54 protein-coding genes (2 of these 54 running past the window's edge) are annotated in these 56180 nt (G+C 64.8%); 19 read left to right on the forward strand and 35 right to left on the reverse strand.

The genetic code is table 11. From position 1 onward, the window contains the following. A protein-coding gene (locus ACZYTC_RS29880; protein WP_488991250.1) for a hydantoinase/oxoprolinase family protein crosses the window boundary here: on the forward strand, nt 1–103 show its end. The gene continues 1010 nt to the left of window position 1, outside the view; only the last 103 of its 1113 coding nucleotides appear in the window; the start codon falls outside the window, past its left edge; it ends in the stop codon at nt 101–103. Between the two features lie 93 nt (nt 104–196). On the opposite strand, the gene ACZYTC_RS29885 is transcribed toward ACZYTC_RS29880, so the two are convergent. From ACZYTC_RS29885 to ACZYTC_RS29910, 6 genes are all read right to left on the reverse strand, one after another. Further along, entirely contained in the window at nt 197–772 is a 576-nt protein-coding gene (locus ACZYTC_RS29885; protein WP_441771658.1) for a DUF447 domain-containing protein, read from the reverse strand. Nucleotides 773–774: 2 nt separating this feature from the next. Beyond that, nucleotides 775–2169 carry a DUF6513 domain-containing protein gene (locus ACZYTC_RS29890; RefSeq protein WP_488991251.1) on the reverse strand — a complete coding sequence of 465 codons (1395 nt, stop codon included), beginning with the start codon at nt 2167–2169 and terminating at the stop codon, nt 775–777. Beyond that, nucleotides 2148–2705 carry a flavoprotein gene (locus ACZYTC_RS29895; protein ID WP_441771660.1) on the reverse strand — a complete coding sequence of 186 codons (558 nt, stop codon included), beginning with the start codon at nt 2703–2705 and terminating at the stop codon, nt 2148–2150. Before ACZYTC_RS29895 ends, ACZYTC_RS29890 begins: the two co-directional genes overlap by 22 nt. Beyond that, a complete protein-coding gene (locus ACZYTC_RS29900) occupies nt 2702–3301 on the reverse strand; it encodes an amino acid kinase family protein (RefSeq protein ID WP_488991252.1) in 600 nt (199 codons plus the stop codon). The genes ACZYTC_RS29895 and ACZYTC_RS29900 overlap by 4 nt, the downstream gene beginning before the upstream one ends. Beyond that, nucleotides 3298–3996 (reverse strand): (5-formylfuran-3-yl)methyl phosphate synthase, encoded by a 699-nt coding sequence (locus ACZYTC_RS29905; RefSeq protein ID WP_488991253.1) that lies wholly within the window; start codon nt 3994–3996, stop codon nt 3298–3300. Before ACZYTC_RS29905 ends, ACZYTC_RS29900 begins: the two co-directional genes overlap by 4 nt. Nucleotides 3997–4063: 67 nt before the next feature. Further along, nucleotides 4064–4633 carry a DUF2380 domain-containing protein gene (locus ACZYTC_RS29910; RefSeq protein WP_434960056.1) on the reverse strand — a complete coding sequence of 190 codons (570 nt, stop codon included), beginning with the start codon at nt 4631–4633 and terminating at the stop codon, nt 4064–4066. Nucleotides 4634–4847: 214 nt separating this feature from the next. On the opposite strand from ACZYTC_RS29910, the gene ACZYTC_RS29915 reads away from it, so the two are divergent. The 9 genes from ACZYTC_RS29915 to ACZYTC_RS29955 all read left to right on the forward strand — a co-directional run bounded on the left by ACZYTC_RS29915 (nt 4848) and on the right by ACZYTC_RS29955 (nt 12068). Then, the gene (locus ACZYTC_RS29915; RefSeq protein WP_441771664.1) at nt 4848–6059 is read left to right on the forward strand and encodes an ABC transporter substrate-binding protein; all 1212 of its coding nucleotides are present in this window, start codon (nt 4848–4850) and stop codon (nt 6057–6059) included. 53 nt (nt 6060–6112) lie between these two features. Beyond that, nucleotides 6113–7087 (forward strand): YVTN family beta-propeller repeat protein, encoded by a 975-nt coding sequence (locus tag ACZYTC_RS29920; protein ID WP_434960058.1) that lies wholly within the window; start codon nt 6113–6115, stop codon nt 7085–7087. A 59-nt stretch (nt 7088–7146) separates the two neighbouring features. Continuing rightward, complete coding sequence (locus tag ACZYTC_RS29925) at nt 7147–7635, forward strand: SRPBCC family protein (protein WP_488991254.1); 489 nt, start codon at nt 7147–7149, stop codon at nt 7633–7635. A gap of 67 nt (nt 7636–7702) precedes the next feature. After that, nucleotides 7703–8446, forward strand: a complete 744-nt coding sequence (locus ACZYTC_RS29930; protein ID WP_441771702.1) for an ABC transporter ATP-binding protein — start codon at nt 7703–7705, stop codon at nt 8444–8446. Then, nucleotides 8446–9291 (forward strand): ABC transporter permease, encoded by an 846-nt coding sequence (locus ACZYTC_RS29935; RefSeq protein WP_434960060.1) that lies wholly within the window; start codon nt 8446–8448, stop codon nt 9289–9291. The genes ACZYTC_RS29930 and ACZYTC_RS29935 overlap by 1 nt, the downstream gene beginning before the upstream one ends. Nucleotides 9292–9323: 32 nt before the next feature. After that, nucleotides 9324–9950: a hypothetical protein gene (locus ACZYTC_RS29940; protein WP_434960061.1), complete on the forward strand. Its 627-nt coding sequence runs from the start codon at nt 9324–9326 to the stop codon at nt 9948–9950. 174 nt (nt 9951–10124) lie between these two features. Continuing rightward, a complete protein-coding gene (locus tag ACZYTC_RS29945) occupies nt 10125–10391 on the forward strand; it encodes a CPCC family cysteine-rich protein (RefSeq protein ID WP_488991255.1) in 267 nt (88 codons plus the stop codon). Nucleotides 10392–10583: 192 nt separating this feature from the next. Further along, nucleotides 10584–11471: a YghX family hydrolase gene (gene yghX / locus ACZYTC_RS29950; RefSeq protein ID WP_488991256.1), complete on the forward strand. Its 888-nt coding sequence runs from the start codon at nt 10584–10586 to the stop codon at nt 11469–11471. A gap of 291 nt (nt 11472–11762) precedes the next feature. Then, complete coding sequence (locus ACZYTC_RS29955) at nt 11763–12068, forward strand: hypothetical protein (RefSeq protein ID WP_434960064.1); 306 nt, start codon at nt 11763–11765, stop codon at nt 12066–12068. 178 nt (nt 12069–12246) lie between these two features. Here the strand turns inward: ACZYTC_RS29955 and ACZYTC_RS29960 are convergent, their stop codons facing one another. The 11 genes from ACZYTC_RS29960 to ACZYTC_RS30010 all read right to left on the reverse strand — a co-directional run bounded on the left by ACZYTC_RS29960 (nt 12247) and on the right by ACZYTC_RS30010 (nt 25422). After that, nucleotides 12247–13062 (reverse strand): IclR family transcriptional regulator, encoded by an 816-nt coding sequence (locus ACZYTC_RS29960; RefSeq protein ID WP_434960065.1) that lies wholly within the window; start codon nt 13060–13062, stop codon nt 12247–12249. 235 nt (nt 13063–13297) lie between these two features. Further along, a complete protein-coding gene (locus tag ACZYTC_RS29965) occupies nt 13298–14497 on the reverse strand; it encodes an aminotransferase class V-fold PLP-dependent enzyme (RefSeq protein ID WP_488991257.1) in 1200 nt (399 codons plus the stop codon). A 35-nt stretch (nt 14498–14532) separates the two neighbouring features. Then, complete coding sequence (locus ACZYTC_RS29970) at nt 14533–15024, reverse strand: RidA family protein (RefSeq protein WP_434960067.1); 492 nt, start codon at nt 15022–15024, stop codon at nt 14533–14535. A 33-nt stretch (nt 15025–15057) separates the two neighbouring features. Next, nucleotides 15058–16050: an ABC transporter ATP-binding protein gene (locus tag ACZYTC_RS29975; protein WP_434960068.1), complete on the reverse strand. Its 993-nt coding sequence runs from the start codon at nt 16048–16050 to the stop codon at nt 15058–15060. Then, nucleotides 16047–17066, reverse strand: a complete 1020-nt coding sequence (locus tag ACZYTC_RS29980; protein WP_434960069.1) for an ABC transporter ATP-binding protein — start codon at nt 17064–17066, stop codon at nt 16047–16049. The genes ACZYTC_RS29975 and ACZYTC_RS29980 overlap by 4 nt, the downstream gene beginning before the upstream one ends. Continuing rightward, a complete protein-coding gene (locus ACZYTC_RS29985) occupies nt 17063–18289 on the reverse strand; it encodes an amidohydrolase/deacetylase family metallohydrolase (RefSeq protein WP_434960070.1) in 1227 nt (408 codons plus the stop codon). The genes ACZYTC_RS29980 and ACZYTC_RS29985 overlap by 4 nt, the downstream gene beginning before the upstream one ends. Before the next feature lie 3 nt (nt 18290–18292). Further along, the gene (locus tag ACZYTC_RS29990) at nt 18293–19156 is read right to left on the reverse strand and encodes an ABC transporter permease (protein WP_488991258.1); all 864 of its coding nucleotides are present in this window, start codon (nt 19154–19156) and stop codon (nt 18293–18295) included. Next, nucleotides 19156–20097: an ABC transporter permease gene (locus tag ACZYTC_RS29995; protein ID WP_488991259.1), complete on the reverse strand. Its 942-nt coding sequence runs from the start codon at nt 20095–20097 to the stop codon at nt 19156–19158. Before ACZYTC_RS29995 ends, ACZYTC_RS29990 begins: the two co-directional genes overlap by 1 nt. A 168-nt stretch (nt 20098–20265) precedes the next feature. After that, nucleotides 20266–21798: an ABC transporter substrate-binding protein gene (locus tag ACZYTC_RS30000; RefSeq protein ID WP_488991283.1), complete on the reverse strand. Its 1533-nt coding sequence runs from the start codon at nt 21796–21798 to the stop codon at nt 20266–20268. A gap of 125 nt (nt 21799–21923) precedes the next feature. Then, nucleotides 21924–23543, reverse strand: coding sequence for a serine hydrolase domain-containing protein (locus tag ACZYTC_RS30005; RefSeq protein WP_488991260.1), 1620 nt, complete (start codon nt 23541–23543; stop codon nt 21924–21926). Nucleotides 23544–23886: 343 nt separating this feature from the next. Further along, nucleotides 23887–25422 carry an ABC transporter substrate-binding protein gene (locus tag ACZYTC_RS30010; protein ID WP_488991261.1) on the reverse strand — a complete coding sequence of 512 codons (1536 nt, stop codon included), beginning with the start codon at nt 25420–25422 and terminating at the stop codon, nt 23887–23889. Nucleotides 25423–25752: 330 nt separating this feature from the next. On the opposite strand from ACZYTC_RS30010, the gene ACZYTC_RS30015 reads away from it, so the two are divergent. Next, nucleotides 25753–26514 carry a potassium channel family protein gene (locus ACZYTC_RS30015; protein ID WP_441771673.1) on the forward strand — a complete coding sequence of 254 codons (762 nt, stop codon included), beginning with the start codon at nt 25753–25755 and terminating at the stop codon, nt 26512–26514. 6 nt (nt 26515–26520) lie between these two features. On the opposite strand, the gene ACZYTC_RS30020 is transcribed toward ACZYTC_RS30015, so the two are convergent. From ACZYTC_RS30020 to ACZYTC_RS30040, 5 genes are read right to left on the reverse strand one after another with little or no spacing between them, the layout of a single operon-like run. Continuing rightward, complete coding sequence (locus ACZYTC_RS30020) at nt 26521–27522, reverse strand: carbohydrate kinase family protein (protein ID WP_488991262.1); 1002 nt, start codon at nt 27520–27522, stop codon at nt 26521–26523. Nucleotides 27523–27562: 40 nt separating this feature from the next. Continuing rightward, nucleotides 27563–28762, reverse strand: coding sequence for a trans-sulfuration enzyme family protein (locus ACZYTC_RS30025; RefSeq protein ID WP_441771675.1), 1200 nt, complete (start codon nt 28760–28762; stop codon nt 27563–27565). A gap of 19 nt (nt 28763–28781) precedes the next feature. Continuing rightward, a complete protein-coding gene (locus tag ACZYTC_RS30030; RefSeq protein WP_488991263.1) occupies nt 28782–29618 on the reverse strand; it encodes a carbohydrate ABC transporter permease in 837 nt (278 codons plus the stop codon). A gap of 2 nt (nt 29619–29620) precedes the next feature. After that, complete coding sequence (locus ACZYTC_RS30035) at nt 29621–30535, reverse strand: carbohydrate ABC transporter permease (protein ID WP_441771677.1); 915 nt, start codon at nt 30533–30535, stop codon at nt 29621–29623. Nucleotides 30536–30566: 31 nt separating this feature from the next. After that, nucleotides 30567–31817: an ABC transporter substrate-binding protein gene (locus ACZYTC_RS30040; RefSeq protein WP_441771678.1), complete on the reverse strand. Its 1251-nt coding sequence runs from the start codon at nt 31815–31817 to the stop codon at nt 30567–30569. A 142-nt stretch (nt 31818–31959) separates the two neighbouring features. Here ACZYTC_RS30040 and ACZYTC_RS30045 point away from each other — a divergent pair, with 142 nt between their 5' ends. Together ACZYTC_RS30045 and ACZYTC_RS30050 are read left to right on the forward strand one after the other, a co-directional pair. Continuing rightward, nucleotides 31960–32826 carry a MurR/RpiR family transcriptional regulator gene (locus ACZYTC_RS30045; protein WP_441771679.1) on the forward strand — a complete coding sequence of 289 codons (867 nt, stop codon included), beginning with the start codon at nt 31960–31962 and terminating at the stop codon, nt 32824–32826. Nucleotides 32827–32838: 12 nt separating this feature from the next. Then, nucleotides 32839–33522 carry a phosphoribosylanthranilate isomerase gene (locus tag ACZYTC_RS30050; RefSeq protein WP_441771680.1) on the forward strand — a complete coding sequence of 228 codons (684 nt, stop codon included), beginning with the start codon at nt 32839–32841 and terminating at the stop codon, nt 33520–33522. A gap of 7 nt (nt 33523–33529) precedes the next feature. On the opposite strand, the gene fhuF is transcribed toward ACZYTC_RS30050, so the two are convergent. From fhuF to ACZYTC_RS30105, 11 genes are all read right to left on the reverse strand, one after another. After that, entirely contained in the window at nt 33530–34228 is a 699-nt protein-coding gene (gene fhuF, locus ACZYTC_RS30055) for a siderophore-iron reductase FhuF (RefSeq protein WP_441771681.1), read from the reverse strand. Next, on the reverse strand, nt 34225–36210 hold the full coding sequence (gene fhuB / locus ACZYTC_RS30060) for a Fe(3+)-hydroxamate ABC transporter permease FhuB (RefSeq protein ID WP_441771682.1): 1986 nt from the start codon (nt 36208–36210) through the stop codon (nt 34225–34227). Before fhuB (ACZYTC_RS30060) ends, fhuF begins: the two co-directional genes overlap by 4 nt. Beyond that, nucleotides 36203–37081 (reverse strand): ABC transporter substrate-binding protein, encoded by an 879-nt coding sequence (locus ACZYTC_RS30065; protein ID WP_488991264.1) that lies wholly within the window; start codon nt 37079–37081, stop codon nt 36203–36205. The genes fhuB (ACZYTC_RS30060) and ACZYTC_RS30065 overlap by 8 nt, the downstream gene beginning before the upstream one ends. Before the next feature lie 23 nt (nt 37082–37104). Further along, a complete protein-coding gene (locus ACZYTC_RS30070; RefSeq protein ID WP_488991265.1) occupies nt 37105–39537 on the reverse strand; it encodes a TonB-dependent siderophore receptor in 2433 nt (810 codons plus the stop codon). 185 nt (nt 39538–39722) lie between these two features. Next, on the reverse strand, nt 39723–40112 hold the full coding sequence (locus ACZYTC_RS30075; RefSeq protein WP_488991284.1) for a type II toxin-antitoxin system VapC family toxin: 390 nt from the start codon (nt 40110–40112) through the stop codon (nt 39723–39725). 14 nt (nt 40113–40126) lie between these two features. After that, complete coding sequence (locus ACZYTC_RS30080; RefSeq protein ID WP_434960087.1) at nt 40127–40405, reverse strand: antitoxin; 279 nt, start codon at nt 40403–40405, stop codon at nt 40127–40129. Nucleotides 40406–40502: 97 nt separating this feature from the next. Further along, a complete protein-coding gene (locus ACZYTC_RS30085; RefSeq protein ID WP_488991266.1) occupies nt 40503–41489 on the reverse strand; it encodes a FecR family protein in 987 nt (328 codons plus the stop codon). Nucleotides 41490–41646: 157 nt separating this feature from the next. Next, nucleotides 41647–42159: an RNA polymerase sigma factor gene (locus tag ACZYTC_RS30090; protein WP_488991267.1), complete on the reverse strand. Its 513-nt coding sequence runs from the start codon at nt 42157–42159 to the stop codon at nt 41647–41649. 352 nt (nt 42160–42511) lie between these two features. Continuing rightward, complete coding sequence (locus ACZYTC_RS30095; RefSeq protein ID WP_488991268.1) at nt 42512–44230, reverse strand: ABC transporter ATP-binding protein; 1719 nt, start codon at nt 44228–44230, stop codon at nt 42512–42514. 274 nt (nt 44231–44504) lie between these two features. Next, nucleotides 44505–46487: a Fe(3+)-hydroxamate ABC transporter permease FhuB gene (fhuB, locus tag ACZYTC_RS30100; RefSeq protein ID WP_488991269.1), complete on the reverse strand. Its 1983-nt coding sequence runs from the start codon at nt 46485–46487 to the stop codon at nt 44505–44507. Further along, a complete protein-coding gene (locus ACZYTC_RS30105; RefSeq protein ID WP_488991270.1) occupies nt 46474–47400 on the reverse strand; it encodes an ABC transporter substrate-binding protein in 927 nt (308 codons plus the stop codon). Before ACZYTC_RS30105 ends, fhuB (ACZYTC_RS30100) begins: the two co-directional genes overlap by 14 nt. A gap of 314 nt (nt 47401–47714) precedes the next feature. Between ACZYTC_RS30105 and ACZYTC_RS30110 the strand changes: the two genes are divergently transcribed. Genes ACZYTC_RS30110 through ACZYTC_RS30130 form a run of 5 tightly spaced genes read left to right on the forward strand, consistent with a single transcriptional unit; the run spans nt 47715 to nt 52983 of the window. Then, a complete protein-coding gene (locus tag ACZYTC_RS30110) occupies nt 47715–49922 on the forward strand; it encodes a TonB-dependent siderophore receptor (protein ID WP_488991271.1) in 2208 nt (735 codons plus the stop codon). Then, nucleotides 49916–50776, forward strand: a complete 861-nt coding sequence (gene exbB / locus ACZYTC_RS30115) for a tonB-system energizer ExbB (RefSeq protein WP_488991272.1) — start codon at nt 49916–49918, stop codon at nt 50774–50776. Before ACZYTC_RS30110 ends, exbB begins: the two co-directional genes overlap by 7 nt. Nucleotides 50777–50780: 4 nt before the next feature. Continuing rightward, nucleotides 50781–51236, forward strand: a complete 456-nt coding sequence (gene exbD, locus ACZYTC_RS30120) for a TonB system transport protein ExbD (RefSeq protein WP_434960095.1) — start codon at nt 50781–50783, stop codon at nt 51234–51236. Further along, nucleotides 51233–52144 carry an energy transducer TonB family protein gene (locus tag ACZYTC_RS30125; protein ID WP_488991273.1) on the forward strand — a complete coding sequence of 304 codons (912 nt, stop codon included), beginning with the start codon at nt 51233–51235 and terminating at the stop codon, nt 52142–52144. Before exbD ends, ACZYTC_RS30125 begins: the two co-directional genes overlap by 4 nt. Before the next feature lie 14 nt (nt 52145–52158). Continuing rightward, nucleotides 52159–52983, forward strand: a complete 825-nt coding sequence (locus ACZYTC_RS30130) for an ATP-binding cassette domain-containing protein (protein WP_488991274.1) — start codon at nt 52159–52161, stop codon at nt 52981–52983. Nucleotides 52984–53002: 19 nt separating this feature from the next. Here the strand turns inward: ACZYTC_RS30130 and speB are convergent, their stop codons facing one another. Together speB and ACZYTC_RS30140 are read right to left on the reverse strand one after the other, a co-directional pair. After that, nucleotides 53003–53971 carry an agmatinase gene (gene speB / locus ACZYTC_RS30135; protein ID WP_481271750.1) on the reverse strand — a complete coding sequence of 323 codons (969 nt, stop codon included), beginning with the start codon at nt 53969–53971 and terminating at the stop codon, nt 53003–53005. Between the two features lie 51 nt (nt 53972–54022). After that, on the reverse strand, nt 54023–55387 hold the full coding sequence (locus tag ACZYTC_RS30140) for an MFS transporter (RefSeq protein WP_488991275.1): 1365 nt from the start codon (nt 55385–55387) through the stop codon (nt 54023–54025). 215 nt (nt 55388–55602) lie between these two features. Here ACZYTC_RS30140 and ACZYTC_RS30145 point away from each other — a divergent pair, with 215 nt between their 5' ends. Beyond that, nucleotides 55603–56180, forward strand: the 5' portion of a protein-coding gene (locus ACZYTC_RS30145) for a LysR family transcriptional regulator (RefSeq protein WP_441771694.1). It continues 331 nt past the right edge of the window; 578 of the gene's 909 nt are visible here — the first part of the coding sequence; it begins with the start codon at nt 55603–55605; its stop codon lies beyond the right edge, outside the window.

Raw genomic sequence — 56180 nt, forward strand, 5'->3', positions numbered from 1 at the left:
CTGGGCCTCCTCCTGCGCGCCGGCAGTGTCGCTCGCACTGCTCGCGGCCGAACAGACTGTCATCCCCGGCGAGCGAAGCGAAGGAAGGGGATCCAGAAGCTGAAAGACTCCACGCGCGGGCCCTGGATCCCCTTCCCTCGCCACGATGTGGCTCGCCGGGGATGACAGAGCCAGTCTGGGTCCGGGGGACCGCACCTCAGCCGGACGAGCCAGCCGGTTTCAGCCCGGCGAGGATCTTTGCCTCGATCCACTGCCAGGCTTCCAGTTCGGCTTGGCCGGCCGTCTTGCTGATGGCGATGCGCAGATAATCCATCTCTGTGCGGATCTTGTCGGGGCTGAGCATATGCAGCCTCGTCGACAGGATGGCGGCTTCCAGCACGGCCGCCTGGGCCCGGTTGTAACCGCGGAAGGGTTGATGCACGGCCTGGTGGACGACGCGGCAGCGAAAGCGCGGCCTGACCTCGTCGGCAACCACCTCCTCGACTGCGAGCTCCATATGGGCGAAGGCCTCGGCCAGCCTCACGCCCTCGATCCGCTCGCAGGGGCAGGTCGTCCACTCGCGCCGGCCGGTAACGCAGCCGGCGATCACCCTGATGTCGACCGGAGCGGCGGCGGCGAGGAAAGGATGGCGCTCCAGATTGGCGATGGTCGGCGAGGGGCGGAAGGGGGCGACGACATAATGTTCGCCGTCCTCGATCAGGCCGAAGGGCACCAGATGCGCGCTGCCATCGGCATTGAGCGTGGTCACGATGGTTTCGAGAATGCGCGGCATCGTTATTTTTCCTTGCGGCCGGCCAGCGTATGACCCGGTGCCTTGAAGCCGGTGGCGTCCTCGCTCGGCCTGTCTGCGGCGCAGCCGAAGTCGAGCGGCTCGTCCTGGGCGTAACGCTTGCCGAGCCGCCAGGCGGTCTCGGCCTTGGCCAGTTCCGTGCCGAGATAGAAGGCGTGGGCCGCATCGTCGGTGACGCCGAGCTGCGGATAGAAGGGCAGGGCCTCCGTGCCGTGGGCATGGATGGCGCGGTTATAGGTGTGGATGCCGTCATCACTGACTTCGATGCGGAAATTGGCATCGCGCACGGCCTGCGCATTCTGCTGTACCTGCTCCGGGGAGCTCACCACCGGCCGCTTGTCGTGCAAGGCGAGCAGGGCCGAGCCATAGCCCTTGGGCAGGGATCCGTCGGCCTTGGCCGCGAACATCACCCGACGCGCGGCGTCGTGCTCCTGCAGCGTGCGGCGGGTGTGGGCGCTCACCTGGACCACCAACACCTGGCGGATGGCGAGCTCCGAGCAGATCCCCATCAGCAAGGCGGTCAGGCCCAGGCTGTCGGCTTCGGTCAGCTCGGTCAGATTGCCGGTCCCCATCAGGATCTCGGCTTGCGGCTTCAGGCGTCGGAACTCGACATAGCGCGCAAGGGAAGCCGCAAAGCCGAAATGGATGGGATCGAGTACGGGATCGGCGATATAGGGTTGGCCGGCCTGTTCCATGCGCTCGACCGCCCGCAGCAGCGAGGCGAGATCGCTGGGCTCCACCGGCACCAGCACCGGGATCGCCTGCGTCCCCAAAGCGAGATCGAGCGTGTGCTCGTTGAGGCTCAGCAGGAAATCGGCGCCGGCCTCGGCGCCGCGCCTGAGTTCGGTGGGCGAAGCACTGTCGACGCTGACCTTGAAGCCATGCTGCTTGAGCAATCTTATGCTGTCTTCGAGATGCGGGAAGGGCGTATCGGGAAGCGCGCCGAGATCGATGATGTCGGCGCCCTTGGCCGCCATGGCGCGCGCGCGTTCCAGCAATTGCCCGGGCGAAAGCTGCGAGGCCTCGACGATCTCGGAAAAGATGGTGACGTCGTGGCGCGAAAGATCGGGCGGATGGCCGCCCCGGCCGAGAAAAGCCGGCAGGTCGGCGATCTCGTCGGGGCCGCGGTCCACGGGAAGCCCGAAATGGGCGGAGAGGGCCGCAAGATCGGCCCGGCAGCGGCCGGGCAGCAGTACGCGGGTGATGCCCTCGGGCAGGGTGATGCGCCGGCGGATGATCTCCTCCGTCATCAGGGCGGCGACCTTGACTCCGGCATCGAGGATCGTCCAGTCGAAGGAAGCCGGACCCAGTGCGGTCAGCGTGCGCTCGAGCCTGACACGGCTGAGATGGCCGGTGATCAGGGCGAGGTGTTCACGCATTTCAGCCTTTCCAGCACAGCCTGGCGCAGGCTCTCATAGGTTTCGACCACCGTCGTCGCCTCGAACTCCTTGAGCCTTTCGACATTGTCGAGGTCGATGCGCCTTGGATAGACCTTGACCATGCCGGAGGGAGCCTGCGTCTCCATTTCAGGTGCGGTGTCGCAGGCAAACACGATCGAGGGAATGCGGCATTTGCCGGCCTGCGCATAGACATTGGTGGCGAGTGTATCGGAAATGCCGAAAACACATTTGGCCACGGTGTTCGAGGTCGCCGGCGCCACCACCAGCGTATGGTAGTCGCCATGGTAGAAGGCGCCGACCGGGGCGGCGCTCGCCGTGGTGTCCTTGATCAGCCGCGTGCCCTTGGGCAGCGCGTCGAACTGCTTGCGATACATGCGGATCACCTCGGCCGCGGCCCGGGTGACGAAGAGATCGCAGTCACCCACCTCGCGGATCAGTTCCAGGCATTCGGTGAAGTAATGGCCGGAACCGGTGAGGGCCCAGGCAAGGCGTGGCTGCGGTGAACGCCGGCTCATGAGGCCTCGCAGGGAATGGAGAATAGCGCGGCAAGCCTGTCGTCGCTGGAAGGACCTGCCACCATGATGGAGCCGGCAAACCGGGCCGCGTAGCGGGGAAAATGGGCGTCGACGACATCGGCCGCCGCCAGGGCTGCGGGTGTCGAATCTGCTGACGCGTCGATGGACTTGAGCAGGACGAGCCTGTCGGCGCCCAGTTCGGCAGCCAGCCAGGCAGCCAGGCTGTCCGACGTCACCTCCCAGCTCTCGGTGATGTCCGGATGCCCCGCGCGCAGCTCGGCAGGATGCCAGATCGGGAGCTTGCCCTGCCGGAGGGCGGCGGTGACTCCGGCCCTGTCCCCGACCGCTGTCAGGCGCGGATGCCGGGTTGCCAATATCTCGGCCAGATGTGTCATGGCGTCGAGCGCGAGGCGATGAGCGAGGACGTCGTCGAAGGGCATGGCGGCCTGCACCTGGCGCACCGCATCGGCAAAGGGGCCACCGCCGGCAACCAGCACGAGCGGTGCCCTCGTTTCGCCGGCGAGTTGTTCGAGCAGTCGGTCGAGGCGGGCCGATCCGCACAGGCTGCCACCGATCTTGACCACGGTCAGGCTCATGCGGCCTGCTCGCCATGCCGGATAGCCTGAAGGCGACTGGCGGCGCGGCCGATGGCCAGAGGATCTAGCTGGCCTCGGCGATCGCCCGCCAGGCAGAGCCCGCCGCGAAAGCCGAGATAGTCGGGGCCGAGGGCGGCGAGCGGCTCGACGTCCTCGACGCGCAGGGAGCCGGCAAGCCCGCACATCAGGCCGAGCCGGTGACAGCCCGCCACGAAGGAGGCGATCTGGTCCGCCGTCAGCAGGTCGGGCAGGCGGATGCCTTTCTTCTGCCGCGTATCCAGCATGACTCCGGCGAAACCGGCTTCATGGAGAGATGCCGTCAGTGACAGGGGTGGATCTTCGTCGGCGAACAGCACCGCGATGAAGCGCCCCCGTCCGCCAAGCAGCCGACCGAGCTCGGCGACGGCAGGGGGGCAAGCCGTTGCTCTGCCCAGGCCCAGCTTGATGAAGCTGACCCCGGTTGCCGCGATCGCGAGGGCGCTGTCGGCAAGTTGCCCGATATCCTCGTCATCCCCGGCGACGGCACTGGTGACGGCATCGGCCGGCAGGCAGGCGCGGATAGCGCGGATGGTCTCAAGAGGAAGGGCGCCCAACGCACCGGCCTCAGGATCCTTGGCGTCGATGAAATCGGCGCCTTGCGAATGGGCCAATCGGGCCTCGGCGCTGTCGATGACGCTGACGAGCAAACGGCTCACGATGCGCAACCCTCCCTTTTGTCCTCTACAATGCCCCCATGGGCGTTCGGCGGCAACCGTGCGAGATTTATCGCGGCCGCCGTGCCTCCTCCTGCAACTGGCCCAGAACGAAATCCGTGGCGTGCTGCCAAGCCTCGTTCGTATCGCCTCGGAAGCTGATCTGCCGGAAGAAGATGCGCTTGCCGTCCTTGGCATCGAAAACACCGACCCAGATCGCCGAGATCAGGGTGCTGGTCTTGTGCACGGCGCCGGTCAGGATGAGACCCGCACCGGCCTTGCGCGCTTCGCTCAGCAGGCAATCCTGATCGTTGCCGGTACAGGCGATGATTCCTGGCGTTGCCGCAACGATACGATAAAAACCACCTGCCTGCAGGCGGCTGGTCAGATGGTCCGACATTGCCTTCAGCCGGTCTGCGTGGGCTGTCTTCTGGTCGGATGCCTCGCCGGAGGTGTCGAGATAGCCGAAGGGCAGAGTGAGCAGAGCCTTGTCGGCCCCTCCGGCCCGACCCTGCGAAGGGAAGACGGCAGCCGTTGCCAGCAGGACAAGTATTGCCGTGCCTGTCTGCCGCAGCTGGCCGCGACGCCTTCCGATCCAATACTTCAGGCTGCGCTGGTGCGTTCCTACAATCAGGGACATCCAATCAAGCACAGTGGTCCCTTCACAAATAAGAATATTCTATGAAAGCATATCATTTCACGTTGCGGTGAAAATTGCCATGAACATGAAAGCCAGTACAGACTGTATTCAGCTTATAATTTCCTTAGGTATATTAAGTTGACGTTCTTCAATTGCAGTGCGTAAGCTTTCCGATGTTCAGGCACGCAGAGGCCTGCGCGTTCGGGAGCGAAATGTGTTACCGGCTGCGAGATCAAAAAGCCTGTCCGGCCTGATGGCGGCGCTGCTGCTTGCCTTTGTGTCTGTGCTGGGTTGCGACACGGCAAGGGCCGCCGAACCGCTCGAAATCCATATCGGCGTCATCACCCACAAGGCGCCGCCGCCCGCTCTCTACGAACTCGATCCCACGCCGGAAGACGAGGCTGCTGCCGGCGCCGGGCTCGCCATCGACGACAACAACACCACGGGCCGCTTTTCCGGCCAGCGCTACGTGCTGGACCAGGCCGTGCTCGACAAGGGCCAGTCGCCGGTGGAGGCAGCCGTGAAGCTGGCCGACGGGGGAGCCAAATATCTCGTCGTCGCTCTTCCGGCGGACGAACTGCTGGCAGTTGCCGATGCCCTCAAGGGGCGTCCGGTCCTGGTGTTCAATGCCGCTGCGCAGGACGATCGGCTGCGTGGCGCCGATTGCCGCGCCAATGTGTTCCACGTCCCGCCGAGCCGGGCCATGGTGACGGACGCACTGGTGCAGTATCTGGCGACCAAGCGCTGGATGAAGCTTTTCCTTACCTATGGGCCAACAGAGGCCGACAAGCTCTATGCCGACGCCCTCAGGCAATCGGCCAAGAAATTCGGCCTTACTCTCGCCGCCGAGAAAGCCTGGACGTTCGGCCCGCTCGCACGCGCCCGCAGCGACAGCATCACCCAATCGGACGCCCTGGTGTTCAGCCGCGGCACGGATTACGACATCATGGTGGTGGCCGATGAGGAGGCCGATTTCGGCGATTATCTGGCCTATCGCACCTGGGACCCCAAGGTCATTGCCGGCACGCAAGGGCTGATCGCCGCGTCCTGGCACCGCGCCCAGGATGCCTGGGGCTCTGCGCAATTGCAGAGCCGCTTCTTCAAGCGCGCCAAACGGACCATGCGGCCGATCGACTATCAGGCCTGGGTGGCGGTGCGCGCCGTCGGGGAAGCGGCCACACGCACCAAATCCGCGGATCCAGCCACGATCTCTACCTTCCTCGTCGATCCGAAATTCCAGCTGGCTGCCTTTAAGGGCGTGCCGGTGAATTTTCGAGGCTGGGACCATCAGCTGCGCCAGCCGGTGCTGATCGCCCAGCCCATGGCGATCGTCTCGGTCTCGCCGCAACCCGGCTATCTGCACCAGCGCAGCGTGCTTGACACGCTTGGCGTCGATCAGCCCGAGAGCCAGTGCCATTTGCCATGAACACCGATTGCCACGAATGCTTGGCGGGAGCCCGCCTAAAGAGGAGCCGGACCATGCCGTATATCGTCAAGGCCGTTTTGCTGGGGCTTGCGACGACCCTTCTGGCCGGGACGGCGCAGGCCTATACGGTCTATGTCTCCAACGAGAAGGGCAATTCGATCACCGTGATCGATTCCGAGACCCAGACCGTGAAGCAGACCGTGCCGACCGGCCGGCGCCCACGGGGCATCACCATCTCCAATGACGGCAAGTCCCTCTATCTGTGCGCCAGCGACGATGACGGCGTCGAGGTGATCGACACGGCGACGATGAAGGTGGCCCGCACCTTGCAATCCGGCCCCGATCCCGAACTCTTCATCCTGCATCCTTCGGGCAATCCCCTTTATATCGCCAATGAGGACGATGCACTGGTGACGGTGGTGGACGTGCAGCAGAACAAGGTGCTCGCCACCGTGCCCGTCGGCGTGGAGCCGGAGGGCATGGGCATCAGCCCCGATGGCAAGATGCTGGTGAATACCTCCGAGACCACCAACATGGCCCATTTCATCGACACCTCGAGCTTCCAAGTTATTGACAGCGTGCTGGTGGATTCGCGCCCCCGTTTTGCCGAGTTCAACAAGGACAATTCCAAGGTCTGGGTCAGCGCCGAGGTCGGCGGCACGGTCACCGTGATCGAGCCGGCGACACGCAAGATCCTCAAGAGGATCGAGTTCCAGGTCCCCGGTGTCACCGCCGAGACGATCCAGCCAGTCGGCGTCCGCGTCACCAAGGACGGCAAGACCGCCTTCGTGGCGCTCGGGCCGGCCAACCGCGTTGCGGTGATCAATGGCGAGACGCTTGAGGTTGAAAAATATCTGCTGGTCGGCCAGCGCGTCTGGCAGCTCGCCTTCACGCCGGACGAAAAATACCTCTACGCTACCAACGGCAATTCCAACGACGTGTCGGTGATCGACGTCGCAAGCCAGAAGGTGATCAAGACCATTCCGGTCGGTGAAGCGCCATGGGGTGTGGTGGTCTCGCCGAACTGATGCCACGCCACGATTCAATCAGCCAGATGAAGCAATTGGAAGATCTTGGGAGGAAGACCATGCGTATCGCGACTCTCGTCGGTACCCTGACGGTACTGGGCCTTGCCTGCAGCCCGGCCCTTGCGGAAAAGAACTCCAATCGTGTCGAGGGCAAGGGCACGCCGGCCAAGGCCTGGGCCCTGATCGGCGATTTCTGTGGCATCAAGACCTGGCATCCGGCCATCGCTTCCTGCGAGCTTTCGGAAAAAGACGGCGCCAAGATCCGCACGCTCACCACCAAGGACGGCGCCAGATTCGTCGAAAAGCTGGTCAAATGGGACGACAAGGACACGTCCTATACCTATGCCATTCTCGAAAGTCCCCTGCCGATCGAGAATTACGTCTCCACGCTGAAGGTGGAAGAGGACGACGAGCCCGGCAAGATCGCCATCACCTGGTCGTCCACCTTCGATCCCAAGGGCGTGACGGGACAGGCCGCCCGCAAGGCGGTCGCGGATATCTATCTGGCCGGCCTGCTCGAGCTCAAGGCAAAGCTCAAAGGCAAGTGATGGCTGCAGCGGTTGCCCGGCCTTGGTGTATCCTGTCGCCCTTTCGGCGCGACGGGGATCGACCATGATGGTTCATTCGGACAAGCCGGCGCTCTCGGTCTCGGCCGTCGGCCATCATTTCGGCAAACGCGAAGCACTGGTCGATGTCTCGCTCGAGGTGCTGGCAGGGCGCTTCGTTGCCTTGCTGGGACCGAACGGTGCCGGCAAGACGACCTTGTTCTCGATCGTGACGCGGCTCTATCAGAACCGCTCCGGCAGCGTCGAGGTCTATGGACAGGATCTGCGCCTCAAGCCGTCGCGGGCCCTGGCCGAACTCGGCGTCGTCTTCCAGGCCCGCACGCTCGATTCCGATCTGACGGTGCGCCAGAACCTTGCCTATCACGCGGCCTTGCACGGCCTCGGCGGGCGGGCGATGCGCGAGCACATCCTGGCGCTTCTGCAGCGCGTCGGCTTGGCCGAGCGGGCCGACGAGAAGGTGCGTACGCTTTCCGGCGGCCAGGCCCGTCGGGTGGAGATCGCCCGCGCTCTGGTGCACAGGCCGCGCCTCCTGCTCCTGGACGAGCCGACCGTCGGCCTCGATCTCCAGGCCCGGGCCGACATCGTCGCCACCGTGCGGCGCCTGGTGGTCGAGGACGGCATCGCAGTGCTGTGGGCCACCCACATCTTCGAGGAGATCGCCGAGAATGACGACGTCTATGTGCTGCATCAAGGACGGATCGTCGCCGAGGGCAAGGCGGCCGTGCTCGCGGCCCGCAGCGGCGCCAGCCTAGCGGAGACTTTCCGCCGCCTGACGGACAAGGAGGCAGCCTGATGTCGGATGCGGCACTCTCCTCGCGGTTGAATTTTTCGGGCTATCTCGTCTGCCTCGGCGGCATAGCGCATCGGGAGATGCTGCGCTTCGTCAACCAGAAGGAACGTTTCCTCTCGGCGCTGGTACGCCCGCTGATCTGGCTCTTCATCTTCGCAGCCGGCTTTCGCAGCGTGCTCGGCGTCTCGATCCAGCCGCCCTACGAGACCTATGTGCTCTACGAGACTTATGTCGTGCCGGGGCTGGCGGTGATGATCCAGCTCTTCTACGGCATGCAGTCCTCGCTTTCGATGGTCTATGACCGCGAAGTCGGCTCGATGCGGGTGCTGCTCACCAGCCCGTTCCCGCGCTGGTCGCTGCTGGCCGCCAAGCTCATGGCCAGCGTGCTGGTGTCGGTGCTGCAGGTCTATGTCTTCCTGGCGATCGCGGCCTGGTGGGATGTCGATGCGCCGGTGCAGGGCTATGTCCTGGCCTTGCCGGCTCTGATCCTGACCGGCCTGATGCTCGGTTCGATCGGCCTCTTCCTGTCTTCGCTGATCCGCCAGCTCGAGAATTTCGCCAGCGTGATGAATTTCGTGATCTTCCCGATGTTCTTTGCTTCCTCGGCACTGTACCCCCTGTGGCGCATCCGCGAGGCGAGCGAGGGGCTCTATCTGACCTGCCTTGCCAATCCGTTCACCCATGGGGTCGAGCTGGTGCGCTTTGCCCTTTATGGCCGGCTCGAGCCGGTCGCGCTGGCGGTGGTTACAGGCACCACGGTCGCGTTCTTTGCCGCTGCGCTCATCGCCTATGACCCGGCCCGTGGCCTGATGGTGCGCCGCGGCGGCCCCAAAGGAGAAGCATCATGAGATCTGGCAGGCCCCCGATATCTGGCAGGTCCATGGTTCGAACCCTTCGGCCGGCCATCGTCGTGGTAATGCTGGCCGGTGGCCTGGATTGGGGTCACGCCGTGCAGGCCCAGCAGCCCCAGCCCGATCCGGATTGGCCCTGCATCCAGCGCAAGGTCGGCACGCTCAGCGCCGGCGTGGTCTGGAGCGGGCCGGACATCGCGGCCGCCGGCGACTGGACCAAGGATTTCGACACGGCCGCGCTGGCGCAGAAGCTCGCTTCGCGCCGGACGCCGATCGAGGAGGTCGACGGCCTGCTCGACGGCTTCGTGCAGCAGGCGGGCGCGGAGAAGGACGCCCGCCTGACCCGCCTGTTCGCCGGCGTGCTCGAACTGGTCAACGAGGAGCGCGACAAGATCCTGGGCGGTATCGGCCGCTATGCGCGCGGCCAGAACAAGCTCGCCGACCGCATCCGCGACGAGAGCGACAAGATCGGCGCCGCCAAGGATTCCCCCAGCGCGGTTGGCAGCAAGGAAACAGATGTTCTCGAGACCCAACTCAAATGGGACAAGCGCATCTTCGAGGAGCGCGGCCGTTCCCTGACCTATGTCTGCGAGACGCCGGTCTTGCTCGAACGCCGGTTGTTCGATATCGCCCGGCGTATCCAGCAGCGCTTGTGACGGGGGGGCCGGTGGACCAGCCGAAACGGATGCGCGCCGCGATATGTGGGACGGTTGCGGACTCTTAGCCCGCAGGCCCTCTCGGGCTTTTTTCCCCCTGTAGTGGAAGGCCGCCATTCGGGGGCGTACCGAAGCCATGTTGACAGTGTTGCGGCAGGCATGCAGCCTTCGCAAATGACTTCTCAACACCCTGTCGGACCCTTGGGCCCTGGTTCCTCCCGGTGTCCTTGTTGTCGTTACCGGACGCTAGGTGAGCGCGGTGGCTATGAGGTTTGCCCAGTCTGTCACTGGGAGGATGATGGCCAGGACGATCATGACGCCGACGAGGTTCGTGGAGGCCCTAACGGCTCCTTGTCGCTTACCCAAGCACGACGGAACTTTGAGCAGTCTGGCGTTTCAGATCCGGAACGCTTCGAGCCAAATCATCCAACGCGTTCGTAAAAACATATTGTTGAGGCCTCCTTACTCGGGGGGCTTTGTGGCTCAAGGGCGGGCGTTCAACGCGGTGCGGGATGATATTCATGCTCTTCGCGATCTGGCGCCTGCGGAAGCCGAAAATCTCGCCATTGTGAAGACCGCTCTTCCGAAGATCATGTAGGCTTCCGCCTGGGAACGAGAAGGGAGGGACGATCGATGACCCGAATGACGGCCAAGGATTTCCCTCAGGAATTGCTCGAACTCTACGACTTCTATGCGCATGGCAAGATCTCCAAGCGCGAGTTCCTCGATCGGGCCGGCAAATTCGCCGTGGGTGGCCTCACGGCAGCAGCCATTCTTGCCTCTCTCAGCCCCAATTACGCCTATGCGCAGCAGGTGCAGTTCACCGATCCGGACATCGTGGCCGAGTACATCACCTATTCCTCACCCAAGGGGAATGGCGAAGTCCGTGGCTATTTCGTGCGCCCGGCCAAGGCGACCGGCCCCGTCCCCGGCGTGGTCGTCGTCCACGAGAACAGGGGCCTCAATCCCTATATCGAGGATGTGGCGCGGCGCGTGGCCAAGGCCGGATTCGTCGCCCTGGCACCCGATGGCTTGACTTCGGTCGGCGGCTATCCCGGCAATGACGACAAGGGCCGGGACCTGCAGGCCAAGGTCGATCCGGAAAAGCTGATGAACGACTTCTTCGCGGCGACCGAGTTCCTGATGAAGCACAGTTCGGGGACCGGCAAGGTCGGCATGACCGGCTTTTGCTATGGCGGCGGGGTCGCCAATGCCACGGCCGTGGCCTATCCCGAGCTTGCCGCCGCAGTGCCCTTCTATGGGCGGCAACCCAAGGCCGAGGACGTGTCGCGCATCAAGGCGCCTTTGCTGATCCATTATGCGGAACTGGATACCCGTATCAACGAGGGCTGGCCGGCCTATGAGGCTGCGCTCAAGGCCGGCGGCAAGACCTATGAGGCCCATATCTATCCGGGCGTGAACCACGGCTTCCACAACGACTCCACCCCCCGCTACGACGAGGCGGCGGCCAAGCTTGCCTGGGATCGCACGATCGCCTGGTTCCGGCGCTTTCTGGCTTGAGACATTTTGCCCTAACGTCTTGTTTCGGCGCTTCTTTGCGCGTCCTGCTGCTTCCTGTCAGATGCCAAGGGGGCTCCGGCTGTCCCCGGATATGGCATGGCGCCATCCGCACGCGGGCGCAGCCATTGCCCGCCAGGCGAGTTAATCTGACTTTCCGCAATTTCTTTGCTACGGAGTGAAAATTACATAGAAGGTGATTGTATTACTATTTCAACAGGTGCGACACATCCCGCCGTCGACCTGCCCAAGATGCAGCCACCTGGGATATTGTAGAATATTGGGTATTTTACGATGCGGAAGCCGCCAAAGCTGGACCCCGAATTGCTGCGGGACTGCTATCTCTCGGGGCAGATGACAGAGGCTCAATGGCAGGAGCACGTCGCCAATGGCGATGTCGAGGAGCTTGCCGGGGCCAAGGACGATAGCGCCTCGATTTCACCGCTGGAAGCCGCGATGATCCTCGGCAGGGACGCCATGCAGTTGCGCGCCCAGCAATTCATGGACAGGCATCCAGAACTCTCGGTCACCGATCTCATGGTCGAATTCGCGCTGCTCGAGGCCGAGATGCTGATAGCGTCGAAAAACCGGGCGGCCTAGTGACAGGCTCGGTTGTCCCGCAGCCATGGTGATTGCACGCAATCCGCACCCAGCTCCTCGGCGGTAGATTTTTGCCGATAGCCGACCGCAGGACGAAGGAGGATCGCTGGCGCCCCCCTGGAGGCGGAGGGTGGCGATGACGATTGGAAACGATCGTTTCCAATCGCAATTGTCTTATTCAGCGCCGAGCTTGCCAGCCCAGCCGGCTTTCGATGCGCCGCGCGCTGGCCTTGACCAGAGCGATCAGGTCGGGATCCTTTTGCTCGAGCTTCCTGTCCGGCACCACGATCGAGATCGTGGCGCGGCAGGCGCCCTGATTGTCGCGGATCGGAGCGGCGATGCAGGCGACGGCAAAATCGGAGTCGCCGGCCTGGATCGAAAGGCCCTGCTCCAGGGCTTCGGCAGCTATCTTCGCCAGCACATTCTGGTCCGTCTCGGCGCGGCCGGTCGGCGAGGCGATCGCCGAGCGCGCGAAGATCTCGCGCCGCTCCGCTTCCGGCAGATGGCCGACCAGGATGCGGCCGGACGCCGTCCAGTTCAGGGGGCTGCGCGTGCCGACGCGCGAAGTCACCTGGAAATGGTCCTTGCCCTCTTCCATGGCCAGCACGACCATGTGGTCGCCGTCCCGCCCGCAGATCTGGATGGTCTCGCCCGAACTGTGGGCGAGTTCGTGCATCTCCTGCTCCGCCACGTTCAGGAGGTCGAGCGTGCGCGCATAGGTCAGGCCATAGTGATAGAGGCGGGGCCCGAGCCAGAGCAGGCCGCCATCCTGGCGATCGAGCATCTCCTTCTCCACCAGGTCGTCGACGATGACATAGATCGTCGACAGGGGAGCGCCGATGTCGCGCGCGATCTCATAGGCGGTGGCCGGACGCTCGACCTTCTGCAGATAGTCGAGAATCTGCAAGGCGCGGTCGATGCCGCTGGTGCGCGAGCGGCGCCGGGTGGCACCGCCTTCATTGACATCGTCACGCTCAAGGGCTGTCGTGGACATGGGATTCCGAGCTTTCCATCACGTGTCATTCTACGCTGCCGCGGCGGCGTCGAACAAGGTAGCCTCAATCGGCAATTCGCCTCGTTCGTGGAAGGCAGCGTGCCGCTTGTCATTGCCGGGCTTGACCCGGCAATCCAGTTCTTCCGGCGGTCCGTGGCGGCGCCTGGATATCCGGGACAGGCCCGGGTATGACAAAGTCCGAGCCGCTTCCTCCTCTAGCGAACCCATCATGGCGTCAATCGGGCCAATGCAGGATCGCGGCTTCCCGGGCCAGCAGGCGATCATCGAACGGTGTGGCGATCGGGATATTGGATTTGCGAGCCTGTTCGAGTTCCTCGGCGAGGCGCGCCGCCACGATCTCCTCTTCGCCCGGATGCAGGTTGCAGGGATCGAGGAAGAAATAGCCATGCTCGACCTCGTGGTCGCGCACGATCACCGGGCGCTCGCCCGCGGCAAGGCGGTCGGCAAGGTCCCAGGCGGTGATGCGGGCTTCCTGCGGGTCGACGAAGACCTGCAGCCGATCGAGCGGATTGTGGGTCGGATCGGGGACGATCACGACCTTCACACCCTGCTTCCCGTCGAGAGCCTTCACCCAGCAATCGAGAGCCTTGCGTTCGCGGGCGCGGATGCCGTCATGATCGCGGGTCTTCCAGGCCTGTAGGGCAGCCAGCGTGCCGACGATGCCTTCCTTGCCCACCTTCATGCCGCGGCCGATGCCACGGTTCTGCAGATAGACGTTGCGCACCAGCTCCTTTGGGCCGGCCACGATGCCGGAGGTCGGCCCGCCGAGAAATTTATGGCCGGAATAGAGGACGAGATCGGCGCCGTCGGCCAGGAAGCCCTGAAGATCATATTCGGAGGCCGCGTCGACGATGACGGGAATGCCGCGCTCATGGGCGACCTTGGCGAAGACCCTGAGCGGGATCTGCGCATAGTCGACCACATGATGGGAGACGACATAGACGGCCGCAGCCGTGCGATCGGTGATGGCGCCGGCCAAATGATAGGCCGAAGCGCTGGTGGCCTGGCCGATGGGCACGACCTTGGCCCCGGCGAGGCGGATCGCCTGCTCGATGGGCGCCCCATAGCTGACCATGTGGCCTGACTGGATGATCACCTCGTTCTTCAGGCCGGTGGTGTCGGGCAGGCGTTCGATGGCGGCAAGGTCGGCGCCGGTCATGGCGGCGGCAACGGCGAGGCTGATGGCCGCCGAGCAAGAGGCGGTGATGAAGCCCGCTTCCGCACCGGTCAGGTTGGCGATCACGGCGCTCGCCTTGCGATGAAGGTCTCCGAGTTCGACGAACTCGCTCAGGATCGCCGAGACCGCTTCCACGGCGGGCGGCACCACGATGGAGGCGCCGAGCGATGTCATGGTTCCCGATGCGTTGATGACGGGCCTCAGGCCGAGGCGGCTGCGAATGTCGTTGGCGGGCATGGGTTTGGGCTCCGAAAGGCGAAAATGGAAATGGTTCAGTCGATCGCCACGATGGCTTCGATCTCGACGGTGATCTGGCCGGGCAGCGAACCCTGGCCGACCGCCGAACGGGCATGGATGCCGCTGTCGCCGAAGATTTCGATGAACAGGTCCGAGCAGCCATTGATCACGGCCGGATGCTCGGCGAAATCAGGCGCGGCGTTCACCATGCCGAAGAGCTTGACGACCCGCCGCACCCGCGAAAGATCGCCCAGCGCGTCCTGCATGACGGCAATCAGGTTGATGCCGGTCAGGCGGGCGTGCCGATAGGCTTCCTCGACCGATACTTCGGCGCCGACCTTGCCGGTATGGGAGCGGCCCTGGGCATCGTTCGGGCCCTGGCCCGACAGGAACAGCAGCTTGCCCTCCTGCACATGGGTGACGAAATTGGCAATCGGCGTGGGCGCGATCGGAAGCGTGATTCCGAGCGCTGCCAGCCGCTCATAGGGCGAGGCCTGCTGGCGCGGAACGGTCTCGGAAATGGTCATTGAAATACTCCAATCATGCGCAAAGCGCCGTCGTCATGCGAAAAGCTCGGTTTGGCGGATGCAGGCGACGTGGTGCCCGCCGCCGATATGCTCGACCGGCGGAATGGTGGCGGCGCAGGCCGGCGCGGCGGATGGGCAGCGGGTGCGGAACACGCAGCCCGAGGGTGGCGCGATCGGGCTGGGGATGTCGCCCTGCAGCGGCACGCGTATGCGCTGGCGCGTGGGGTCGGGCACCGGCGCGGTCGCCAGCAGCGCCTTGGTATAGGGATGGCGGGGAGCGGCATAGACCTGCCGGCTCGGGCCCCGTTCCATGACACGGCCGAGATACATCACCACCACTTCGTCGCACAGATATTCGACGACCGAGAGGTCATGGGCGATGAACAGCATGGTCAGGCTGAGCTTCTTTTTCAGATCGCCGAGCAGGTTGAGGACCTGGGCCTGGACGGAGACGTCGAGGGCCGAGACGGGCTCGTCGGCCACGATGAATTCGGGCTCGACCGCGATGGCCCTGGCAATGCCGATGCGCTGGCGCTGGCCGCCGGAGAATTCATGCGGAAAGCGCGTGGCATATTCGGGCGGCAGGCCGACCAGGCTGAGCAGTTCGGCGACGCGGTCGGCGCGTGCCTTGCCGCGGGGATAGCCGCAGGTATCGAGCGCCTCGCCGATGATGGCTGATATGCGCATGCGCGGATTGAGGCTGGAAAAGGGATCCTGGAAGACGATCTGCAGCCGGCGTCGATAGGCCAGCATTTCTCTGGCGCTGAGGCCGAACAGGTCGACGCCGTCGAAGATCGCCTTGCCGGAGGTCGGCTCGACCAGGCGCAGCACCGAGCGGCCGGCGGTGGTCTTGCCCGAGCCGGATTCGCCGACCAGGCCCACCGTCGCGCCGCGCTTGACGTCGAAGCTGACGTCCTCGACCGCATGGACGATGCGCCCATTGCGAGCCGGGAAATGCTTGGTGAGGTTCTGCACGCTGAGCAGGGGCGTGTCGGCCGCGGCCTGGAGAGAGGGGGCTGTGGTCATAGCTCGGCGCTCCGGATGCAACGCGAGAAGCTGGCTGCTCCGGTAGCGACCAAGTCGGGAATGGCGGCGCTGCAAGCCTCGAGCGCCAGGGAACAGCGCGGTCCGAAGGCGCAACCCGGTGGCAAAGCGGTGATCGCAGGCACATTGCCCGGGATCGAATGCAGGGCCCGGCGCTCGCCGCTGGCATCGATGTCGCGCGCCGCGTTCGGCGTGCAGGCGAGCAGGCCCCTGGTATAGGGGTGGCGCTGATGGGCGAAGAGATCGATGACGGGCGCCTGCTCGACCACCCGGCCGCCATACATCACCACCACATTATGGGCGATCTCGGCGACCACGCCGAGATTATGGGTGATGAACAGGATGGACATGCCGAATTCGGCCTGGAGGCGGCGCAGCAGATCGAGGATCTGGGCCTGGATGGTGACGTCGAGGGCGGTGGTCGGCTCGTCGGCGATCAGCAAAGATGGGTTGCAGGACAGGGCCATGGCGATCATCACGCGCTGGCGCATGCCGCCGGACATCTGGTGGGGGTAGTCGTCGAGGCGCGAGGCGGCATCCGGTATCTCGACATGCTTGAGCATGGCGAGCGCCCGGCGGCGGGCCTCCCGGCGGTTGACCGGCTCGTGCAGCGCGATCATCTCGCCGATCTGGTCGCCCACCGTGTAGAGCGGATTGAGGCTGGTCATCGGCTCCTGGAAGATCATGGCGATCTCCCGGCCGCGCATGCGGCGAAACTGGCGGGGCTTAAAGGCGGCGAGGTCGTGCACGCCGCCGGCGCGATCGCGGAACAGGATCTTGCCGCCGGCGATGATGCCGGGCCTGGAGAGCAGGCCCATGATCGACAGGCTGGTGACGGATTTGCCGGAGCCGGATTCACCCACCACGGCAAGCGTCTCGCCGCGCTTGAGATCGAAGGTCACCCCATCCACCGCCTTGGCGGTGAAGCGCTTGTTGACGAACCAGGTGCGCAGGTCCTGGACGGACAGGATGGTGTCGGGCGCGGTCGAACCTGTCATGACTGCCATCCGCAATGAGGGCAGGCGTGCTTGCCGGCCGTCGGTGCCTGGGCCGGGACATAGCGCTGGGCGGCAACGACCTCCGCGCCCAGGACGACCTGGCGCGGCTCGAACACCTGGGTGAGCCGGCTGAGCGCGCCCTGCGAGTCCTTGACGGTGAGATCGGCGTCGACGACATCGAACAGCGTGAATTCGGCCGGCTGGCCCTTGTCCAGCAACCCGTCCGCCTTGAGGCCGATGGCCCGGCGCGGCGCTGTGGTCACGGCGGTAACCACCTCCTCCAGCTTCATGCCGAGCGAGAGGAGCTTCGACATGGTGGTGGCCATGTCCCACACCGCCCCGTCCAGCGAGCGGTTGTGCAGGTCCGTGGAGATGGTCCGGGGCGGCAGGCCGCGCGCCAGGGCTGCCTTGGCCACGTCGAAGGAGAAGGAGGCGCCGCCATGGCCGACATCGAGCACGATGCCGCGCTCCGCCGCCTCTTCGGCGAGGCGATAGAGGTCCTCGTCCTCCAGGATCGAGCTGCCGGCCTTGCCGTTGAAGCAATGGGTGACGATGTCGCCTTCGGTCAAGAGGCCGAGGACGTCGTCATAGAGCGGCGGCGGCTCGCCGACATGCACCATCAGCGGCAGCTTGAGAATGCGGCCGAGCTTCTTGGCGAGCTTGACGGGGGTGAGGTCCCAGCCGCCGGTGATGACGTGGCTGGCGCGCACCTTCAGGCCGACGATGACGTCGCGGTTCTGCTCGACGGTGGCGATGATCCGCTCGAAATCGATGGAGCGGATGTCCATGAGTTCACTGACCCGGTTGCAGGCGACCAGGCCGATCGAGCCGAGATTGAGGAAGGCGTAGACGTTCTCGCGCGCCGGCTCGATGATGAACTCGCGCAAGCCGTGGAAATTGGCCTCTCCGGCCGAGCCCGCATCGACCATGGTGGTGACGCCGCGCGCGGCACCGCATTGCTCGGGCTTGAGCGAAATGTCGGTGCCGCCATACCAGACGTGGACGTGAAGGTCAGTCCAGCCCGGTGACAGGAAGCGACCTTCGGCATCGATGACGCGAACGTCGTCGCCGGCCGCGATCGAGGCAGCGGCCTCGGCGATGCGACCCTCGCGGTCGACCAGGATGTCGAGGGGCGTGCCGGACGGGGCGGCGGTGAAGCCGATGGTCCTGGCACCCTTGATGAGCAGCGGCCGGTCGGCCTGAGGGAAACGGTTGCCGATCATGGCTCAGATATCCTTTGCCAGGCGCGGATCGAGGAGATCGCGCAGGCCGTCGCCGACCAGTTGCAGTGACAGCACGGTGACGACGATGGCGGCCCCGGGGAACCACATCAGCCAGCCTGCCTTGTCCATGAATTGGCGCCCGACGCTGATCATGGTGCCCCAGGTGGGCGTGTCGGGCGAAATGCCGACGCCGAGAAAGGATAGGCCCGCTTCGGCGAGGATGGCATTGGCGAAGATGAAGGTGCCCTGCACCAGCAGCGGCGAGGTGACGTTGCGCAGCACGTGGCGCAGCAGGATCTTCCAGGTCGGCACGCCGAGAGCGCGGGCGGCCTCGACATAGGGCAGTTCCCGGATCACCAGAGTGGAGGCGCGCACCACGCGGGCGAGGCGCGGGGCATAGACGATGCCGAGCGCGATGATGACGTTGATGGCCGAGGCACCCAGGGCGGCGACCAGTGCGATCGCCAGGAGGATGTCGGGGAAGGCCATCATCGCGTCGATCACGCGCGAGAGGGGGGTATCGGCCTCCCGGAAGAAGCCCGCGGTGAGGCCGAGCGCAATGCCGATCAACGAGGCCAGCACCACCACGGCGAGGCCGACGGACAGGGAGGTCTGGGCCGCATAGAGCATGCGGGCGAAGATGTCGCGGCCGAGATCGTCAGTGCCGAACAGATGGGCGAGGCTCGGTCCCTTCAGGCGATTGGCGACCGAGAGTTTGGTCGGCGAATAAGGCGCGATCAGCGGCGCGAGGATCGCGGCCAGGGCGATGATGGCAAGAACGGCGAGACCGATGAACGCGGTCGGCCGTCTGATCAGGCGCGACAGCAGGCCGGGCCCTGCCTGGTAGTAGGAGGTGATGGCAGCCATTAGTAGCGCACCCTCGGATCGATGAGCAGATAGAGCATGTCGATGCCGAAATTGACGAGGACATAGAGCCCGGCAATCACCAGCAGCGCGCCTTGGATCACGGGGTAGTCGCGCCGGAGCACGGCGGAGACCACGAGATTGCCGATACCCGGCACGCCGAACACGGTTTCGGTCACCACGGCGCCGGAGATCAGCAGCGCCGCGGTCAGGCCGATGACGGTGAGGATCGGGATCAGCGCATTCTTGAAGGCATGCCTGATCACCACGCGCCATTCGCTCATGCCCTTGGAACGGGCCGTGCGGACATAGTCGTCCGAAAGCACGTCGAGCATCGAGGCGCGGGTGAAACGGGTGATCAGGGCCGAACTGACCACGCCCAGTGCCACCGCCGGCAGCACCAGATGATTGAGGCGCTCGCCGAAGGAGGCGCCTGGTCCGCCATAGCCGGACGTGTCGAACCAGCCGAGCTTCACCGCGAAGATCTGCATGAGGACGAGGCCGAGCCAGAAGCTCGGCACGCTGGCGGCGAACATGGCGAGCATGGTCGCCGCCTGGTCGAACAGCGAGCCGCGCCAATAGGCCGAGAGAATGCCGACCGGCAGGGCTATGGCGCTGGCAATCAGCAGCGAGAACAGCGTGAGGAAGAAGGTCGGCTCGGCGCGGGCGGCGAGAGCCTGCGTCACCGGCTGGTTGAGGAAGATCGACTGGCCGAAATCACCCTGCATGAGGCCGAGCACGTAATAGGCGAACTGGGTGATGATCGGGCCGTCCAGGCCGAGCTTGGTGCGCAAGGCAGCGATGTCGGCCTCGGACGCGTCGGGGCCCAGCATCATGGCGGCCGGGTCGCCCGGCGTGACCCGGACGATGATGAACACGATCGTCACGACGAGGGCCATCACGATGATCATGCCGAGAAGGCGGTGGAGAATCGTGCGCAGCATCGATGGAGCCTTGCGTTGTTCGAGGCCGGAGAGCGTGACGAGGCGATGTGAGCGGGATCGCGGGCACCGCCGGTGACGGCTGGTGCCCGCTCTCAAGCCTCCCCGGGAGAGAAAAGGAGGCTATGTCAGCCCATACAGGCACTGGTCGTTTCAGGGGGCGCAGGGGGCTTACTTGCCTTCCAGATAGGCGTTCCAGAAGTAGGGCCAGGGCGCCGGCGTGACGCCCTTCAGGTTGGGGGCTTGGGCGGCAAGGGCGTTGAAATTGCCGACCTTGTAGGCTGGCGCCTCGTCATAGAAGGCCTTCTGGACGGCCGGCCACAGGGCCAGCCGCTTGGCGGTATCGGACTCGGCGTTGAAGGCGCCCAGTGCCTCGTGCTTCTTGTCCGAGACCCACCAACCGGGCGAGCTGTCCGACATGAAGCCGGTCAGCGACGGTTCGGGCAGGAAGGGGCTGTGGGTGATGTAGATGTCCCACAATTTGGGATCGGTGCGGTTCTTCGTCAGCGTCGCCCATTCCACCACGTCGAGCTCGACCTTGAAGCCGGCCGCCTTGAGATATTCGGCGGCGACCTGTGCCAGCTTGTAGTGGAACTCGTATTGGCGGCTGGTCAGGATGCGCAGAGGCTTGGAGCCGTCATAGCCCGCCTCCTTCAGCAAGGCGGTCGCCGCCTCGACGTCACCCTCCGGCTTGTAGGGCTCAGTTCCCTCTTCGGTATGCCACTGATAGTCCTTGGGATAGAGGGCGCCGTCGACCGAGAAGAATTCCTCCGAGCCGAAGGCGGCCAGCATCATGTCCTGTGGGGAGAGCGCTGCCTGGATCGCCTTGCGGATGCGGATGTCGGACGCGAGGCCCTCCTTGTTGTTCATGAAGAGGACCGGCCAGCCGAAGGGTTTCAGCAGGACAGGGGCGGTCTTGCCCTTGGAGATCTTGTCGAAAGCCTCGACAGGCAGGGAGTCGACATAGGCGAACTGGCCTGATGCGGCGCCCTCGACGCGGGTATTGGGATCGGGGACCGGCACGAAGCGGATCTCGTCGAGATATTGCTTGCGTGCGCCGCCATAGCCGTTGGGCTCGCCCGGGCGGGACGCATACTCGTCGAAGCGCGCGAGCTGGATGAACTGGTCGGGCTTGCGCTCCTTGAGCTTGTAGGGTCCGGTACCGATGAAGCTGGTCAGGGGATCCTGCCCGGCATTCTTGGCCGGAATGATGATCGCCGCGGCATTGTTGAAGGCGAGCAAAGCGAGCAGCGGTGCATAGGGTTTCTTGAGCGTGATCTTGACGGTTTGATCGTCGGTTGCGTCGATGGCGGCGATCATCTCGGCCGTCTGCTTGCCGCGCGTGGCGATCTTCGTCCATCGTTGCAGCGAGGCGACGACATCGGCGGAGGTCATCACCGAGCCGTCATGGAACTTGATGCCGGTGCGCAAGGGAATGGTGTAGGTCAACCCGTCGGCCGAGATTTTCGGCATCTCGGCGGCGAGCAGCGGGGTCACGCCCCAGTCCTTGTCGAAGGTGAAGAGCGTTTCGAAGATATGCTGGGAAACGATGCCGACGAGGTCGGCGGTCGAAGCCATCGGGTCGAGCGTAGGCGGTTCACCGACGGTGGCGACATCGATGACGCCACCTTTGGTGGATTCCGCCCATGCCGGTCCGGCGGCCGGAAGCAATGTCAGTGCAAGCAGGGCAGACAGTCGTGCCAAGCGTCCCATATTGCGTCCCTTTGTTACATTACTATGTAATCTATAACTTATTTATGTATCACTATGCCCTCGATGCCGTGTTTGGTCAAGTCGCTTCGTCTTGGCGGGCCTCTGCAGGGGGCGGTTCAGGCATTGGCCAGGCGGTGAAGCACGATGTCGGCGCTGCGGTCGGAATTGAGGATGATGGCGTCCGCTAGGCAGCGAACGCTGAACAGCCAGGGCAGTTCCCACGGCGCCGCCCGCCAGGCGTCATGCGTCTCCCGGCTGGCCGGATGGGTGAGGAAGAGATCGTGGTCGCAGGGTTCCAGGCCGAGATCGAGCGCCCCGAAAGGCGAGGACAGGCGCAGGCCAGGGCCGTCGGCGGTGCGATGGAAACTCGCCTCCAGCCCGCTCGTCTCGTCGCGATAGCGTCCCGCAGGCAGGACGCTCCGGTCTGGTGGAGTCTCGACGAGCCTGAACCGGCGGCGGCGTCCGAATTTTTCGGTCTCGATGCTGCCATCTGCCTGAACCAGGAGATCATAGGGCGCCAGCCCCGCCCGGGGGCGGAAGCGGCCTTGCGCCACCTCCTCGAGCTCTGCTGCCCCCATGCTGGACACCAGGCTGGGCGTGCCGCTCTCGCTGGCGATACGGATGAGAGCGCTGGTGCCGTCCTCCCGATAGGTGCCCGCGCGCTCGTTGAGCATTGCGATCGCCGCGGGAGACAGGGGCGGCCCGGCCTCCAGGCCGAGGACGATGTCGGCGATGCGCCGGGTGAGGGCATAGGGCGAGAACTCGTCGTGATTGGCGAGGAGGACGATGCCGAGGTCGCGCTCGGGAATGCGGATCGATTCCGAGCGCGAACCGGCGATCCAGCCGCTATGCCCGATGCAGCGAAGCCCGTGGTGAAGGCTGGTGACGAGGCCGAGGCCGTAGGGGGAGGCGATGCCGTTGATCACGGCGCCGGGCGCTTCCATGCGGGCGATCATCGCGGCGTCGCCGACCTTCGGCCGGGCGAGATTGGCCTGCCAGGCCAGCATGTCCTCGAGGCTCGACACCAGCCCGCCCTCGCCGCCGATGGCGATGCCCCAGGCGGCCTTGAGCCAGGCGCCGTCCGGGCCGCGGCGATGATGGGTGACGAGGCGTGGATAGATCTCGTCGTCGCGCAGCATCAGCCTGGTGTCGTGCATGCCGAGCGGGCCGGTGATGCGCTCACGCAGGAGATCGTTGAACGACAAGCCCGAGACCTGTTCGAGGATTTCCGACAGCAGCAGGAAATTGGAGTTGGAGTAGAGCAGGTCCGTATCGGGCGGGAAGTTGAGACCCTTCTGGCGGGCGACGATGGCGCGTGCGGTGGCGCGCGAGGAGGGGGCCAGGATCGGAATGCCGGCCAGGATCATGGTGTCGAGAATGTCGCGCAGGCCGCTGGTATTGGCAGCCAGATGCCTCAAGGTGATCGGCTGCTCATAGGCGGGCAACCAGGGGCAGTGGTCGCGGACGTCATCGCTGAGGGAGAGCTTGCCCTCGGCTTCCATCATCAAGGTCAGCAGCACGGTGAACTGCTTGCTCTGGGAAGCGATGCGCACGACCGAGGTCGGCGACAACGCGATGCCATGGGCAAGGTCGGCCATGCCGCTGCAGCGCTGATAGACAACGACGCCCCCGAGCGTCACCGCCGCCATGAAGCCCGGCGAGGTCTCGCTGGCCCAGGGCGCGAAGAGGGCATCGATCTCGGCGACGGCGGCCGGGGCAAGGGAAGAGGTGGTCATGGCATGCGACTTTCTGGCAAAGTGGCTTTGGGCATTGAAAACACTGTCATCCCGACGGTGACTTGCGTCGCAGCAGCTACTCACCCTGTTTGCGCTACGACATGCACACATCTCGACCAAGCCGGCTGGAGCGCGCGAATCCCTCCCCGGCTTCGGGGAGGGTGGGCGAGCGAAGCGAGGTCGGGTGGGGGAGGGTGGTACAAATCCAGCCATCATTGGCGTGGTAGTGCCACCCTTCCCCATCGGTCGCTGCTTTATCTGGAAAGCGTGAGATGTCAGCATGCCGTGGCCTTCTTACAGGGCGGTGCTGCGCGACCTCGACGGCAGCGCCGCCGCAGGCGACTCATTTCTCGAGATAGACGTTCCAGAAGGCCGGCCAGGGCGAGGGCTCGAAACCCTTCAGCTTGGGCGACTTGGCCGAGAGGGCGTTGAAGTCGCCGATCTTGACGATCGGGGCTTCGGTCATGATCAGCTCCTGCACGCGCTGCCAGTGCTTGACCCGCTCGGCTGGATCGGAGGTGGCGTTGAGGGCATCGACCGCCGCCCGGCTGTCGGGCGTATCCCACCAGCCGACCGAGGCCGGCGCCAGGATGTTGATCAAAGCGGGTTCGGGCAGGAAGGGGCTGTGGGTGATGAAGATGTCCCAGGATGCCGGGTTCTGGATCTGCTGGACCAGTGTTGCCCAGTCGACGACATCCATCTTCACCTTGAAGCCGGCGAGCTTGAGATATTCGGCGGCAACCTGCGCCATCTTGTAGTGGAACTCATATTGGCGGCTGGTGAGGATGCGCAGCGGCACCTCCTCGCCGAGGCCCGCCTTTTTCAGTTCGGCCTTGGCCTTTTCGGCGTCGGCGATATCATAGTTGCCTTCGACGCCAGCATCCGTGCGCCAGGGATAGCCTTCCGGATACATGGCACCATCGACGGCATAGAATTTGGTGTCGCCGAAGGCGGCTGCCAGCATGTCACTTTCGCTGAGCGCGAGCTGCACCGCCTTGCGCACGCGCATGTCGGCAAGGACGCCCTGCTTGGCGTTCATGCGGATCATCGGCCACCCGAAATGTTCGAGCAGCACCGGCTCCGACTTGCCCGACTTGATCTTGTCGAATTGCTCGACGGGCAGCGAGTCCGCATAGCCGAATTGGCCGGAGACCGCGCCTTCGATGCGGGTATTGGGATCGGGAACCGGTACGAAGCGGATCTCGTCGAGATATTGCTTGCGTGCCCCGCCATAACCATCGGGTTCGCCGTCACGCGAGCGGTAGCCCCCGAAGCGCACGAGCTGGATATATTGATCGGGCTTGCGCTCCTTGAGCTTGTAGGGGCCGGTGCCGATGACCTGCTTGAGCGGCGTGTCCTGGTCCTCGGATGGCAGGATCACGGCGGCCGAATTGTTGAAGGCGAGCAAAGCGGGCAGTGGCGAATAGGGCTGCTTGAGCGTGATGCGGACCGTCAGCGGGTCGGCGGCAGCGATATCGACGACCAGCGGAGCGACCTGCTGGCCGCGGGAGGCAACCGTCAGCCAGCGCTTGAGGGAGGCGACGACGTCGGCCGAATCCATCGCGCTGCCGTCGTGGAAGGCGATGCCCTGGCGCAGCTTGATCTCATAGATCTTGCCATCCGGGCTCACCGTGGGCAGCGCTTCGGCCAGCAGCGGCGTGACGTTCCAGTTGCGATCGAAGGTGAACAGGGTTTCGAAGATGTGCTGGCCGACCATGCCGACGATGTCGGTGGCGCTCGCCATCGGGTCGAGCGTCGGCGGTTCGCCGATGGTGGCGACGTCGATGACACCGCCTTTCTCAGGCCCCGCCACCGCCGGGCCGATTGCCGGCAATAACAGCGCAGCAAGAGCCACGGCCAGACTGAACGCACGCTTCATGGATCCTCCCCGGAATTCATTATAATGGAATATATATCTTATTTAGGGACTATGGTTGCATCCACTTCCGACCTCGTCAAGATGTTACCGGCAGCTTATCGCGCGAGCGCATCTTGCGATGGCGCGGTGCGAGAGCGTGTGTACCGAAGGGGATGGCGAGCTTGCGCAACCTTGTGAGTAAACGGCGCGGATGAACAAGAATCGTAGGGACTCGGCGAAGCGCGACGTTAGGGTAGGGCAGCGTTTCCGCCCAAACGCGCTTTGGCTCCGTCCGAATCCCGCACAATATCCGGTTGGATAAGGAGGCCCGTGGTCGAGAGGAAAAGTGGCATGATCGCGCTTGCTGAGGTCCGCCATACGCTCCGGGGGCTCTATTTCGGCTCAAGCCGGCGGGCCGTCTGCTTCCAGATCCTGCGCTTCGTCATCGATGTCGGCATTCTCGTCTTCTTCATCGCCGGGCCGAGCATGAAGAACGAGACCTGGCATACGGCCATCAATGCCATCGTCGCGGCGATCATCGTGCTCGAACTCGCCGCTAGCGCCCTCGTTGCGCCCAGCCTGAAGAAATGGGCGCTGCGGCCGATGACCTGGATCGATGTCGCCATTCTCGCCACCTTCTTGGTACCCGCATTCTTCTCCAACCTGTTCCTGCGCGTGCTGCGCATCTGGTCGCTGAGCAAGAGCAATCTGTTCACGCTGGCACTGCGCAAGTCGGGCTACCGGCAGATGGAAGACACGTTGCGCGCCGCGATCGATCTCACGGTGTTCCTGTTCCTGATCTCCAGCTTCGTTTACACCATGTTCTACGGCAACGGCTTCGATGGCTATGTCCAGGCCCTGTACTTCACCGTCGCCACGGTGACGACGACGGGCTTTGGCGACATCACCTTGCCCGGCAATCTCGGCAAGCTCACCTCCATCGTCGCCATGATCATCGGCGTGTCGCTGTTCGTGCGCCTTGCCCAGGCGATCGTGCGGCCGCACAAGGTGAATTTCAGCTGCCCCCAATGCGGGCTCTCGCGGCATGAGACGGATGCGGTGCATTGCAAGGCTTGCGGCCATGTCCTGAACATCCCGGATGACGGGGACTGAAGCCGGTCAATCCGGCCTAACGGGTGCGGCACGCAGAAGTGCCGCGATCCTGCCGGCCTGCGAGGACTCGATGCCCATGCTCCCGATCATCGCCAACAGGGTTTGGCGATCGACGGCGTCAGCACCGGAACCGGGGGTCGTGGCCGCGATGGCACCGGCGGCATTGGCAAGGACGCTGGCGCCCGCCGGTGACAAGTCGTTGACGATGCCGAAGAGATAGCCGGCGGCGAAAGCATCGCCGGCACCAGTGGTGTCGACGGCCTCGATCCTGGCGGCCGGCGAGACGAATTTGTGTTGCCGGCTATGGAGGAGCGACCCCCAGGCGCCGCGCTTGATCACGACATTCCTGGCACCCGCCTCGATGAGGTTTCTGGCGACCCGATCGAGAGCTGGCCCATCGGTGGAGGCGCCGAGCAGACGGGCATCAGCCTCGCCGAGGAACAGCGTGTCGATGGTGGGCAGAAGGGCAAGCACCATTTCCTTGATGGTGCCGGTAATGCCGGCGGGGATGTCGAGGCTGACTGGAATACCCGCAGACGCCGCTTGCGCGACCGCGCAAAGGGCGGCCTCGCGCTGCGGCGCCTGCAGCAAGGCATAGCCCGACAGGTGCAGGAGAGCCGTGCCGGCCAGGGCGGCCGGATCGACCTCGTCCGCCCTCAACCGCACATTGGCGCCCCGATAGGCGAACATGGTGCGCTCGCCGCTTGCGCTGACCACCACAACGTTGAGCTGCGTGGGTTCCGCCTCGTCCCGCCGCACCCATCCTGTCTCGACGCCGGCCTGCCTCATCGCACCGAGGCACCAGTCGCCCCAGCTGTCCTTGCCGGTCTTGCCGATGAAGTGCACCGGCAAGCCGAGGCCCGCAAGGATCCGCGCGGTATTGGTGGCAGAGCCGCCCAGGCCATGGCTCTGGCGCTCGGCGATGCCCTCGCCGCCCTCCGGCGGATAGGTGGGGACCTGGAGCGTCAGGTCGACATTGATGTCGCCGAGGACTGCCACTGCCGGCACGATCTCTCCTTGGGCACTCATAGGCTGGGGCGAGGCTATTCTAGACGATGTACATCTGGTCGATGGCCTGGGCGACGTCGGCGATGATGTCGTCGGCATGCTCGATCCCCACCGAGAAGCGCACGAGGCCGTCGACGATGCCCATGGCCTGGCGTTCCTGCGAGGGGATGTCGAGGAAGGCCATGGTGCCCGGCATCTGCGTGGTGGTGCGCAGGCCGCCGAGGCTGGCGGCGAAGGAGCACAGCTTCAGCCGCTTGAGCAGGCGCACCCCGTGCTCCTCGCTCTCCACCTGGAAGGACAGCATCGCGCCGAAATTGCGCAGCTGCTCCTTGGCCGTGGCGTGGTTGGGGTGCGAGGGCAGGCCCGGATAGAACACGCGCTTGACCTTGTCATGCCCTTCCAGATAGCGGGCGAGGGCGGCGGCGTTGGCGCACTGCTTTTCGAGCCGAAGCGCCAGGGTCTGGGCGCCGCGCAGCAGCAGCCAGGCATTGAAGGGCGAGAGTGGTGCGCCCAGCTTGTTGAGCGTGTTCCAGCGTACGTCCTCCAGCCAATCCTTGGGCAGGATCTCGGATTTGAGCGTGATGATGCCGCCGACGGCGTCGTTGTGGCCCCCGATGAATTTGGTGGCACTCTCCACCACCACGTCGACACCGAAGGCGTGCGGCTGGCATACGGCGGGGCTAGCGAAGGTGTTGTCGCAGATCACCGCGATGCCGCGACTATGGGCGAGTTCCACCAGCTTGCGCATCGGGGGCACCTTCATGGTCGGGTTCGCGAGCGCCTCGAAATAGAGCACCTTGGTCTTGTCGGTAAAGGCGCGCTCGACCTGGGTGGGGTCGGTGGTGTCGACGAAGCTCACGGTGATGCCGAAATCGCCGATGCGATGGTCGAAGAATTCGTGCGTGCTGGAATAGGTGGTCAGGTCGGTGACGATGTGGTCGCCTGCCTTGAGGATGCCGAACAGCGCGTGCGAGATCGCGGCCATGCCCGAGGCCGTGGCAAGGCAGGCATCGGCCCCGGTCAACTGCGCCAGATGTTCCTCGAGCTTGTATTCGGTGGGATTGCCGCAGCGGCTGTAGATGTTCACATCCTTGCGCGCGCCGGCTACGATCTGGTCGTAGATGTCGCCGGCATATTGGAAATTGGCCGACATGTAGATGGGATAGCTGATCGATTGCGATTCCGGCTCGGGCGCATAGAACACGGCGCGGCTGGCGAAATCGAGCTCTTTGGACGACATGCGGGCACTCCTTGAGGTGTCATTCCTTGACGGCGCCACCGGTCAGGGCGGCGGTGATCTGGCGTTCGAACAGGACGAAGAGGACGAGCGGGGCGAGGGCGGCGATGAAGATGGCGGCCAACATCACCGGATAGTTGGTGATGTGCTCGCCGACGAAATCGGCCAGGCCGACCGGCAGCGTCTTCCTCGCCGGCGTGTTGATGAAGACGAGCGGGAAGAGGAAGTCGTTCCACACCCAGATCATGTTGACGATCACGGCGGTGAACATGGCCGGCCGGGCGAGCGGGACCGCGATGCGCCAGAAAATGCCGAATTCGCTGCAGCCGTCGATACGTGCCGCGTCCATCAGTTCGCGCGGCAGGGTGACGAAGAAGGCGCGCATGATGAACAGCGTCACCGGCACGTTGAAGGCCGCCGTCGGCAGGATCACGCCGAGATGGGTGTCGAGCAGGCCCATGGTGCGAAGCACCACCACCAGCGGCACGAGCGCGACATAAGCGGGAATCGCCATGGCGACCATCAATCCGGCCTCGACGCCGGCCAGCCAGCGCGGGCGGTAGACGGCGAGCCCATAGCCGCCGGCCGTGGCGGCTGCGACGGCCAGCAGGGTCGAACCGGCCATCACGATCAGCGAGTTCAGGGAATAGGTGCCGAGCGCACCATTACTCCAGGCTTGGGCGAAGGCGTCGAGGCTCGGGGCTGACGGCAGCGACCACACCGAGCGCATGAATTCCTTGTTGGTCTTGAGCGTGCTGTAGGCCATCCAGGCGAAGGGAGACACCACGATCGCCACATGGAGCGACAGGAAGGCGAGGACGCCGAGGCGCGTCGGGCTCCAGCGGGACAGGGCCGACATGCTCACGCCTCCCTGCCGGTGGCGCTGCTGCGCAGCGAGCGGAAGATGATGAAGGCGCCGATGGCGGTCAGCAGCATCTGGGCAAAGCCGATGGTCGCGGCATAGCCCATCTCGAAGGCGTTGAAGCCGACCTTGTAGAGATAGGTGGAGACCACTTCGCTGGCGTGGTTGGGACCGCCATTGGTCAACACGAAGACCAGGGAGAAGGTCTTCAGCGAGCCGATGATGCAGAGCAGGACATTGGCTCGCACCGTGTCCCACACCATGGGCACGGTGACCGAGACGAAGGAGCGCCAATGGCCGGCCCCGTCGAGCTCGGCCGCCTCGAACACGCTTTCGGGCACGTTGCGGATCGCCGCCACGAACAGGAGCACGTAGAGCCCGAGATAGGTGAAGCTCATCACCGCCACCACGGCGGCGAAGGCGGTTGAGGACTGGCCGAGCCAGCCCGAGGCGAGGCTGCCGAGACCGACGGCCTTCAGCCCGGCATTGAGCAGCCCGAAATAGGGATTGTAGATGAAGCGCCAGAGAAGGCCGATGCACACTTCGCTGACGATCACCGGGACGAGATAGAGAAACAGGAAGAAGCGCCCGGCTGCGCCGACGACACGCACCAGGCAATAGGCGATGGCGAGGGCGAGCAGCACCTGCAGGACGATGGCCGAGACGGCGACGGCGAGGTTTCGGGCGAGAGCCGCCCAGAAGAAGCCGTCACCGGCCAGGCGGACGAAATTGTCGAGGCCGACAAAGACGGGGGCGGCCGAGCCGTTCCACTGGTAGAAGGACAGCACGCCCGAATGCAGCACGGGATAGGCGACGAAGAGGCCGACCAGGATGAGCGTCGGCAACAGGAAGGCGAACGCGTAACGCGCGTCGCGGCCTGCCGACGGGTCCTTTCCTGCTTCCTGCGCTGCCATGAAATGCTCTCTCCTTCCCGGAAGGCGCGTCTTATTTCGCCTTCAGGGCTTCTTCCACGCGCTTGGCGGCATCGGCCGGCGCGACCGAACCGTCGAGCACGCCCTGGAGCGAGGTGTAGTAGGCATCGGTTCCCTTGGGCGGCATGGCGGTATCGTAGAAGGGATCGAGCTTGCCGGCCTTGCTCATCAGATCATTGCTGATGGCATAGAGCACCGGTCCCGCGGCCGCCTGCGTGGTGGCGCCCTTGACGGTGACCATGGTCTTGCGCAGCTCGACATATTTGGTCATCACCGCCGGCGAGGTGAGGAAGCGCAGCAGCGTGACCGCGTCCTTCTTGTTGGCGGTCTTTTCGGCGATGCCGAAGGCCGCCGCGACGCCGCCCAGCACGTCGCCGGGATTGCCCTTGCCGCCGGCCACCGTCGGGAAGGGGAAGAAGCCGAGCTCGAAGCCCTCAGGCGCGTCGGCGGAGGCGCCGATCTGCCAGGTGCCGTTGAGCATCATCGCGGCCTGGCCATTGAGGAAGAGCATATTGGCTTCCTGGTCGCTCATGCCGTTGAAGCCGACGGGGAAATAGCCCCTGGAGGACAGGCTGGCGATGCGGGTCAAGGCCTCGGTGGCCTCCGGACCGAGATCGGCGTCGGCCTTGCCCGCCACGATGTCGGAAACCAGGCCCGACCCCTTCAGGCGCATTTCGAGATATTGGAACCAGAAGGTGGCCGGCCAGGAATCCTTGTTGCCCAGCGCCATCGGCACGAGGCCGTCGGCCTTGATCTTCTCGCACAGGGCCAGGAATTCGTCGTAGCTGGTCGGAACCGCCCAGCCTTTCTCGGCGAACAGAGCCTTGTTGTACCAGAACACGGCGGCATCGATGTCGATCGGCACGGCATAGGCGTGGCCGCCGATGCTGGTCTGCGCCAGGGCCGTCGGCAGGAAGCTCTCGCCCCAGCCATCCTTGGCGAGATCGGCGTCGAGCGCATACATCTGGTGACCGGCCACGAAGGCGCCGAGGAAGCCGCCGGGCAGGGTGTAGAACACGTCCGGCGGGTTGCCGGAGGCCATGGCGGTGTTGAGCTTGGTCTTGTAGGCCGACTGCTCGGCCGCCACCACGTTGAGCTTGATGTCGGGATGGGCCTTGGCGAATTCGTCCAGGGCGTAGGTAATGAAGTCGACCTTGTCCTTCTGCCCCGAATAGGCGTGCCAGAAGGTCAGCTCGCCCGCCAGCGCCGACAGGCTCATCGCCAAGGACGCGGCAACGCCAAGTGCGAGTGCGCGAAAACGCATGTCTTCAATCCTTCCCCACCGGTTCCGAATGCTCGGTTCGATTAATTGCAGTGGTGCCACATTGAAATGAACATGTCTACAGTAGTACCACAAACAAAGCTGTGCTAGGAGCTGGACGGCGAGTGCAAGATTCGAGGCAGGCATGATCGATCAAGCCAAGAGCGCGGCTGGGGGGCAGGCAATGAGCCGGCTGCGTAGCGCGCTGCCCGCACTGTCGGAATCGGAACGGCGGGTGGCGCTGTGGGTCCTCGACCATATCGATCTGGCGATACGCCAATCCATGTCGGCCATCGCCCAGACCGTCGAGGTCAGCGATACCACGGTCCTGCGCATGTGCCGTACCGCGGGCTTTGCCGGCTTCACCGATCTCAAGCTCGCTTTGGTCCGGGATACGGGCGAGCGTTCGATAGCCAGGCCCGATGAGGGCGCAGCCGGAACCGATGGCGACCTCGGCTGGGCCAGCCGGGTCTTCAATGCGAACATCCAGGCCATCAGCGACACCCTGTCGATGCTCGACCAGGGCGACTTCGCTCGCGCTCTCGATCTCGTCTCCGGCGCCCGCCATATCCTGATTGGCGGCATCGGCGGTTCCGGCATCGTGGCCCAGGCCCTCTATCAGCGCTGCTTTCGCCTGGGCCTGCGCTGCGACGCACCGGTCGATTCGCAGCTCCAGCTCATGCACGCCTCCCTGCTCGGGCCGGGGGACCTTGCCGTGGCCATTTCCTATTCCGGCATCACCAACGATCCCGTGCTCCTCCTGCAGGAAGCCAGGACGCAGGGCGCCTCCACCCTGTGCATCACCGGCAACCGGCGTTCGCCCCTGGCGCGCCTTGCCGATGTCGTGCTGGTCAGCGTCTCCCATGAACTGCGCAGCGAGCCGATGGCCGCACAGATCGCGCAGCTGACGCTGGTTGATGCCCTTTATGCCGCTTTGGTCGCGCGTGCGCCCGACACGGCCCAGCTCAACGAGGAGCGCATGGTCAATGCCATCCTCCCCAAATCCATCTGAACAAGGCCAATCATGAAAGTACAGATCTATACGATGCAGACCGCCGCCGAGGCGCTCGAGCTGGCTGCGCTCGGTGTCGATTGCCTGGGCGTGACGCCCTCCAATCGCGGCCTTCCCGGGGAAATCAGCAATGAGGCGGCGCGCGAGATCGTCGATGCCCTCGCGGGCAAGGCGACGCGCGTCGCTTTGTCGGTGGAGGCCGACCCGCAAGCGATCGCCGCCATGGTCGATGCCGTCAGGCCGGACGTGCTGCATCTGTGCGGCGATATCGCCAAGGTCACGCCCGAGGTGGTGAAGGTGTTGCGGAGCGAGCTTCTCCCGCGCCATCCGGGGCTGAAGATACTGCAGGCGATCCCGATGACGGGCCCCGAGGCGCTCGACCATGCCGCTGCCTTCGAGCCGGTGTCGGATATCTTCATCCTCGATTCGGTGGCCGCCCATATCGGCGGCATCGGCGCGGCCGGCGTGACGCATGACTGGTCGCTCAGCCGTGAGATCGTCGTGCGCAGCAAGCTTCCCGTCATCCTGGCCGGCGGCCTCGGCCCGGACAATGTCGGGGAGGCCATTCGCGCCGTGCGTCCCTGGGCGGTGGATTCGCTCACCCACACCAACAGCCCGCTGGCCTCGGGCGGCTTTCGCAAGGATCCGGCCAAGGTCGCGGCCTTCGTCGCGGCGGCACGGGCGGCTGCTGCCTGAGCAGCCCTCAGTAAAGTGGGCAGGTCTTGCACAGCTTGAGGCCGTCCATGCGATAGCGCAGGCAGCAGATCCGGCGCCTGCGCCCCTTTTCGGCGCTGTAGCGGACGGGCTCGAACAGCGGATTGCTCGCACCGTCTTCCCATCGCCGTGTCGCCAGCAGGGTGCGGGCCTGGGACAACCCTCGATGATCCGTTCCCAAGAATGTCTCGAGCTCGCCCAGGCTGTGCTCGACGATGGTTCCGGCATTGCTCCACAAGACCTTCCGGGGCAGGGCGCTCGCCCGCGAGATCGCCGCGATCATCGGGGTGAGATGGCCATCGACCAGCTCTGCGAAGCGCTCGCGGATCGTGTGCGGGGCAAGACGGTCTCCCGCATCCGGCAGGCGCAGGGCGGCGGTCCGGCCGTCTTCGGAGGTGATCACGCCGATCTCGCCGATTCCGATCGGCAGGCTCCAGTCGGCGATGATATTCGCGGCCAAGACAGGCGGGATCAGGATCGAAAAGTGCCATTTCGACCAGAGCGTCGCTACGGCGATCGGCTCCGGCCTGTCGTAGTTCCCGGCGAATCGGGCCAGCAGCGGCAACAGCCCCTCTCCCTCGACCAGTGCGGCCGCGGGAACGAAGGGGCGGGCGTCGTCGCCAAGCGCCAGATTGTCGGCGAGGAAGGCGAGCGGTCCCCGGAAGATGGTGGCGAGCGTGGTGGTCACCGCTTCCAGGCCGCCATGATGAAATAGGCGCCGCCGAGGCCGGTGGCGATCAGCCCGGCCGGGATCTGCCAGGGAAAGGCGATGGTACGGCCCACCCAGTCAGCGAGGACCATCAGGACGGCGCCGATGAGAGCCGAGCCGTAGATTTCCGCCAATGCGGTCCTGGTTCCCAGAAGTCGCGCCATATGGGGCGCCATCAGGCCGACGAAGCTCAACGGCCCCACGAACAGGGTGGCGATGCCGGTGAGAATGGATACGACCAGCAGGATGGCGAGGCGCGCACCGGCGATAGGCACGCCGAGCGAGCGGCCGACCGGCTCGCCCAGCGGCATAAGGCCGATCCAGCGCACCAGGGGCAAAGGCAACAACAAGGCGAGGGCCGTTGCCAGGGCGATAGCGCGCGCCTCGGCGGCATCGACCGAATAGGTCGAGCCCGACAGCCAGCCGATCACCCGCAGGATACGGGGGTCGCCGATGACGAGCAGGATCGATAGCAGCGAGGCCAGCAATGCGCCGAGGCCCGCTCCGATCAGCAGAAGATGGTCGGGGGCGAAGGCCGAGCGCCGGCCCAGCCAGAGCACGCAGGCCAGAATGGCGAGGCAGGCCAGGCAGGAAAGCGCGGCCGTGCCATAGCGGTCGAGGCTCGGCAGGAACAAGGTTGCCACCAGAAGCATCAGGGCGGTTCCCGACGAAATGCCGAGGAGTTCCGGGCTTGCCATCTCGTTACGGGTCAGGCGCTGGAGCAGGGAGCCCGCCATGGCGAGCATGGCGCCGGCGCAGCAGGCGGCCGTGATGCGCGGCAGCCGCCAGATCGACAGGTCGGTGAGCAGCTTGCCATGGGCGAATTGCCAGCCGTCAGGCCCGGGGCCGAGCATGGCGGCGAGGGCGAAACTCAGAACAAGAGCCGCACCTAGGCCCGTAAAGGCCGGGCCGGTGCCGACCTGCAAACGTATCGGCACGGTCACCATGGCAAGAGCGCTTCTTGCTGCCGGCGCGCGTTGCAACATCCAGAGCAGCAGGGGAATACTGAGGAGCATGGCGGCAATGCCGGCTGGAATCTCGATGCCGCCTGTCAGCGCCAGCAGGGCCTGGTCCGTCAAGGCCAGCAGTCCGGCGGCAATCAGGGGCGCGGCAATCATGCGGGTGGTCAGCCGCCTGGCGCCGGCGCTGCGCGCGATGGCTGCACCGGCAAGACCGAGGAAGCTGATCAGGCCGACCGCGCTCGCGACCAGCGCGCTCAGGCCGACAGCGGCGAAAAGGGTCGCCCCCCTGACCAGCGATGTGCGCACGCCCAGCCGCTCCGCACCTTCGATCTGCATGACCGAGAGAGGAGACAGGAGAAGCAGGACCGCCAGCGACACCAGGCCGAGCTTCGGTGCCAGGGCCAGCAAGGGCCCCCAGCCGTTCTGGATGAGCGAACCGGCCTCCCAGATGTAGAGATCGCCCAGCGCATCGAAATGGGTGAGCACCAGCATGGTGCCGAAAGCGCCGAAGGAGAGCGAGGCGATCAGCCCCACCAGAGTGACCGTAGCCGGTGCAAAATTGGATCGGGCCGAGAACAGCAGCACGATGGCGGCCACGCCGATGCCACCGGCGAGCGCCGGCAGGTCCCAACCCAGGGACAACAGGCCGGGAGCCCAGATGATGGCGGCGGCGATAGCGCATTTTGCCCCGGCAAAGATCCCCAATGTTCCCGGCTCGGCGAGCGGATTGCGAAGCACCTGCTGGAGAACCACGCTGGCCAGTCCCAGCGCGCCGCCGCTGAGGAGACCGACGCAAAAACGGGGCAGCAGCCCATCCCGGGCCATGATCGAGCGCAGGTCGTCGCTGCCGGCCAGCAGGGCCGGCCAACCTGCGGGCGGAACGAGGCGGGCGAGGTTGAGCAGGAACAGGGCCCCTGCCAGGCCGATGAGAGCGCAGCTGGCGAAGCTCCAGCCGAAGATCCTGCCATGGCCGCCGGCGGCTTGTCGGGACTCAGGCATCACGCGGCAGGCTCTCCGCGAGCTGGCGTGCGAAGCGCATCGCCGAGGCGACGCCGCCATTGGGGTAGATCACCGGCATCATCGTCACCCTGTTCATCTTGACGGCGGGCAGTGCTCGCCAGAGCGGATTGTCGGCAAGCCGGGCCAGGGCATTGCTGGTTTCCTCGCCGCGATCGAAATGCACGATCCGGGCCTCGGGATCGCCCGCCAACTGGTCGATACCCACCGAGATCACGCCCGATCCGTTCACCCGGCCCCGCCAGGCATTGATCAGGCCGAGCCGGGACAGGCTGTCGCCGATCAGTCCGGTTCCCCCGAACAGAGCGACCGTGCGGCCGTCCTGGGCAAAGCGGCCGACGTAAAGGGAACGCCGGGTCCGCCCGGCGAGGGCTGCGCGTGCATCGGCGAAGACCGTTTCCAGCTGCGATGTCAGCGCTTGTGCGGCTTCCGTCCGGCCGGTCAGTTCCGCCAGCCGGCCGAGCAATTCGATCGCCTGGCCGACACCGGACTTGCCGGCCGAAGCCGCATCGAGGGGAAACAGCGGCGCGATCTCCCGCAGGCGGCGCAGCGGGCCGGCCTGCCAGGCGGCCAGCACGATGGCATCAGGCCGGATCGCCTGCAGAAGCTCGGCGTTGGGCTCCAGCAGGGGGCCGAGGTCCAGAACTTCCTCGGCCAGCACCGGCTGTGCGACGAGCCTGCGATACAGGGCAACATTGGCCACCGCCACGGGGCTGATGCCGAGCGAGACGAGAAGCTCGGTCGCCAGCAGATCCAGCGCGACCAGGCGAGGCGGGCTCGCCGCACGTGCCGGAGTTCCCATCAGGGCGATGAAAGGGAGAGCCAGAACAGCGCACAGTAGGTCGCGCCGCACGGCCGCCTGCCCTGGCGATAGCGCTACCATTTATAGGACAGCGTCGCGGTTGCCGTCAGCGGTTCTCCATAGCGGCACCCCGTCGAGCCGGCGCAGGTGTAGAACTTCTTGTTGAACAGATTGCGGGCATTGACCGTCAGGCTGGCGCCGTCGAGCTTCTTGTCGATCACGCCGAGATCGTAGCTCGCCATGGCATCGACCAGCAGATAGTCCGGCACGTGGGTCGGCGTTCCCAATACATCGATGCTGTCGGCGATATAGGTTTCCCCGACATAGCGCAGCCCGCCGCCGATCTTCAGCCCTCGCACGCCGAGATCGTCGAACTTGTAGCTTGCCCATAACGCCGCGGAATGCCGGGGCACCAAGTCCACAGGACGGCCCACCGTGGAAGGAACCGCGCTCTGCAGGGTCTTGCTGTCGGTGAAGGCGTAGCTGGCGACGAGGTCGAGATTGCCGAAGGAGGAATGGGCTTCCAGCTCGATGCCACGCGAGCGGACCTTGCCGACCTGGTAGACATCGCCGAAAGCGTCGAAGCTGCTGACATTCTGCTGGGTGAGCTCGTAGACGGCGGCGCTGAGCAGCAGGTTGCTATCCTGCGGCTGGTAGCGCACGCCCGCCTCATATTGCAGGCCCTTGTTGGGCTTGAGCACCGTGCCGCTGCGTGAATCCAGGCCGAGTTGCGGTGCGAAGGACTGGCTGACGCTGACATAGGGCGCGATGCCGTTGTCGAAGCGGTAGACCAGCCCGGCGCGGCCGGTGAAGGCGCTGTCGTCCTGGTTCGTCTTGGCGCCGGTCTGGTAGTTCAGAACCGTTGCACGGCTCCAGTCATGGCGCCCGCCGAGCAATACGGTCAGGTTGCCCAGACGAATCTGGTCCTGCAGATAGATGCCGAACTGGTCGCTGAGATTGTCGCTGCCGCGATCGACGGCATAGTTGATGACCGGGTAACCGGAATAGACGGGGTTGTCGATATTGAGCGGGACGATCGAGCCGCGATAGCGGTGCGAGTCGTAGCTGCGGCGGTAATAGTCGAAGCCGGCCAGGAGCGTGTGGCTGAGCGGGCCGGTCTCGAAGCTCTTTTCGATCGAGGTATCGGCGGTAATACCGTAGGAGCGCTCGGTTCGGGCGCTGGCCCGCCGCGCGAGCTGGCCGTTGGTAACCGGCAGGAGACCTGCCTGCATGTAGTCCCAGCGCACGTCGGAATAGTAGTAGCGGGCATTCTGGCGCAGCTTCAGCGTCTCGTCGAAACGATGCTCGAAGGCATAGCCGATCGTATAGGCATCGCCGACGAAACGATCGAAGGATTCCTCACCCAGGAACAGCTTGCGCGGGATGCGACCGGTCGCGACATCGCTCCAGTAGAGCGGCGTGATGAAGCGCGTATTCACGTGCTGGTAGCTCGCCAGCAGCGTCACGGACGTCGCTTCGTTCGGCTGCCAGGTGATGGCGGGCGCGATATAGACCTTGTCGTCCGGTATGTGCTTGACCCAGGTATCGGCGTCCCGGACCAGGCCAGTCAGGCGGTAGCGCAGGGTTCCGTCGGCAGTCAGGGCATCGGAGAAATCGAAGGACGCCTGCTTGCGGTCATAGCTGCCATATTCGAGATTGATCTCGTGCAGGGGCGTCGGCGTTGGGCGTTTGGAGATGGCGTTGATGACCCCGCCCGGCGCCAATTGGCCGTAGAGCACCGAGGAGGCGCCGCGCAAGACCTCGACCCTCTCCAGGCCGTAGGGCTCCTGGGAGCTGTCATAGACATTGGACTGCAGCTTCATGCCGTCACGCAGCATGCCGCCATTGCCGGTCGCGACATCGAAGCCGCGCAGCATGACGTCATCCGTCATCCGGCTGAAGGCCTGCGACTGCATGCCGACTCCCGGGGTGTAAGTCAGGACGTCGGAAAGGGAGGTGACCTTCTGGTCCACCATCTGGTCCTTTGTCACGACGGTGATGGACTGGGGCGTCTCGATGATCGGCGTATCGGTCTTGGTGCCCGACGCGCTCTGGCGGGCGACATAGCCCTGCACCGGGGCCCAGGCTGATTGGCCGTAGACGGTCACCGGATCGAGTTCGATGGCATTGGCGTTCTCGGCCCCGCCGATGCTTGCGGTGATGTCGGCGGAAAGGACGGTGACGGTGGTGGCATTGCTGAAGCGATAGTTCAGGCCGGACCCCGCCAGCAGCCTGGCAAGCGCCTGCTGCACCGTCAGCGAACCGCGAACCGGGCGACCGAGCGCTCTGATGGGATTGTTCTCGCGGAAGACCACGGAAAGACCCGAGATGCGCCCGATCTCGTTCAGTGCCTGGGGGATCGGCCGCGCCGGAATGTTGAAGCTGAAACGCTGTCCCGCGGGCTGTTCAGCCCGAGCCGTGGACACTCCCACGCTTGCCGCCGTCGCAGCCAACAGCATGGCGGCCGCCATACTCCCGGCCACACGCCTCACGCCATGCCTACTCATCGCAACCTGTCCCCTCGATCATCGATCACCGGCAAACCGCGGTCTCGGCACCTGCGGATTACCAGCCTCCATGGTCTTCACGTTCGAGGGAGGGGCTCACTGAACCCCTTGGCGAAGATTTTTGTTGCCGCAGGAGATCTGGAACCGAAGTCGATCGGGACAGGCGTCGCTTCTATTAAGGTGCGCTACGCCAACCAATCCTCAAGGACGAGGTCGGGAATGCGTGCGAACTCGTCGATATTGGCCGTGACCAGAGGTATTCCCGCCGCGGAGGCATGGGCGGCGATCAACAAATCATTGGGACCAATCGGGGTGCCTGCCCGTTCGAGGGCGGCTCGAATATCGGCATATTTACCGTCGGCCGGCACATCGAAGGCCAGGATCGTCAATCGTTGCAGGATGGCTTCGACACGTTCCTGCAACCTACCCGAGCCGCGCTTGACGGCTCCAAACCGCAGCTCGCAGGCGGTTATGATACTGACGGCGAGGCCGTGATCACCGATCCCGGCGATGTGCCGGGCGGCTTTCCCATCCGGATGGCGAATGAGATCGGATACGATATTGGTGTCGAGCATGTAGCGCGCATTGCTCAAAGCTCGATATCCTTGAGGGGCAACAAGCCCTTGTCCACATCGGGAAAGTCGTCCTCCTTGCCCAAAGGCGGCTCTTTGACCCAGCCAGAGAGCAATGTCAGCAGGTCATTGCCATCTGTCGGGACCGGCTCGAGAATCAGCCTGTCGCCATCGCGGGTGATCCGCACGCGATCCCCGGGCAGCGCGAACTCAGCCGGGATCCGTACAGCCTGGCTGCGGTTGTTGCGAAAGAGTTTGACCTGCTTCGACGGTGGTGAGGTGAGCGGATGCGCCATACCAGGATCCTCATGCATATGCCATGTATATGCCGGAAACTTGATGGGCGCAAATCAGACTTCGGTGCACTTGTCGTTGCAATAGCAGGCCACGTCCTTACGGCCGGATGAACACGACGAGGCCGCCGGGAAGGGTAGTCATCCGGAAGCCGACGCTGGTCTGCAGGGACTGCAGCGCCGCGTCCGTGTCGGCCAGGCTGAAGCTGCCGGTGACGAGTTGGTCGCCCAGGCCCGCACCGGTGACGACGATCCTTCCCTGGCGATAACGCGCGATTTCCTCGATGACTTCGGACAGCCTGGCCCGATAGAAGACATAGCGTCCCTTGCGCCAGGCCAGCGCATCCTTGAGATCGACCTGTTCGATCTCTCCAAGCCCTTGCCTGTCGAAACGAAGGCGCTGGCCCGGCGCGTCCAGCAGGGCTTCACCGAGATGCTCGGCCTTGACGGCCACCTTGCCGCTCTCGAGCGTCACGACAGTGCCGTCGTCCCCGAGATTGACGTCGAACCGGGTGCCGATGTCCCTGATGTCGCCGTCCGGCACGCGCACGACGAAAGGAGCCTTGCCGGGCGCGACGTCGAAGGAAGCGGTGCCGCGCACGAGCTTCACCTGCCTTTCGGTCTTGTCGAAAGCTTCGTCGAGCGCACTGTCGGCGTCGAGAAGCACTTTCGAGCCATCGGACAGCGTGACGGTGCGCCGTTCGCCACGGCCGGTACTGTGATCGGCCATCAGTTTCTGCAGCAAATGGGGGTTCTGCAGCCAGAGGACGCCGCCCAGGCCGAGGGCCAGCACCAGGGTCGCCGCCGATAGCCGCCGGAAGTTGCGGTGCTGGCGCCGACTTCTGTCGACGGCGTGAAGATAGGGCGCGAGCGCTTCATTTTCGCGAGTGGCAAGTTGGCGAGCGGGCTGCTCGGCGGCGCTCCAGACTTGCTCCATCCTGCGAAGGGCGTCGGCATGAGCGGGATTGGCGCCAAGCCACCTCTCGAATTCTGCCTGCTCGGCCCGCGACAACCCGCCGAGGCGTCGAACGAACCAGTCTCTGGCCTCCTGTTCGACATCCGCTGGGGAGGATTGGGGGGGCGCCATGATCTGTGGCCTCGAAAACCGCTTTTTCGTCTATGGCACCGTGCGATAGAGAATCGGCGCACTATAACCCGACTGCGCCGGGCGTGCCTGCCACACGATGCCCGCCGGCACGTTCGCCGGGGACGAGCGTCTTTGGGGGGATGGGTGGTCGGTGGCCTCAGGCTCCTTGCGCGGATGCGCCATCGGTTGCGGTGCATGCGGCGAGCGCCCGCGCCATGTGCTTTGCCACCGTGCGCTCCGATATGCCCAGGGTCGCGGCGATCTCCACGAAACTATGCCCGTGAATACGGTTCAGCAGGAAAATGTGCCGTGTCTGCCGGGGAAGCGCCGCGATCGTATCCTGAAGGGATTGCAGGTTCTGGCGGGCCGACAGGATTTCGAACGGCGTTGCGGGGGAGGCCGCATACTGGGTCGACAGCGTGTCTTCCTGCAGCCGCTCGCGCCTGGATTCCGACCTCAAATGATCGATCGCCGCATTCCGTGCGCAACGGGTCAGGAAGGCTGAAGCGTTGCCGGTCGTGTCGCTGGTGCGCTCCCAGATCCGCAGGAACATGTCCTGGATGAGATCGAGCGCCGCATCCCGGCTCCTGACTTTGCGCCGGAGCGTCCGCTCCAGGCGAGGCCGCTCCGCGGCATAAAGAGTTTCGATGTCGTGGCTGCGGCTGTTCATGGGGCGAATTCTGTGGGCAGGCGGCAATGACCGGGCAAGTGGCCAAGCATTATCCAGAAAATCAGCGCTACTCAATGAAAATGATTTATATCTATTCTAATTTGTACAAATTGTTAGAATGACATAAAGATAAGAATTAGTATTTATTAAGAAAATATCGAAAAATATAGTAATTTTACACTGTTTTCTGGTGCGAGCACGATGGCGGGCGCTCATCCCGCTGGTACTCGGCCATGTCGGCCTGCAGAAACACGCATTTAGACGGAAACGTTTGTTTGCTTTGGTTCGCCGTTCTGGCGCGTCCTTGCGATTTCCGTCGATTGCGGCAAATCGCAGGGACGCAAAGGCTGCTTCAGGCAAATTGCGCCCGGTGCAGCCGCCCATAGATTCCGGACTTGTCGAGCAGATCGCTATGGCGTCCCTGTTCGACGATGCCCCCGCCGTCCACGACGAGGATGCGATCGGCATTCTTGATCGTCGCCAGGCGATGCGCGATCACCAGGGTCGTGCGCCCCTTCGAAAGCTCGGCGAGAGCCTGCTGGATGGCGAGCTCCGTTTCGGTATCGAGCGCCGAGGTTGCCTCGTCGAGGATCAGGATCGGCGGGTTCTTCAGGAACATGCGGGCAATGGCGAGGCGCTGCTTCTGGCCACCCGACAGTTTGACGCCGCGTTCGCCGATGAGGGTGTCGAGGCCCTTGGGCAGCGCGGCGATCACGCCGTCGAGGCGGGCGCGGCGGGCTGCCTCGAGGATCTCGTCCTCACCCGCTTCAAGGCGGCCATAGGCAATGTTCTCGCGGATGGTGCCCCCGAACAGGAAGACGTCCTGCTGCACGATGCCGATCTGGCTGCGCAGGGAGCGTAGCGTCAGGTCGCGGATGTCGATGTCGTCGATGGTGATGGCGCCCTGGGTGACATCGTAGAAGCGGGGCAGGAGCGAGCAGATCGTGGTCTTGCCGGCGCCCGACGGCCCGACGAAGGCCACCGTCTCGCCGGCCGCGATCGACAAATCGAGATGGGAGAGGATCTGCCGGTCGGGTGTGTAGCCGAAGCCGACCTTTTCGTAACGGATGGCGCCGGTGAGCAGCGGGGCCGGCCGGGCATCGGGGCGGTCGGTGATATCAGGCCGGGTGTCGAGAAAGTCGAGATAGCGGCGGAAGCCGGCAATGCCCTTGGGATAGGTCTCGATCACCGCATTGATCTTCTCGATGGGACGGAAGAACACGCCGATCATCAGGAGGAAGCCGACGAAGCCGCCATGGCTGAGCTGGCCGGTCAGCACGAAATAGCTGCCGGCGATCATCACGGCGAGCTGGGTGAGCCGCATGCTCAGATAGCTCAGCGAGTTGGAGGCGGCCATCAGCCAATAGGCCTGCAGCTTGGTGCGGCGATAATCGTGATTGTCGCGCGAGAACAGGGCCCGCTCGTGGTCCTCATTAGCGAAAGCCTGCACCACCCGGATGCCGCCGACATTTTCTTCGATGCGGGTGTTGAAGCTGCCCACGCTGTCGTAGAGAGCACCCCAGTTCTTGGTCATGCGGCCGCCATAGCGTAGCGTCACCCAGGCCGTCACGGGCACGACCATGGCCGTGATGAGGGTGAGCTCGACATGCAGAGAGAACATCAGGAGGAAAGCGCCGGCCAGCGTCATCACCGCGATGAACAGGTCCTCCGGCCCGTGATGGGCGATCTCGCCGATCTCCTCGAGATCCTTGGTGAGCCGCGCGACGAGATGGCCGGTCTTGTTGTTGTCGAAGAACCCGAAGGACAGCTTCTGCAGATGGTCGAACGCCTTGCGCCGCAGCTCGGTCTCGATGTTGATGCCGAGCATGTGGCCCCAATAGGTCACGATTGCCATCAGGCCGGTATTGACGATGTAGACGGCCAGAAGGCCGACACAGGCCAGGGTGATCAGATGCCACTGGCCGGATGGCAGCAGCGTATCGATGAAGATCTTGATCGCGACGGGAAAGCCGAGTTCGAACAAGCCGGAAGCGATCGCGCAGGAAAAGTCCAGCAGGAACAGGCCGCGATGGGGCAAATAATAGGCGGCAAAGCGTTTCAGTAAGGCCATGGTGATCAAGCAACAACGAATGAATGGACGTCGAGAAGGCCGCCGGGGCTCTCCTCGCAAGGCAAGAACAGATCAAGCAGCCAGAGCAAAGTGCATTCCTAGCTGAACGTACTTTGCTCCGGCTCTTTGTTTCCAAGCCAATCCAACGGATTGGCCCGAGCGTCTTTGCAATTCTAGGTGGTTCCGTCAAATCGCAAAATGCTTTGGCAGCATATACACCTCGTGCCCGGGAGGGGCCATCGCCACCATTGGGATGTTCATCGCCTTCAACCCTTCAATGAGCCCTGCGCCCGAGCTGCCAGATCAGATAGGGCAGCCCGATCAGGGCCGCCACGATGCCAGTCGGCAATTCACGGGGCGCGATCACTGTGCGCGCCAGGGCATCGGCGACGACCATGACCAGCGCACCGATCAGCACTGAACCGAGGATTTGCGACCAGGCCCGGCGCAAGCCGAGCAGGCGCGCCATATGGGGCCCGGCCAGGCCGACGAAGGTGAGCGGACCCGTGGCCATGACCGCGACCGAAGTCAGCAGCGCGGCCATGCCCAGTATCGACAGCCGGCTGGTGTGGACCGGCAGTCCGAGAGCCCTGGCCGTGACAGGACCCATCGGCACGATGTCGAGCCATCGCGTCAGCGCCAGGGCGGCCGGCAGCAGCAGGGCGGCAAAGGCCGCTGTCGTCAGCACTTTGGGCCAATCGGCATAATAGGTCGATCCGGCCATCCAGGCGAGGACTTGCGGCGCACGGGGATCGCCCAGAGCGAGAAAGGCGACGATGATGACGTCGAGCAGCGCTGAGAGGGCGAGGCCGGTGAGCAGGACCTGGTCGGGGGCAAAGCCGCTGCGCCGGCCGACCATCAGCACCAGGAAGAGCGCGAGGAAGCCGCCGGCTGCACCGGCAGCCGTTTGAGCCGCCAAGCCGGTCGTCTGGCCGAGCATCATCGCAAGGGCCATGCCGAAGGCAACGCCGGTACCGATACCGAGAACCTCGGGCGCGGCCAGCGGATTGCCCGATATCCGCTGCAGCAGCAGGCCCGCGGTGGCGAGCATGGCGCCGGCCAGCGCGGCGATCGCGGCGCGTGGAGCCCGCCAGGGCTCGACCAGGGCGAAGTCGGCGGGCGAGATCAGCCGCCAACCGGCGCTGCCATGGCCGATCAGCAGGGCGCCGATCGCGGCAAGGACGAGCAGGACAGCAAGCAAGGGCAGGAGCCGGGTCCGATCGTGTGTGCCCGTAGCCAGGGAACGTTGCGTGGAGGGCGGCTCGGTGCGGCGCAACCGAGGTAGAAGCCAGAGCAGCAGCGGTGCGCCCAGCAGGGCAGTTGCCGCGCCCGTTGGCAGGTCGATGATGCCTGCGGCTTCCAGCAGTCCGACGATGGCGTCGACAGCCAGCACAAGCAGGGCACCGGTCAACGGCGCCAGGATCAGCCGGGCGGTGAAACGGCGGGCCCCCGACAGGCGTGCGATCTGCGGTGCCGCCAGCCCGACGAAGCCGATCACCCCGACATGGGCCGTGATCACGGCCGTGAGCAGGGCGGCGATGAGGAGGCCGGCGCCGCGCACCAGGCTGAGCGGTACGCCCAGGGCACGGGCATTTTCCTCATCCAGGGCGAGCAGTTCGAAGGGGCGGCCCAACAGAGCGGCCAGGAGATAGAGCAGGCCGATGGCGGGCGCGAGCGCCGCCGGCGCCATCCAGTCCTGCTGCGCCAGCGAGCCGCCGCCCCACAGGAAGAGGATGGCGACATATTCCTGGTTGAGAAGGCGCAACGCGATGGTGAGGGCACCGCAGAACAAGCCCGCCACCAGGCCGGCCAGCACCAGGGCGACGGACGAGAAGTGGTTACGCGCCGCACAAACCATCACGAAGCCCAGGGCCAGCAGCGTGCCGGCCAGGGCGATCGTCGGGCGTCCGAGCACGAGCAGGCCGGGGGCCGCGACGAGGACGACGGTCAAGGCGAGCTGCGAACCGGCTTCCAGGCCCAGCGTGGTGGGCGAGGCCAGCGGATTGCGCAGGGTCTGTTGCAGCAGGAGGCCGGCCAGGCCCAGCCCCGCACCGGCCAGCAGCGCGGTGAGTGCGCGGGGCAGGGCGGAGAAATGAAAGACGAGCTGCTGCGGATCGTCGAGCCGGGGATGGAGCGCGGCGCCCCACCATTGCAGGGCCGGCAATTGCGTCGTCCAGCACCAGGCGGTCAGCATGACGGCCAGCAGGCCCAGGACCGCGTAGGCAAACAGGGGGCGGCGCGCGTCAGAACCGGGCATTGCCGCCATCCGCCGCGCTGTTTTTGCTGAAGGCATCGACCAGAAGATGGGCAAAGCGCTGCGCTGCCGTGAGATCGCCGAAGGGCCAGGTCGCGGCGAGACGCTTTACGCGGCCCTGCCTTACCGCAGGCAGATTGCCCCACAGGCTGTCCGTATTGGGCGCGAGGCTTGCTTCGGAGGGCAATGGATCGACCACCACGATCTCGGCATCGGCAAAGGCGGCGAGCCTCTCCACGCCCACCAGGGCAAAGCCCCAGCCATTGGTCGGCGCGCTCCAGGCATTGGTGAGGCCGAGCCGTTGCAGCGCACCACCGAACAGGCTGGCGGGGCCGTAGATGCGCACGAAGCGCTTGTCGAGAAACTGGATGACGAGCAGGCGGGGCATGGCCGTACCCGTGAGACGTTGGCGCATGCTCGCAAACTCGGTTTCGGCCTGCGTGATGACAGCCCGCCCCTGTGCCTCCCGCCCCACTATCTTGGCCAGCGCTTCGAGCTCGGCTTCGGCATGGCGAAGGGGATCGCCCGTTCCGGAGTAGACGGCCACCTCCCGGGTCGGTGCGATGCGTTGCAGCGAGGGGCGCGCGGCAGCGCCGAGCGGGCTGACGATGATGAGGTCCGGCTTGAGGGCTGCGATGGTCTCCAGGCTGGGTGTATCGCGAAGGCCGACATCCGGCGTTCCCCGCGGCAGAGCCGGTTCACCCACCCAGATGCGATAGAGATCGGCATCGCCCACGCCGATGGGATTGATGCCCAATGACCTCACCATGGCTGTCGCCGTCCAGTCCAGGACCACGAGGCGCTCGGGGCATGAGGCAGATTGGGCCCGTGCAACTCCCCCGGCGAACACCAGGCTTGTGAGGATGGCGACACCGAGGCGCAGGGCCGTCCGCTGAAAGGCGGCAAGCGATTTCACGGCGCCTCCGCGCGCAGAAGGAACTGATGTATTGGCGAACCGTGATCGGACGAGAGCGTCCATCGCAATGAAAGGAACTCAATTTTGATCGCGGTGGCTTATGGCACCTGAAGTATATCCATTGCAACAAAGAACATTTCATCATTCGTGCAGTTTAGAATTTTTATAATTTGTGCAATCAATAACAAGTATAAATGAATATATATCTGAGTAATGCTATTATAAGTTTGTTTACATGGCAAAGTCCGTTGGTCTAAACGTCTGCGCAATGGCGTTGCGGGCGGTTGACGCTGCGCGATATTATTTTTCATGGGATGGCAGAGGTGATGAACCGGCGGGTTGGAGTTTGCGTCAGGCTGTCCATGGGGACGGCATCGGGCCTGTTGATGCTGGCCGCGGCGACGGCCGCGTGGGCACAGGTGGGGAGCAATGGTGGAACGATCGCGCTCGATCCCGTCGTCGTCAGCGGCGGAACCGGCACGGGGCCGGTGACGGGCTATGTCGCGAAGAAGACCACGGCCGGCTCCAAGACCGACACGCCGATCGAAAAGATTCCGCAATCGGTGACCGTGATCGGCCGCGACCAGCTGGAGGCCCGGCAGCCCCAGAAGCTCGATGAGGTCTTCTACTACACCCCCGGCGTGACCGGCGCGCCCTATGGCTACGACCCCCGCACCAACTGGGTGTTCATCCGCGGTTTCGACGCCAGCCAGACCGGCATCTTCCTCGACGGCCTACCGCTCTACCAATATGCCTTTGGCAGTTTTTATGTCGACCCCTACGCTCTGGAGCGTGTGGAAGTGCTGCGTGGCCCTTCCTCGACGCTCTATGGCGGGGGCAATCTCGGCGGTATTCTCAACCTTGTCTCCAAGCGGCCGACCGATGAGCCGCTGCACCGGATCGAGGCGGGCATCAACAGCTGGGGCCAGGCCAGCACGGGCTTCGATTTCGGCGGCAAGATCGACGAGGCCGGCGTGTGGACCTATCGCCTGACGGGCCGGATCGCGGGCGGGCGTTATGAAACCGACAAGGCCAAGGGATTCCAGGGCTTCATCGCCCCGGCCCTGACCTACAAGCCCAATGATGCGACCAGCCTCACACTGCTGGCCAACTACACCAATATGGATCTCGACCATACGGGCGGCTTCCTGCCCTATTACGGCACGGTGAAGCCGACGCGCTTCGGGCGCATCCCTCGCGATTTCTATTCCGCCGAACCCTCGGACGACCTGTATCGTCGTTCGCAGGCGATGATCGGTTACGAGTTCAAGCATGATTTCAACGATGCGTGGACCTTTAGCCAGAACGTGCGCTACGCCTATCTCGATACGCGCGAGCGCTATGCCTACCCCTATGGCTATGAGGTTCCCGGTTCCCCGACGCCGTGGATACCCTCGCCCGTGCCGGTGTCCGATGACAACCAGCTGCATCGCCTCGGCTTTGGGCACCATACCACGGTCAACAACTTCTCGGCCGACAACCGGCTCGAAGGACGGTTCGACACCGGGCCTCTGGCACATGACCTGCTGTTTGGGCTCGACTACAAATATTACGGCATCAACCAGATGCAGGGGACCTTCATCACCACTCCCCTGAGCGCCACCAATCCGGTCTATGGCACGCCGCAGGGCGGGGTGGAAACGCCCTATCTGCGCCAGAAATATACCATGCACCAGCTCGGCGCCTATCTGCAGGACCAGATCAGTTTCGCCGACAATTGGCTGCTGACCCTGAACGGGCGCTATGACCGAGTCTGGACTGATAGCACCGCCTCGGTCGGCAACGCCAATTTCAATGGCGTCGAGGGTGCCTTCAGCGGCCGCGCCGGCCTTTCCTACGCCTTCGCCAACGGCATCACGCCCTATGTCTCGGTTGCCCGCGGCTTCAACCCGGTGATCGGATCGAATTTTGCGGGCAGTCCCTTCAAGGCGGAGACCGGCGTCCAATATGAAGCCGGCGTGAAATATCGACCGACCTTCTTCGACGGCCTGATCACCGCGGCTTATTACGACCTCACCAAGCAGAATGTGGTGACGCCGGATACGGCGCATCCCTTCTTCAGCAACCAGCTCGGCGAGGTGCGCTCGCGCGGCGTCGAAGTCGAGGTGCAGGCCAATGTCACCGATGCCCTCAAGATGACGGCTGCTTTCAGCGCCTCGCAGATCCGCATCGAGAAGGACACGGATGCAACCGTGGTCGGAAAACGGCCGAACGTGGTGCCGGAAACCACTGCCTCGCTGTGGGCCGACTACACCTTCCAGGAGGGGCTGCTGCAGAATCTCGGCTTGCAGGGCGGCATTCGCTATATCGGCTCGTCCTATGCCGACAACCAGAACCTCTACAAGGTGCCGGCCGTCACCCTCGTCGATCTCGGCATGCACTACAAATACAAGGCATGGGACTTTGCCCTGAACGTGAACAACGTCTTTGACAAGCGTTACGTCGCGGGCTGCTCCGGCATCTATAGCTGCAACTACGGCGCGGGCCGCGTCGCAACTCTGAAGGCCAGCTACACATGGTAAATTTTCGCCGCAACGGGCCGCTTATGGCCATGGTTTTGCTCGCCCTGATGGCGCCGGTTCGGGCCTTCGCCCAGGATGCGCCCCCGCCGGCCGGCGATCCAGTCGCCGCCGCGGCCAGCATCCTGCCGCATGACCTGTCGCCCTGGGGCATGTTCATGCAGGCCGATATCGTGGTGAAAGGCGTGATGATCGGGCTTGCCTTCGCCTCGCTGGTGACCTGGACGATCTGGCTTGCCAAGGGCATCGAGCTGCTCGCGGCCAAGCGCCGGGCGCAGGCGGCGGCACGTTTGCTCGAAACCGCCGAGAGCCTGGAGGCCGCGTCCCAGTCCATCGGCGCCCGCCAGTCCGGGAAGGGCGCTGTCGCCGACCTCGTGACGGCCGCCAACCGCGAATTGTTGCGCTCGGACGATTTGCCGGCCGAGGGCATCAAGGAGCGCCTGGCGATCGCACTCGCCCGCATCGAGGCGCGCGCCGGCCGTTCGATGACGCGCGGCACCGGCCTGCTCGCCACTATCGGCGCAACAGCTCCGTTCGTGGGCCTGTTCGGCACGGTCTGGGGTATCATGAACTCCTTCATCGGCATCTCGCAGTCGCACACCACCAACCTGGCGGTGGTGGCCCCCGGTATTGCCGAAGCCTTGCTCGCCACCGCCATCGGTCTTGTCGCCGCCATTCCGGCCGTGATCATCTACAACGTCTTCGCCCGCGCCATTGCCGGCTACCGTGCCTTGCTTTCGGACGCCTCGGGCGAGGTGCTGCAGCATGTCTCGCGCGATCTGGAGCGTTTGGAGCGGGATGGCAATGCTGCCCCGGTCCGAGCGCTGGCATCCGCGCGGACGCAGACGGCGGGCTGACGGCATGGGTGTCTCCCTCAAGGATCCACAAGACGGCGACCTGTCGGAAGTTTCCGACATCAATGTCACGCCGTTCATCGACGTCATCCTGGTGCTGCTGATCATCTTCATGGTGGCGGCGCCGCTCTCCACCGTCGATGTCGCCGTCGACCTGCCCGTCTCCAACGCCAAGGTGCAGCCGCGCCCGGACAAGCCGGTCTTCCTCACCGTGAAGAAGGATCTGAGCCTGGCACTCGGTGAAAACAGTGTGCCGCGCGAGCAGATTCAGCCTGCCATCGACCAGCTCACAGGGGCGGACCGCGAGCAGCGTGTCTTCCTGCGCGCCGACGGGGGTGTCGCCTATCGCGACATCATGAGTGTGATGAATCTCCTGCGCAATGCCGGCTATCTCAAGATCGCCCTGGTCGGTCTCGAAGATACCGGCCAGGCCACGAATACGGTCGCCGTGCCTCCGCAATGAACGAGCAGGCGCGTTTCACCAGGTTGGCCAGCAAGGCCTTGTCCCTGCCCAACGTCGCCTTGTGGACGGCAGCGGCGGCCGTGATGCTGCTCGTGCATAGCGCTGGCATCTGGGTAGCCCGCGACTGGCACCCGATCGGGCCGCCTCCCGCCGGCAATCCCGAGCCGGCCATCGAGTTCGATCTGGCGCCGCCCACCACCTTGCCTGAAGCGCCACCCCAGGAGACATTGGCCGAGGCCCAGCCCGAGCCAACGCAGGAGACGCAGACGGAGACGGTCCAGCCGGTCGAACCTGAGCCGGCGCAGCCTCAAACGCAGCAGGTCGAGCCCACGCCGGTGCAACCTCAGCAAGTGCCAGAACAGGCCCCTCCCGAGCCCGAGCCAACGCCCGCGGAACCGATCGAACCCATCACGCCGCCGGAGCCTGTACCGGAGGTGGTGCCCGATCTGCCATCGAAGGACAAGGCGGAGGTGATCTTGCCGGCCGCGCGCAAGCCACAGCCCAAGCCGAAGAAAGAGAAGAAGCCCGCGCCCCGCAAGGAGCCGGAACGGCAGCGTCCGGTCGTGCAGCCCAGGCCTGCCGTCGTCGCGCCGCGTCAGCAGGCGGTTCAGGCTACGGCCCCGCGCCAGCAGGGTTCGGCAACGGGCGACGAGCTCGCCGCCTGGAGGCGCGCCGTGAACGCCAAAATTGGACGAATTGCGAACTCGATGGGGAACAGCAAAAGAGGCACAGTTGGTGTGAGTTTCTCCGTCAGCGCCAGCGGTCAGGCGTCTTCGGGTCGGGTGATCAAATCGAGTGGAGATCCTGTCCTCGATGCCAAGGCAATTAGCGCTATTGCCAGGCTAGGCACGGTGGGGCCTCCACCCGGTGGCTCGAGACCTGTGAATGTAGCCATTATTTTCAAGTGATGATGCCGATGCATATGACCGTTTCCCGTGACACTATGCCCGCTCCGATACCGGCTCCTGCCGACGCGGATCTATTCGCGCTCGAAGACGTCAGCTTCGCCATTCCGGGCCGGGTCCTGTTGCAACCTCTGACCCTGTCGCTGGCACCGGGCCGGGTGATCGGGCTGGTCGGCCATAACGGCTCGGGCAAGTCGACTTTGGTCAAGATTCTGGCGCGCCAGCAGGCGCCGACCTCGGGTTCCGTGCGGTTTGGCGGGACACCGCTCTCCGACTGGGGCGAGCGGGCCTTTGCGCGCCAGGTCGCCTATCTGCCGCAGCATATTCCGCCGGCGACCAGCCTGCTGTCCAAGGAACTCGTCGCCCTCGGGCGCTATCCCTGGCACGGACCGTTCGGGCGCTTCGGCAAGACCGACTCCGAGAAGGTCGCCGAGGCCATGAAGCTGGCCGATGTCGGCCCCTTCGCCGACCGCCTCGTCGATACGCTGTCGGGGGGTGAGCGCCAGCGTGTCTGGCTGTCCATGCTGATGGCGCAGGATACGCGCTGCCTCCTGCTTGACGAGCCGATCTCGGCGCTGGACATCGCCCATCAGGTCGATGTGCTGGCCCTGGTCCAGCGCCTGTCGCGGGAGCGTGGCATCGGCGTCATCGTGGTGCTGCACGACGTCAACATGGCCGCGCGCTATTGCGACGAGTTGGTCGCGCTGCATGGCGGCCGCCTGATCGCCCGCGGCACGCCTGCCGAAATCATGACGCCCGCCTGCCTCAAGTCCATCTATGGCATCGAGATGGGCGTGATACCCCATCCCGAGAGCGGGGGGCCGGTGAGCTTCGTGCTGTAACGGCCGATGGCGGCGGACGTCAGGCTGCGGCCTTGGCCATGCGAGCCTCGAACACGAAGCCGAGGAAATTCAGCAGGATCTGTGCCGCCAGGATCGCGGTGCCCCCGGTATGGTCGTAATCGGGTGCGACTTCGACCAGATCCATCCCCACCACCTCGTTGCGGCGCGCCAGCGCCTGCAGCATTTCCAGCACCTCGTAATAGAGGAAGCCGCCATGCGAAGGCGTGCCGGTTCCCGGGGCGATGGAGGGGCAGAAGCCGTCAATGTCGAGGGTGACATAGACGCGCGCGCCCGCCGGGATCCGATCGATCACGCCCTTGGCGCCGAGCGCACGCATCTGGCGCACCGACAAGATGTCCGAGCCCATGCGGCGGGCGTCGTCATAGCCCTCCTTGGCGGTGGAAGAGACGTTGCGGATGCCGACCTGGGTGAGGCCGCTGACATAGGCCTTCTCGGCGGCACGGCGCATGGGATTGCCATGGCCGTAGCGCACGCCGTGGCGCTCGTCGACGAAGTCGAGATGGGCGTCGATCTGGAGAATGTGGATGTCGCCGCGACCCGCGAAGGCGTCGATGCAGGGAATGTTGACGGAGTGGTCGCCGCCGATCACCACCGGAAGTGCCCCCGCATCGAGGATGGCGCCGACGCCAGCCTTGATGTTGGCATGGCTCCTTTGCGTGTCGGTGTGAACGATATCGGCATCGCCGATATCGACCATCCTCACCGAGGCGGGCAGATAAATGCGGTCGTCCTCGTGGTCATAGGCACCGGCATGGCCGAAGCTGAATAGGGTGGAGGCTTCGCGCACCGCTCGGGGGCCGAAGCGCGCACCGGCACGGAACTGGGTGCCGAAGTCGAAGGGGGCGCCGAGAATGGCGACGTCGGCGTCGATGTGGCGCCAATCGGCGATATAGGGGCGCTTTGCGAAGGTGGAGATGCCGACGAAGGGCAGGTTCAGCCGCCCGGCTTCGTAGGAGTGTTCGCTCATTATCGATCCTTGCAGTGTTCAGGTGATGGGATGGACTGCGCCGCGCTGCCTCTAATCGTCCTCGAGGGTGGAGCCGGCGCGGCCGGCCGTCGTCATGGCGATGGCGGCGAGGGTCACCAAGGCGGCGGCCACCAGGAACCAGGCAGGCGCGAGCTTGCTGCCGCTCGCCCCGATCAGCCAGGTGGCGATCAGGGGAGCGGTGCCGCCGAACAGGGCGTTCGCCGCGTTGAAGCTGAGGGCGAAGCCCGAATAGCGCACGCGTGTGGGGAACAATTCGCACAACAGGGTCGGCAGCGTGCCGCCATTCATGGCGAGCAGCGCGCCGAACAGGGACCAGATGCCCAGAATGGCCAGGAAGCCGCCGCTGCCAAGGCCGGTGAAGGCGACGGATGACAGCACCATGAACAGTGGCACGGTGAGGACGGCGAAGAGCAGCGAGCAGGCGATCAGGACCGCCTTGCGGCCGAGGCGGTCCGACAGGGCGCCCATCACGAAGATCGAGGCGAGATAGACCGTCAGCGCGATGGTCGAGCCGAGAAAGGCGGCGGTTTCGCTGATGCCGAGCTCGGTCGCCAGATAGGTCGGCATGTAGCTGAGCACGAGATAGAAGCCGACGGCGTTGAGCAGTGTGCCGCCGAAGGCGATCAGCACCTGGCGGCGGTGCTTGCCGAGGAGCTCGAGCACCGGTGCCGGCGGCACGTGATGGGCGGCCTCCAGGGACTTGAAGTGTCGCGTCTCCTCGAGCCGGCGGCGGATGAAGACGCCGACATAGCCGAAGGGCAGGGCCAAGAGAAAGGGCAGGCGCCAGCCCCATTCCTGCAATTGCTCGGTGGTCAGCAGCGCGTGGAGCAGGGCGACGAAGAGGGAGGCGGCAAGCAGGCCCGCCGCCTCGCCGGCCGGCACCAGGCAGGTATAGATGCCGCGCTTGCGGTCCGGCGCGTGCTCGGCGAGAAACGAGGCGGCTCCGGCATATTCGCCCGAGGCGGCGAAGCCCTGCACGAGGCGGGTGAGCAGGAGCAGCACCGGTGCGGCCAGGCCGGCCGTCTGGTAGGACGGTAGAAAGGCGATGACGAAGGTGGCTGACGACATGATGAAGATCGACAGCGTCAGGGTCGATTTACGGCCGAACTTGTCGCCGAAATGGCCCCAGATCACACCGCCGATCGGGCGGACGATGAAGGACAGGGCGAAGACGCCATAGGTGGCCATCAGGGCGCTGCGCGTGTCGGTCGCCGGGAAGAACACCACGGCGATCACCGTCGCCAGGAAGCCGTAGACCGCGTAGTCGAACCATTCGACGAAAGTGCCGATGAAGCTGGCAAAGGCGGCGCGGCGCAGGATCGTGTTCGATGCGGCCGGCTGCTGGCCGGCCTCCAATATGGCCGATGGCGCGGCGGCCGGGTGCGGATTGCTCATGCGGACGTTTCCCCTCTTGGATGAATCTCGGTCATCAAGCTGTCGTCCTGGCCGGTGTCGGTGTTGCTGCCTTCTGCGGGCGTGATGGCGGCCGGACGATTGGCCCGGGACCATGCCGCAACCGGAAACATTCGTATTTCGAAACTTTCCAATTCTTACATCGGAAAATTTGATGTAATTTACCCCTGTCGAACATTGGCCGGCGTGCGAGGACGATGCGGATCAGCGATTACATGGTGCGGAACCTGCGCACCTTTTGCGCGGTGGTGGAGCATGGCGGCTTTGGCGGGGCCCAGGCCGTTCTAGGCGCGGGCCAGTCGGTGATCTCCACCCATCTCAAGGATCTCGAACTCGCTCTAGGCTTTACGCTGTGCCAGCGTGGGCGCGGCGGCTTCTCGCTGACTCCGAAGGGCGAGGCGGTCTATCATGAAGCCAAGCGTATGCTGGGGTCGCTCGAGACCTGCGAGGCCAATCTCGGCGTGCTGCGCAAGATCCTCACCGGCCATTTGCGGGTGGGTATCGTCGACAGCGAGGCCGATAATCCCGATCTGCCGGTGCATCGGGCGGTGCAGCGTTTTTTCGAGCGCGAGCAGCAGGTTCGGCTGAGCCTGGAGGTTGGCACGCCCGAGGCGCTGAGCAAGGGGCTGCAGAACGGGGACATCCATGTCGCCATCGGCCCCTTTCCAAACCGCCAGGCCAATATCGATTACGCGCCCGTCTATGTGGAGGAACACGCCCTCTATTGCGGACACACCCATCCGCTCTTTGCCGGCGATGCGGCCGAAATCACGCC

This window comes from Labrys sp. F242 (genome assembly GCF_057813875.1).

Excerpts from the sequence above, each read along its gene's own strand:
- ACZYTC_RS30130 (WP_488991274.1), top strand. The coding sequence starts at position 52,159 with ATGACCGTTTCCCGTGACACTATGCCCGCTCCGATACCGGCTCCTGCC.
- ACZYTC_RS29930 (WP_441771702.1), top strand. The coding sequence starts at position 7,703 with ATGGTTCATTCGGACAAGCCGGCGCTCTCGGTCTCGGCCGTCGGCCAT.
- fhuB (WP_441771682.1), bottom strand. The coding sequence starts at position 36,210 with ATGCCTGAGTCCCGACAAGCCGCCGGCGGCCATGGCAGGATCTTCGGC.
- ACZYTC_RS29980 (WP_434960069.1), bottom strand. The coding sequence starts at position 17,066 with ATGACAGGTTCGACCGCGCCCGACACCATCCTGTCCGTCCAGGACCTG.
- ACZYTC_RS29885 (WP_441771658.1), bottom strand. The coding sequence starts at position 772 with ATGCCGCGCATTCTCGAAACCATCGTGACCACGCTCAATGCCGATGGC.
- ACZYTC_RS30010 (WP_488991261.1), bottom strand. The coding sequence starts at position 25,422 with ATGAAGCGTGCGTTCAGTCTGGCCGTGGCTCTTGCTGCGCTGTTATTG.
- ACZYTC_RS30085 (WP_488991266.1), bottom strand. The coding sequence starts at position 41,489 with ATGGCGCCCCCCCAATCCTCCCCAGCGGATGTCGAACAGGAGGCCAGA.
- ACZYTC_RS30070 (WP_488991265.1), bottom strand. The coding sequence starts at position 39,537 with ATGAGTAGGCATGGCGTGAGGCGTGTGGCCGGGAGTATGGCGGCCGCC.
- ACZYTC_RS29985 (WP_434960070.1), bottom strand. The coding sequence starts at position 18,289 with ATGATCGGCAACCGTTTCCCTCAGGCCGACCGGCCGCTGCTCATCAAG.
- ACZYTC_RS29920 (WP_434960058.1), top strand. The coding sequence starts at position 6,113 with ATGCCGTATATCGTCAAGGCCGTTTTGCTGGGGCTTGCGACGACCCTT.
- ACZYTC_RS29910 (WP_434960056.1), bottom strand. The coding sequence starts at position 4,633 with ATGTCCCTGATTGTAGGAACGCACCAGCGCAGCCTGAAGTATTGGATC.
- ACZYTC_RS30140 (WP_488991275.1), bottom strand. The coding sequence starts at position 55,387 with ATGAGCAATCCGCACCCGGCCGCCGCGCCATCGGCCATATTGGAGGCC.
- ACZYTC_RS30030 (WP_488991263.1), bottom strand. The coding sequence starts at position 29,618 with ATGTCGGCCCTGTCCCGCTGGAGCCCGACGCGCCTCGGCGTCCTCGCC.
- fhuB (WP_488991269.1), bottom strand. The coding sequence starts at position 46,487 with ATGCCCGGTTCTGACGCGCGCCGCCCCCTGTTTGCCTACGCGGTCCTG.
- ACZYTC_RS30025 (WP_441771675.1), bottom strand. The coding sequence starts at position 28,762 with ATGTCGTCCAAAGAGCTCGATTTCGCCAGCCGCGCCGTGTTCTATGCG.
- ACZYTC_RS30050 (WP_441771680.1), top strand. The coding sequence starts at position 32,839 with ATGAAAGTACAGATCTATACGATGCAGACCGCCGCCGAGGCGCTCGAG.
- ACZYTC_RS29995 (WP_488991259.1), bottom strand. The coding sequence starts at position 20,097 with ATGCTGCGCACGATTCTCCACCGCCTTCTCGGCATGATCATCGTGATG.
- ACZYTC_RS29960 (WP_434960065.1), bottom strand. The coding sequence starts at position 13,062 with ATGTCCACGACAGCCCTTGAGCGTGACGATGTCAATGAAGGCGGTGCC.
- ACZYTC_RS29900 (WP_488991252.1), bottom strand. The coding sequence starts at position 3,301 with ATGAGCCTGACCGTGGTCAAGATCGGTGGCAGCCTGTGCGGATCGGCC.
- ACZYTC_RS30015 (WP_441771673.1), top strand. The coding sequence starts at position 25,753 with ATGATCGCGCTTGCTGAGGTCCGCCATACGCTCCGGGGGCTCTATTTC.
- ACZYTC_RS29925 (WP_488991254.1), top strand. The coding sequence starts at position 7,147 with ATGCGTATCGCGACTCTCGTCGGTACCCTGACGGTACTGGGCCTTGCC.
- ACZYTC_RS29990 (WP_488991258.1), bottom strand. The coding sequence starts at position 19,156 with ATGGCTGCCATCACCTCCTACTACCAGGCAGGGCCCGGCCTGCTGTCG.
- ACZYTC_RS30125 (WP_488991273.1), top strand. The coding sequence starts at position 51,233 with ATGAACGAGCAGGCGCGTTTCACCAGGTTGGCCAGCAAGGCCTTGTCC.
- ACZYTC_RS30080 (WP_434960087.1), bottom strand. The coding sequence starts at position 40,405 with ATGGCGCATCCGCTCACCTCACCACCGTCGAAGCAGGTCAAACTCTTT.
- ACZYTC_RS29970 (WP_434960067.1), bottom strand. The coding sequence starts at position 15,024 with ATGACCATTTCCGAGACCGTTCCGCGCCAGCAGGCCTCGCCCTATGAG.
- speB (WP_481271750.1), bottom strand. The coding sequence starts at position 53,971 with ATGAGCGAACACTCCTACGAAGCCGGGCGGCTGAACCTGCCCTTCGTC.
- ACZYTC_RS29965 (WP_488991257.1), bottom strand. The coding sequence starts at position 14,497 with ATGCCCGCCAACGACATTCGCAGCCGCCTCGGCCTGAGGCCCGTCATC.
- exbD (WP_434960095.1), top strand. The coding sequence starts at position 50,781 with ATGGGTGTCTCCCTCAAGGATCCACAAGACGGCGACCTGTCGGAAGTT.
- ACZYTC_RS30035 (WP_441771677.1), bottom strand. The coding sequence starts at position 30,535 with ATGGCAGCGCAGGAAGCAGGAAAGGACCCGTCGGCAGGCCGCGACGCG.
- ACZYTC_RS30090 (WP_488991267.1), bottom strand. The coding sequence starts at position 42,159 with ATGAACAGCCGCAGCCACGACATCGAAACTCTTTATGCCGCGGAGCGG.
- ACZYTC_RS30040 (WP_441771678.1), bottom strand. The coding sequence starts at position 31,817 with ATGCGTTTTCGCGCACTCGCACTTGGCGTTGCCGCGTCCTTGGCGATG.
- ACZYTC_RS30005 (WP_488991260.1), bottom strand. The coding sequence starts at position 23,543 with ATGACCACCTCTTCCCTTGCCCCGGCCGCCGTCGCCGAGATCGATGCC.
- ACZYTC_RS29895 (WP_441771660.1), bottom strand. The coding sequence starts at position 2,705 with ATGAGCCGGCGTTCACCGCAGCCACGCCTTGCCTGGGCCCTCACCGGT.
- ACZYTC_RS29935 (WP_434960060.1), top strand. The coding sequence starts at position 8,446 with ATGTCGGATGCGGCACTCTCCTCGCGGTTGAATTTTTCGGGCTATCTC.
- ACZYTC_RS29940 (WP_434960061.1), top strand. The coding sequence starts at position 9,324 with ATGGTTCGAACCCTTCGGCCGGCCATCGTCGTGGTAATGCTGGCCGGT.
- ACZYTC_RS29955 (WP_434960064.1), top strand. The coding sequence starts at position 11,763 with ATGCGGAAGCCGCCAAAGCTGGACCCCGAATTGCTGCGGGACTGCTAT.
- ACZYTC_RS30075 (WP_488991284.1), bottom strand. The coding sequence starts at position 40,112 with ATGCTCGACACCAATATCGTATCCGATCTCATTCGCCATCCGGATGGG.
- ACZYTC_RS30110 (WP_488991271.1), top strand. The coding sequence starts at position 47,715 with ATGGCAGAGGTGATGAACCGGCGGGTTGGAGTTTGCGTCAGGCTGTCC.
- ACZYTC_RS30095 (WP_488991268.1), bottom strand. The coding sequence starts at position 44,230 with ATGGCCTTACTGAAACGCTTTGCCGCCTATTATTTGCCCCATCGCGGC.
- exbB (WP_488991272.1), top strand. The coding sequence starts at position 49,916 with ATGGTAAATTTTCGCCGCAACGGGCCGCTTATGGCCATGGTTTTGCTC.
- ACZYTC_RS30045 (WP_441771679.1), top strand. The coding sequence starts at position 31,960 with ATGATCGATCAAGCCAAGAGCGCGGCTGGGGGGCAGGCAATGAGCCGG.
- ACZYTC_RS29975 (WP_434960068.1), bottom strand. The coding sequence starts at position 16,050 with ATGACCACAGCCCCCTCTCTCCAGGCCGCGGCCGACACGCCCCTGCTC.
- ACZYTC_RS29890 (WP_488991251.1), bottom strand. The coding sequence starts at position 2,169 with ATGCGTGAACACCTCGCCCTGATCACCGGCCATCTCAGCCGTGTCAGG.
- ACZYTC_RS29945 (WP_488991255.1), top strand. The coding sequence starts at position 10,125 with ATGACTTCTCAACACCCTGTCGGACCCTTGGGCCCTGGTTCCTCCCGG.
- yghX (WP_488991256.1), top strand. The coding sequence starts at position 10,584 with ATGACCCGAATGACGGCCAAGGATTTCCCTCAGGAATTGCTCGAACTC.